Genomic DNA, 56,369 nt, shown 5'->3' on the forward strand with positions numbered 1-56,369 from the left:
TCGCGGACATCGACGTGTTCGACGTCGAAATCGAACCCGAGGACGTCGACGAGTTCGTGAACATCGTCAGCGCGATGGAACCCACCTTCGGCGGCATCAATCTGGAGGACATCAAGGCGCCGGAGTGCTTCGAGATAGAGTCGCGCCTGCGCGACGAGATGGACATCCCGGTCTTCCACGACGACCAGCACGGCACCGCCATCATCTCCGGCGCCGCCCTCCTGAACGCCCTCGACGTGGTCGGCAAGGAGATGGACGAGGTTCGGGTGACGTTCGCCGGCGCGGGCGCGGCGGCGACGGCGACGGCGCGCTTCTACGTCTCTCTCGGCGTCCGGCCCGACAACATCGTCATGTGCGACATCGACGGCGTCCTCACTGAGGAACGTCGCGAGGCGGGCGAGTTGAACGCGCAGAACAGCGAGTTCGCGCGCGACGTCGAGGCCGACACGCTCGAAGAGGCGATGGCCGGTGCGGACGTGTTCGTCGGCCTCTCGGCGGGCGGAATCGTCTCACAGGAGATGGTGGCGTCGATGGCCGACGACCCCATTCTCTTCGCGATGGCCAACCCGGACCCCGAAATCGGCTACGAAGAAGCGAAGGAGGCCCGCGACGACACCGTCGTCATGGCGACGGGTCGCTCCGATTACCCGAATCAGGTGAACAACGTGCTCGGCTTCCCGTTCATCTTCCGCGGCGCCCTCGACGCCCGCGCCACCGAGATAAACGAGGAGATGAAGGTGGCCGCCGCGGAGGCCCTCGCCGAACTCGCCCGCAAGGACGTCCCCGACGCCGTCGTGAAGGCCTACGGCGACCAACCCCTGCAGTTCGGCCCCGACTACGTCATCCCGAAACCCCTCGACACGCGGGTGCTGTTCGAGGTCTCCGCGGCCGTCGCGCGGGCGGCGATGGAAAGCGGCGTCGCCAGACAGGAGATAGACTTGGACACCTACCGCGAGCGTCTGGAGGCGCGCGTCGGGAAGTCCTTGGAGATGCTTCGGGTCGTCCTCAACAAGGCGCAGAGCGACCCCAAGCGGGTCGTCCTCGCCGAGGGAGACCACGAGAAGATGATCCGCGCGGCCGCCCGGATGCGGACGGAGGGCATCGCCGAACCCCTCCTCGTGGGCGACAGGGAGCGCATCGAGTCCGTTGTCGCCGAACGCGGCCTCGACTTCTCTCCGAGCGTCGTCGACCCGAGCGCCGACGCGATGGACGAGTACGCCGAGCGCCTCTACAAGAAACGCCGCCGGAAGGGGCTGACACGCCGCGAGGCGGCCGAGCTCGTGAGCACCGACCCCGACTACCTCGCCAGCGTGATGGTCGACGCCGGCGACGCCGACGCGATGCTAACGGGCCTAACGCACCACTACCCGCCGGCGCTCCGGCCGCCGCTACAGGTCATCGGGACCAAACCGGACGCGAACTACGCCGCCGGCGTCTACATGCTCGCGTTCCCCGACCGCGTGGTGTTCTGCGCCGATGCGACGGTGAACCGGGACCCGAGCGCCGACGTCCTCGCGGAGGTGGCACAACACACCGCCGACCTCGCCCGGCGGTTCAACGTCGACCCCCGGGTGGCGTTTCTCTCGTACTCCGACTTCGGCAGCGTCGACAACGAGGGGACACGCAAACCGCGGACGGCGGCGCAGTCGCTCCGCTCGGACCCGGACGTGGACTTCCCCGTCGACGGGGAGATGCAGGCCGACACCGCCGTCGTCGAGGACATCCTCACCGGGACGTACGAGTTCTCCGAACTCGACCGCCCCGCCAACGTCCTCGTGTTCCCCAACCTCGAAGCCGGCAACGTCGCCTACAAACTGCTCCAGCGACTGGGCGACGCCGAGGCCGTCGGCCCGATGCTCGTCGGCATGGACGAACCGGTGCACGTCATCCAACGGGGCGACGAGGTGAACGACATCGTCAACCTCGCGGCCGTCGCGGTGGTGGATGCACAAGAAGAGTGAGAACCGTCGGGCGCGCGGCCCCTTACGCCGGTAGCCTTGTAACGGACATCGAAAACGAGCCGGTTTTTTCGGAGAACCCACAGTTCGAAACGATCGGTCGAGCGACCCGGTCGGCGGACGGAGCGGAGGCGCACCCGGTCGGTAGGGTCACATGAACATCCGGTCTTCGGGGTAGTCCCGACCCGACGCGGAGAGGTCGCCGTCTTCGAGCGTCTGCATCCGGTCTGCGAGCTCCTGATACTGGCGCCGGAGCTCCTCCGCGCGCTGTCTGAGTTCGGCCTCGTCGATGGCGACGCCGTACAGTTCCTCGACGGCTTCGAGGACGCGAATCGCGGCGTCCAAGTCGGGACCCGGCGGGTGCGCCGGCGTCACTAGCGCGCCGACGGGCGGCGACTCCGCGCCGAGGCCGCGGAGCATGAGTTCGCCGAGGAAGCCGTCGAAGAACCCGCCGCCCAGCGGCGGGATGTCCGTCTCGGCGAGGTGTCCGGCGCGGTACTCCTCCGTGGCGACGTAGAACACCGCGTGCTCCTCGGGGCCGTGCGGGAACGGGACGCCGTAGACGACGGTTATCTCCTCGATTCCCCGCTCGTTCGCGAACGCGACGAGGGCGTCGCTGAACGGTTCGCCGACGCCGACGGGGAGGAACAGTTCGCTCGTGAGCACGGTCATATCGAACTCGGGTACGTCGTACAGTCGCATCGGGTACCGCGGAACGCCGTCGGTGAACGGCGTGACGTCGGTGAGGCCGCGCGCGGTGACCTGTCCGACTTGCGCCGACTCGGAGTGCGCGACGAGGTAATCGACGGCGCTCAGGCCCACCATGCCCGGAAACGCCGTTCCGACGACCAATCGGGAACCCATCTCTGTCTTGTCGGTCACGTCGAACTCGAACGACACGGTCGTGGACATACGTCTCCTCGTACCACCCCGGAGGACTAACCCATTTCCCCCTCTCACCAACGCTCTATCCGTCGGTATCCCGTCACTCCCCGGAGATTGCCATAGCGAGTTCGGAATCAGTAATACACACTCACCTCTTCCTCGAATTGGCAGAAATGCAGAGCCGTACGCGCAAGTAAGTCCAATTACCACCCATATCGGCATATATGCTCCCTATCTAATTCTTTATTCGGAGCATATAGAAACATAACTCGCATTCTGGGCAGATATTTGGAGAACAGAACGAGTGCGAGAGACGCGTCGGCCGGGGGTCGTGATTTCCACGGTCGAGCCGTTCCGATGGTATTAGCAATAGTTATTTATGAGAGATTGGCTATCCGTCTAGTCAGGATGGACGAAGAACTCAGAGACAAGATACGGCAGTTCGGTCTGACGGAGAAGGAGACGGACACCTATCTCACCATCCTGCAGAACGGTCCGGCGACGGTTACGGAAATTGCCAAAGCGGCGGAGATATCCAAGCGACACGTCTACACCGTCGCGAGGAAGCTCGAAGAACGTCACCTCGTCATCGTCAACGACTACTTCACACCGACGACTATCGAGGCAGCGCCACCGGAGGAGGTGTACGAGCAACTCAAAGAGCAGGCGAGCGATATGTACCGCATTCTCGAGACGAAGTACCACGGCAGTAACCAGCTGGACGATATCAAGGTGCTGAAGTCCCGTTCGACGGTCATCAACAGGCTCGAAGAGATGATACACGCCTCCGAGGATCAGTTGGCGCTCTCGCTGCCCGCCGTGGTCATTCCGACGCTTCAGGACGCCCTCCGCGACGCCGTCGCGCGCGACGTGCTCGTTTTGCTGTTGGTCTTCGAGGACCGAACGGAAGTCGGGACGGACCCACTCGCCGGCGTTTCGCTGGACGGACTGGCCACGCTGGTCAGGTACCGCGACTCGAATCAGCCCGTAATGTTGGCGGCGGACTCGAAATCGGCGTTCGTCTCCTCCCGCGGCGTCATCACTCGACCGAACAGTCCGGTGAAAGCGATTTCGATAGAGCAACCGTACATGGAGACGGTCGTGTTCACGTCGCTCATGAACTCGCTGTGGGTGAACTCCGACGAGGTGAGCGTCACTCCGCCCAACGAACTCCCGCACACGTATCGGAACTTACGGAGGGCGGCTATCGACGCGACCATCTACGGAGAGCGGGGCGCTGTGATAACCGCCGAAATCGAGGCGAGAGCCTGCGACCACCCCGACTCAGTCGTCAATCTCGTCGGCGAGGTCGAAGGGGTAAAACAGCGACTCATCAGTCCGACCACCGACCCCCGTCCCAGACAGTGCTGCATCTGCCTCCGAACCGAAGAGGGGACGGTTACCGTCGGCAATCACGACGCGTTCTTCGAGGACTACCGCGCCTACAAGACGACGCTCAGGTTTCCCGAGTGAGGCGCTCCGCACCTCCGTCGCCACTGTCCGCCTGCGGGCGATAATTCGGCCCCCGACCGGAGACCGGTTCTCTCACGCGTTCGAGACGGCAGGCGGCGTCGTATCGTCCGGTTCCTCTCTGTTGACGATGGCGTCGCCGGTCTGCCCGTCGAACAGATGAATGCGATTCTCGGGGAGTTCCAGACGGATCGTACTCCCCTCGTCAACGTGGACGTCGCCCTCCGTCTCGACGTCCGTCTCGACGCCGCCGAGGTCGACGACGATGTGGTTCACGTCTCCCTGCGGTTGGACCACCTGGACCGTCCCGGTGACAGAGTGGGATGTTTCGGTCTCCGCGAAGGAGATGTCCTCCGGTCGGATTCCGAGGACGACGTCGTCGCATTCGGAGACGAGGCGCGCGTGCTCTGTAGAGAGCGGGTAGTCGAATGCGCGGGACGCGAGCACGCTCTCGTCGCGGGTGGTCTCGAAGAAGTTCATCGAGGGTTCGCCGATGAACCCCGCGACGAACTGATTGTTGGGCTTGTGGTAGCACTCCAGTGGCGTCCCGAGTTGCTGGAGTTCCCCGCCGTTGAGGATGGCGATGCGGTCGCCCATCGTCATCGCCTCCGTCTGGTCGTGCGTCACGTAGACCGACGTGACGTTGAGGCGGCGTTGGATCTGGAGAATCTCCGTCCGCATCTTGGTCCGGAGCTTCGCGTCGAGGTTCGAGAGCGGTTCGTCGAGGAGGAACACCTCGGGTTCCCGAACGATCGCTCGACCGAGCGCCACGCGTTGCTGTTGGCCGCCGGAGAGTTCTTTCGGCTTGTCCTCCAGCAGGTCCGTGATTCCCATCGTCTCCGCGACGGACTCGACGCGGTCGCGTATCTCCTCTTTCGAGAGGTGCGTCGACATCCGAAGGCCGAACGACATGTTCTCCCGGGCGGTCATGTGGGGGTAGAGCGCGTAGCTCTGAAACACCATGGCGATGTCGCGTTCCTCGGGTGACTGGTCGTTGACGACCTCGCCGTCGATACGAATCTCCCCGTCCGTGACCGTCTCCAACCCGGCGATACACTGGAGCGTCGTCGACTTCCCGCACCCCGACGGACCGACGAGAACGAGAAACTCCCCCTCGGCGAGTTCGAGAGATAGGTCGTCGACCGCCACGATTTGATTCTCGCCCACGGCGCCGTATACCTTGGTCAGGTGGTCCAACACTAAGTGTGACATCGGATTGCCGATAGACGACCTACTACATTAAATGTGAGGGTAACACATACCACGCGGCGTCCGGCGGAGCGGGTCTTCTCCGGGCAAGAAGAGAGAACGCGGGGTGTCGCTACCCCTTGACTGCCCCGTCCGTGAGACCGCTGACGAAGTAGCGCTGTAACGCGAGGAACATCACGAGCAGCGGAATCATCGCGATGACGCTCGCCGCGGCTATCGCGCGGTAGTCGGTCGAGTACTGTCCCTGGAACGAGTAGACGCCCATCGCGATGGTGAACAGCTTCGAATCGTTGAGGACGGTGAACGCCATCACGAACTCCGCCCACGAGAAGACGAAGTTGAAGATGCTTACGACCGCTATCCCGGGCATCACCGACGGGAGGAGCACGTGCCAGAGCGTCTGGAGACGATTGCAGCCGTCGATTCGCGCGGCTTTGTCGAGGTCCTCCGGTATCGTATCGAAGTAGCTCTTCAGAAGCCAGACGGAGAACGGCACCTGCAGCCCGATGTATAGCGCGATGAGGCCGATGTGGGTGTTCAGGAGACCGAACTGCGCCATCATGTTGTACAGCGGGATGACGATGACGACCGGAGAGATCATCTGGAACAGCAGTATCGCCAGCAGGACGGCCCGCTTCCCTTTGAACCGGAACCGCGAGAAGGCGTACGCGGCCGGCGTGACGAGAAAGAGGATGCCCGCGACTTCGAGCAGCGCTATCTTCAGCGAGTTCCACACCCACCGGAGGATGTCGCTGTTCTCCAGAACGTTTCGGTACACCTCGAAGGTGAACTCACTCGGGATGACTCTGAGCGGAACCGAGATGACTTCCTGTCGGGGCCGGACGCTCATCGAAATCGCCCAGAGGACGGGGAAGATGAAGAACGCCAGTCCCAGCAGGTAGACGGCGTACGTCGCGGCCGTGTAGCGGTCGAAGTCTTCGAACCGGGAGCGGCCGGACCGCGATTGGGTCGCCATCTCAGATCCCCTCCTCTTCGATGAGGAACCGCATGTAGACGAACGTCATCACGACGTTGACCAGCAGCATCAACACCGCGATGGCCGCCGCCTCTCCGAGGTTGAACGACTGGAAACCTTTGAAGTACATGAACAGCGCGAGCACCTGCGTCGCCCTCCCGGGGCCGCCCCCGGTGAGGCTGATGATCATATCGAAGGTGTTGAGCGTGTAGATGGTTATCAGGACGAGATTGATGAACACCACCGGCTTTATCTGCGGAATCGTCACGTGGCGGAACCGCTGTATCGCCGAGGCGCCGTCTATCTTCGCGGCGGCGTACAGTTGCTGCGGGACCTGCTGTAACCCTGCGTACAGCATGATCATCGAGAACGCCGTCCCCCGCCACGTGTTGGCGGTAATGACCGAGAGGAGCGCCATCTGCGGGTCGGACAGCCACGCGACCACGTCGAACCCGAGTTGCGTCAGGAAGAAGTTCAACACGCCGTACGGCGCCTCGATCATCATCAGTTGCCAGATGATTCCGATGACGATGCCCGGGATGACCCAAGCCGAGAGAACGGCGATGCGCGTCGACACGCTCCCGCGGATGTGCTTTTTGACGCCGTAGTCGATGGCCATCGCCAGTATCAATCCGAGCACTATCTGTCCGATGACGCTGATGGCGACGAATATCAGCGTCACGCGGGCCATCGTCCAGAATCCCGGAGCGGACAGCACGTCGAGATACTGCTCGATACCCACGTACGAGTAGCTGTCCGAGAGGAGACTCATATCGGTGAAACTCATCCGAACGACTTCGACCAGCGGGTAGAGGCGGAACGCGAGGAGTACCGCTATTGCCGGGAACACCCACGGTATCGGGTTCTCCTGGAGCCACACGAACCGTCCGAGCGCTGATCTGAGGCGCTCCGTTCCGGTGACAGAGGGGTCTTTCGTTCCGGTGTCTGTTTCCGTACTCATGCGGTGTTACCCGTCGTACTCGCTGTTGACGTTGTTGATCATGTTGCGGACGGCGGTCTCGGGATCGGACTGTCCAGTGATGACCTCCCCGGCGGCTATCTGCCACTCGCTGGAGACGGTCGTGTATATCGGATAGCCCGGACGCGCTCGACCGTTCTCGAGGAGCTTCGAGTACACCTGGAAGTACTCGTCCTCCGAGAAGAACTCGTTCTCCTCGAAGACGGACTGTCGCGTCGGGAGGAACCCGCCCTCGCGGCACCGCTGAGCCATGTTCCCCGAATCGGTGAACAGGCTGTAGAGGTCGACGGCGACCTTTCGCTGCTCTTCGTCGTCCGTGAAGACGCCCTTCGTCCAACCGCCGACGCCCGTCGCGGCGATGTCCGCGTTCTTCTGCGGAATCGGCGCGACCTTCCAGTTCGACCAGACGTCCTCGTCGACCATCGACTTCATGGTGCTTATCTGCCAGTTCCCGCCGAGGAACATCGCCGTCTGGTCGTTGAGCGCGGCCTCGCGGAGTTGAGCGTAGTCGTTGATGTTCGCCACGCGCTGCGGCGTGATGCCGGAGTCGATAGTCCGTTTGAACCACTTCATCACCTCGACGAGCGCACTCCTGTTTTCGCTCTCGTCCAACACGGGCGCTCCCTGGTCGTCGATGAGCGTGCCGCCGAGCGCCCAGAAGTGGGCGAGGTTGTCGAACGTCGTCGCCTCCCACCGGCCGCCGTTGTACATGTAACCGTTCATGTTCTCGCCGTCGGCGATGGCGCTCCCCACGTCGACGAGTTCGTCCCACGTCTCGGGCGGGTTCCCCTCGTTGTACTCGTCGAGGAGGTCCTTTCGGTAGTAGAGCGCCCGACAGTCGGTGTTCTGCCATACCGCGCGCCAACTACCCTCGTTCTTCGCGACGTTCTCGACGAACGGGTACCAGTCGTCATACTCCTGCATAGCCTCGTCCACCGAGGCCAGGTCGCCGTAGAACTGCGGCACCCAGAACGAGTCGACTTCCGACATCGGCGGCGCGTTGTTGCTCGCGTTCGCCTGCAGCAACTTCGTTTTGAACTGCTCTAAGTTCGTCTGAATCTGGACGTTTATCTTCCAGTCCGGGTGTTCTTCGGCCCACGTCGTGAGCATACCCTCGTGCACCGACCCGAGGTTCGTGTTCTCTGCCGTGTGGATGAAGTCCTCCTGTGTCCAGTAGTTGACCGTGTTGCTCGCCGAGGAGTAGCCGATGCGCTCCGACCCGAGCGGTTCGCCAGAAGGACTCCCGCCGCCCCCGCTTTCGGAGCCGTCGCCGGTGCTGCCGCCACCGCCGTTCCCGCTCCCGTCGTTCCCGCCGCTACAACCGGCGAGTGCGACCGCTCCTCCCAGCCCCATGAGTCCCAGGAGTCGCCGTCTGTTGATACTCTCGGCTGGGTCGCTCTCTTCGTGGTTGCTTGCCATATCAGAAAAAGTGTGTCATCTATGTATATGTACTTTTCTAATTATTACTTACAGATTCTTCGAACCGGCTCGACTCCTACGAGTCCGGGCCTCGAACAGCTAACTCGGCCGCCACGACGTGCTCAGCGTCCCGCCCACAGCGTCGCGTTTTCGAGGACGCGGCGAATCGAGGGGTGGTGGTAGATTCGGAACGTTTCGTGGCCGGGACGGAGGTAGACGCCGCGTCCATCGCCGAACGTGAACGTCACGCACGACCGGAACTCCCCGCCCTTCGGGAAGGTGCTACGGAGGACCACGTCGTCCGGTTCCGGAACGTCGAACGGTTCGCCGAACATCTCCGTGTTGGGGAGCGCGAACGATTCGACCCCTCGGGCGATGGGATGGTCCGGCGCCTCGACGGTCAGAACCTCGGCCTCGCCGGGGTCCTCCCAGCGCACGTCGCCGAGGTCGCCGGACCCGCCGATGAGTCGTTTGAACGGCCGGGCGTAGTGAGCCGAATGGAGCGATATGAACCCGACGCCGTCGGTTCGCACCGCCGAGACGACCCGATCGACCGTCTCGTCCGTCACGTCGTCGTGGCGCCTGTGTCCCCACCAGAGCAACACGTCCGCCCATTCCAGTGCGTCGTCGTCGAGGCCCTGTTGATCCGCCTCGATGGACGTCGCCCGGGCGGCGACGCGACTGGACTCGTTGAGGTGTTCTGCGACCGTCGCCGCGATGCCGTTGGGGTACACGTCCTCGGGTTCCGTCGCCTCCGTCCAGACGAGCGCGTGGATAGGTTCTCGAACCATCACCTTCGAGAATTCGCCCGGTTGTAATAAACTCACGCCCCGATCGGAACCGCTATCTGGAGAATTATACTATATCGCTACATTCATCAATAGCCAATACACCGAAATTTTATGATATATGAGCGGGAGAAGCAGTCGATGTCAGAACCGACGAAGATAGGCCTAACAGGAGCGGGTGGTCTCGGGATGCACCTGTCGCGGGGTTTCGAAGATACCGAAGACGCGGTCGTCCACGCGGTCGCCGACGTCAGCGACGAGAGCCGGAACCGAGCGGGAGAGAGGCTCGATATCCCCGAAGACCGGCGGTACAGCGACCACATCGAGATGCTCGACGATGCCGAACTCGACGGTGTCGTCGTTGCGACACCCCACACGTTCCACTACGAACAAACGCTCGCCGCCTTGGAGCGAGAGATCGATACGCTCTGTGAGAAACCGATGACGACCGACTTGGCCGACGCCGAAGACCTGGTCCGCCGGGCCGAAGACAGTAGCGCCACGCTGATGATCGGATACCAGCGCCACCTCGACTCGGCGTTCCTAACGGCGAAGGAAGCGCTCGCCGAGGAAGTGGGCGAACCGACGTTCATCACCGCCGAGGTCACGCAGAACTGGATCGCCACCCAACGTGGGACGTGGCGGACGAACCCGGACCTCTCGGGCGGCGGCCAACTCTACGACACCGGCAGCCACCTACTCGACGTCGTCCTCTGGACGACGGGACTCACGCCCGTCGCCGTGGACGCGCAGATGCTGTTCGACGACGACGAGGACCGCGTCGACGTGCAGGCCGCTCTCACCGTGACGTTCGAGAACGGCGCCGTCGCCTCCGTCGCCGTCTCCGGAGACACACCCACGGTGCGCGAACATCTCCACGTGTGGGGGGACAACGGCGGCTTCTTCGTCGAGGGCGAGGACTGGGACCCCCGGAAGATACGCTTCATCGCCCCCGACGGGGGCGAGCGACAACCGAGACTCGACCGCTGGGGGTCGAAGAACAAGGCGCAGGCGTTCGTCGACGTGATTCGGGACGGCGCCGAACCGCCGGCGACGCCGCGCGATGCGCTGAAGGTTACCGCAGTCACCGAAGCCGCGTACGAGTCCGCTCGGACGGGAAAGAGAGTCGATATCGACCTCTGAGAGAACGCACAGCGCGTTCCCGATGCCGGCCGGCGACCGAGAGATGAAGTCCGACAGGGTGAACGTCGGCGAGCAGTCGCGCTCGGTTTCGGGGTCGAGGCGATGGTGTGAAACCGCAGTTCGAACTCTCGACGACGCGGTGTCTGCCGTACGTCGAGCTGGCGTTGTTTGAGCGGATTGACCGCGTGTGGTCGTTCCTTATCCAGCGATATGGCCGCGGAGAACGCACTCTCGCGGCGTCTTGGACGTTCAACCGTCGGCGCGACGACGAGTGAAGTTAGAGTTCATTATAATAATTGTTCACGGCGTATGCTCGGAGCGGCTGTCGGGGCTGACACGGCGATTGCCGGCTTCTCCCGCCAGTTGAGGCAATATTTGCGGACATTCGAGAGAACAGACGCCGCACCGAGATATTGAGTGTCGGGAGCCGAAAATTGCCTTTTGTGCAGTACCTCGGTGTCTGTCGGAGGAAAATCCGGTACAGTATCCTCTACAGAGACGTTCGTACAGAAATGTACGAAGCCACACTTCAGAGCGACTCTGCAACCGTGCTCGCCGTCGAACGTGTTTGGCACCGAATGACTATCCGACGACGATAAGCGATTCACCTCGTAGACGCGCCCCCCATTACACTATTAGTATCGTAATCTATGAGACTCTCGGCCGGAACTGGAGGACACGGACGTGCGATTAGATACAGGCTCTTTTGGGGAATATAGTTCCACAAATACGCTTTCATACCTACACGAACTGCATCTACGGCGATATTTGGGTAGATGGAGCTGTATTGCAGGGTCCGAAAGCACGGCGGAGACGGACGAATCGGATGTTCGAGGAATCGATACGACGCGATTCGGGGCATCTGAGGTTGCGGTCCGCTCCCGAACGGTGTGAAATACGTGTTCACCGAAAAGACGGCGACTGCGGGCCGATCAGATCTGTGGTCCGAGATACCCCCACGCGAGGAGGCGGTCACCGTCGCCGTCTATCCACCGTTCGCCGATGTCGTCGCGGTAGTAGACGTTCGGGATGACGATGTCGTCGATGCGATCGTACGCCTGCTCGCGCGCCTTCTGCATCGTTTCGCCCTTCCCGGTCACGACGAGGGGCATGCCGCTCTCGCCGGCGACGCGCCACTGCCCGTCGACCTGCTTCGCGTCCTCGAGGTGGATACCCGCTCGGCTCTCCGTCTCGAACACGACGGCGGCGTTCCGGGAGTTCTCGTCGTACGTCTTCTCGTCGGTGAAGGGGAACGGCGGGAGGACGATTCGGACGCCGATTTGGTAGCCCCGGTGGACCTCCAACTCGGGGCTGTTTCCGTGCGCGAGGTCGTAGAAGAACTGGCCGGTCGACGACTCGAAGGACTCCTCTTGGAGCGCGATGGTCGGGTAGCCGAACCGGGGGGTGAACTCCAGCGGGTAGATGCCTCGGTCGTTGACGATGCAGTTGATGTCGATGCTGCCGACGTAGCCCTCGTCGGCGAGCCATCCTTCGAGTTTACCGAGCGTTTCCTCGAACAGGCGGTTCCGCCCGGCCCAGAACATCGAGGTGCCCATCTCGCCCGTCGACGGGCCGATGTTCCCGGGGAACAGCCGCTTGTGCTCGAAGTTGAAGTTCACGCGGTCGACGAACCGCTCCCCGTCGAAGAACCCGCAGACGGCGACTTCCACTCCCTCGACCTTCCGCTGGAGCTGAAACCCCGTCATGCGGTGTCCCCACGCCTTCTCGTAGGCTTCGAGCACGTCGACCACGTCGCTGCCGTCGTCCTCGCTGCCGACGTACAACAGTCGCTTCACGTTCTGGACTTCGCCCAAGGGTTTGATGACGTAGGGCGCGCGGTGGTCCCGGACGTACGCTATCGCCTCGTCGAAGTCGTGGAAGACGCGGTGTTCGACGGTGTCGACGCCGTGCGCTTCGAGCACGTCCATCGCGTACCCTCGGTCCCCCTCTAGTCGGTCCGTGTTCGGCGTGCCGCCGACGACGGCCTTCCCCTTCTCGCGGAGTTCGGCCGCGAGTTTTCCCGTCCCGACGTCCGACCCGACCCAGATGTCGTCGAAGACGACGACGTCGGCCCACTCGACCTCGGCGCGCCAGTCGTCCGTCTTGGGGACGAAGCCGTCGCCTATCTCCCGGTCGCGTTCGGCCTCGATGTAGTACTTCACGTCGTGGCCCTCGCGGTGAACCTGCCAGGCGAGGTCGGTTATCAGCGCGGCGTCCGCGGAGACGAAGAGGAATCGCTTGCCGTCCATACGACCCCCACGGCGGCTTGGTATATATGGTTGGACGTGGTCCGTTCGCCGCCCGCGCGTTCCGAGTCGTACGCTGCGGAAGGGCAATCTCGACCGGGTTCGAGCGAGCGGTTCGATTAAACTCCGACAAAGTTTCATGACGATCCGACGACCGGCACCCTCGACTCTCGGGGTCGGTCGTTCGACAGCACCTCGCCCGCCTCGGAAACGCTTTGAACCTTCCTTCCGAGGTGAAGGCATGGCCGACCGACACCGCGCCAACTACGCGCTGCTCCCGGTGCTCGAACAGTTGGGTCCGAACGAAGGTGCGCTCGACGTCCCGTGGGCGACGTTCGCGGGCGATTGTACCTCGGAGCACGAGTTCACCGTCCCGACCGACGGGACGGTGGACGCCTACGTCGAACTGCAGGCGTACGACGTGGGAACGTACGGCCACGAGATACTGCTCAACGGCGACTCGCTCACCGGGTTCGACGTGCCGCCGACGGAGGGCTGGCAGTACTGGATGGACACCGTCTCCGGGAGCGAACTCCGAGAGGGGACGAACGCGGTACAGATCCGACGGGACGCATCGGAGGACGACTCGTTCGCGGTGGGCAACGTCACCGTACACTGGAAGGAACCGATAGAGTGACCCGCGGCGCGAGTGCTTAAAACTGAACCCGAGTTTATTCTGGGTGGTTACCGGCACACGCCGACCGGCCGGACTCCGCGAGTCGACAGCGCCGCCGACGAGGCGTTCGTCGGGCGCGGCGCGGCGTCGGCGCTACTCGCGGATGTCCTTGGGGTCTCCCTCGGAACCGTCGTGCGCGACCGGTTCGCCGTCGCCGGTGTCCCCGGTCGCCACCGTGTTCTGGTCGTCGTCCGGCGGGCGCTCTCGCTTCGCGGCCTCGTCGGCGTCGGCGACGTTCTCGCGGTCGATGACCCGAAGGACCGGTTCGTCGTCGGGGCCGCTCCGGCGGTACTGGAGGAGTCGGTCCTCGGCGTCGAACCGCTCGAAGAAGCGCTCCCACTCGACCGGTTCGGCGTCCGAATCCGTCGAGAACACGAGTTCGTCGGACGGACCCGACGCCCGCGTCGGAACGGCGCCGACCTCGTCCGCCAGCGACCGAATCTCGTCGTGGTCCGTCGTCCGCTTCCATCCTGTGTCGTCGGTGTCGTTCGCCATGGGTTCCGACGTAGAGCCGTCGGGAGGATAAGCCAGTCGGCCGGTCGCCGCGTCGGTCGCCGGCGTTCGGACGACGGGCCCTCTCGTCACTCGACCTCGCGGTCGGAACGGCGGAGCGTCTCGTGGAGGCCGAGGACGAACGCGGGGACGACGACCATGAACAGGTGCTCTTCGAGGGGGATGCCGAACAGGTCGACGCCGGTCCTGAGGACGATCTCGAAGACGCCGACTTCGAGCGTGTACCAGTCCCAGAGGTAGGCGACGGGGTAGAGGACGGCTATCGTCCGAACCGCCGACCACAGGGCGCCCCGTCCCGCGCGGGCGAGGAGCGCGAAGGCGACGGTGCCGAAGACCAGTTCGGTCGCGAGGTAGGTGTACGGCCCGAGCGCGCCAATATCCGGGAGCGGAGCGTTCGTCAGGGGGGCGAACCAGACGCCGACGACGAGGACGGCGAGGAAGACGTACGCGCCGCGCACGAGCAGCATCGTCGCGAGTCCGGGGTCGGCGTCGAGGCTCACCGCGGCGACGACGCCGAACAGGGCGGCGGCGACGACGGCCGACGGCGGAAACAGGCCGTCGACGGCGAACCACAGCGTCGCCACGAGGGCGACGCCGACGAGGGCGTGTGCGAACCGGCGCGCCCGGCGGCGTCCGAGGGCGACGGCGACGGTTCGCTTGCCGATGGAGCGGTCGTACTCGTAGTCCGTCGAGTCGTCGATGACCTTCACGCCGCAGAGGAGGACGAAGAACACGCCGGCGAACGCGAGCGGTGCCGCCGCGACGGCGAGCGTCTGGACGTAGTAGCCGCCGAACAGTGCGACTGCGATGCCGAGCGGGTACCCCGCCGTCGTCGTCACGGGGTTCGTGTCCAACTGCGGCGCGTGGAGGACACCGATGACCCACGCGGGGAGCGTGACCAGAACGGCGAGCGGTCCGGCGAAGAACCACAGAACCGCGAGACACGCCGCGAACCCGGCGCCGGCGGCGACGAGGGCCAGTCGGCAACCGCCCGCGGTCAGCGGATGGTCGTCGTCCTCGCCGCGGACGTGGAAGTCGACGTACCCGTCCTTCACGTGCGCCGTGTAAACGCTGAAGAAAATGGCGAGGAGATGGGCGAGGAGGACCACGGGGTGCGCCTCCGCGGCGAGTATCGCGCCGAACGCGGCGGCGGCGACCGGCGGGAGCATGAACACCGGATGAACCTGCGACCCGAGGGCTCGACCGGCGGCGAGCGCTCCGTGACCGTGTCGAGAGATACCCATATGCGTGGTATCGGTGCCGAGCACAAGAACCTACGGGCCAGCGGTCGATGCGATAGCGGAGGAGTCGGGCGTATTTGGTCGCTCGGCGGCCGGACGGTCGGCCGGTCGAAACTCCTCCGTCGGAGATAGTCCTTACGCGAATACACTTGTAACGGCGGTACTGTCGTTAGAGAACGACACAGACCGAGTTCGGTCGGGCCCGTCGATGTACGGGGCCACATCTTTGAGGAGCCTCCCGTTCGAAAGCGTATCCATGACGGACGAACCGAACGTCGAGACGGTCGAAGCGGGAGACGACTACTACCACGTCCGGTTCCGCGACCCGGACGACTTCGACGACGTCCGAACCCCCGACTGGGCGGAGAACGCCGCGGAGTCCGTCTCCGAGGGAGCGGAGGTTCGGATGGGTCAGAAAGAGGGAAGCAACGACTGGGTGGTGCAGAGCGTCCTCGTCAAAAAGAGCGTCGGCAAGGAGAAAGCCGTCGAACAGGCCGAAGAGATACGGGCCGAGATAGCATCCTGACGGCTACGCCGACTCCGCGCTCCCATCGTCCTCATCGCCCTGCCCGCCGCGGTCCGAGTACTTCTTTCGACCGATGGCCTCGTCGCTCACCATGCCCACGACGCTCTGTCTCACGTCGTCGGCGGAGTCGAACGTCGTCTCTCCCAGGGGTTCGAGCACCTCTCGCAGCGTCTGCGTGCCGTCTTCGAGTTCGAGTTCCCGGTCGCCGTAGCGTTCCAGCACGTCCGCCTTGCTCATCGGATACTCCTCGTCGGCTAGGTCGTCGTCGAGCGAACCGAACTCCACGCCCTGTTCGCGGCTCTCGTCGGGGGCCATACGACGGAATCGGCCGACTGAACCTTATAGCCGTTGCTGGCGCGTGCCGGCGGTGCGGTCGCCCGCCGGTCGCGAGGCGGGCCGCGGCGGCCGACGCAGTCATGCGACCGTGCGTCGTAGCCGCGTTCGAAGGTGTCCACAGATGCGAGTCCTCATCGTTCCGGAACTGTACCGACCGCGCGACGCCAGCGCGAACGCGACGCTGAACGACGCCGTGACGTGGGTCCGCGAGTGGTTGCGGCAGGACCCGACCGTCCACGTCTACTGGCTGCTCCCGCACCGGGGAACCGCGAACTACGAACGCGAGGACGTCCTCGCCGACCGCGACCGGGTCACGCTCCTCGAAGCCGACTCGTTCATGCAGGGGACCGATAGCGAGTACGTCTTCACCGAGAGCGGGTACACCGAGGAGCAACTGCGCGTGATACGCGAGCGAATCTACGAGGAGCTGGGGTACGTGGACGTCGTAGTCGACCAACTGCGTCAGGGACGCGAGGACCTCCTGAAGTGGCTGCTCCTGCTGTCGGGTCACCGGGCGGACGAACCGAAACCGTTCGACGTCGTCGTCAACGTCCACGACCTGATGCTCCCGTTCAAGTACGCCACCGACGGTTATCGCGACGACTACCACCGCAAACTCGAAGTCGCTCACGCCGTCCTCGCCGACGGCTGCTGGTTCAAAGCCGGGCTCGACGCGAGCGAACTGCCCGTGTTCGGTCGGGAGTTCCTCTCGGAGACGGTCATCGAGGACGCCCTCGACGACGCGGTGATGACCGAGAGCCCTATCGACTTCAGCCGGTTCGAAGAGCGGTACGCGAAGGAACCGCGATGGCTCCACATCGCCGGGTCGGGGTGGAAGAAGAAGCACCCCGAACTCCTCTTCGAGATAGCGGAGGACCTCTACCGGGAGTACGGCATCGAGACCATCTTCACCAGCATGGACGACATCCCCGAATCGTACACCCGGTATCCGTGGGTCGAGGCGTACCCGAGAGCCTCGTGGGAGGAGTACGCGCGGATGCTCCGGAAGGGGGACATCGCCATCTGCGCGACGGAGTACGACACCCTCGCGCGGACGTGGTTCGAGCAGGCGGCGAGCGGACAGGTGCTCGTCGTCCGCGACGAACCCTGGGTCGAGGACTGCGTCCCCGACGACTCGCCGCTCGTCGTCCCGGTCGAGGAACTCGGGAGCCGCGCGCGCTGGGTCGTCGAGAACTGGGACGACGCCGTCGCCGCGAACCAGCGGCTGATAGACCACGTCCGGGAGGTCAGGAGCCCGGAGCGCGCCGGTCGGAAGACGCTCGATGACATGACGCGGCGCGTCGAGGAGAAGGTGGACGAGTACACCGAGGTCCACCGAAAAGGAGACTCGCGGCGGTCGGCCGTCGGTCGGGCCATCGACCGGACCGACCCGGACAGCATCGCCCTCGACGAGTTGAACGAGGCGGGCGCGACAGTTGTGAGAGACGGGGAACCGCTGTTGGACCACGAGTGGTGCTCGATCACCGACCTCGTGTTCGCACTCCGCGTGCGCGGCTACTACGACACCGGCAGCGCCGGAACGCCGGTGTTCCGCCGGGTCCCCGACCCCGACTCGCCCGGACGGATGTCGGTTCGGTCACCGTGAGGCGCGGCGCCGACTCGAGTATTGGCACCTTATGAACTTATTTTAGGTTATTTTAAGCACATATAGCACAGTACGGAGTCAACTACCGAAGCCGAATTTCAAAGTATCGAGAGAAGTGGCCACATCGAGTTGAAGCAAATCATCTCTCGCGAATACGGTTTCGAATCGGGTATGAGACAAACAAGCGGTCGTTCGATAAACGTATTCTCGTCGCCGTCCGCTTCAGCGTTACAGGCCTACCGCTGTAATTCGACCGAGTAGACAGTCCTCGGACGGTCCGATCGAGGGACCCGGTGGCTTTTTCCGCCGCGCGGGAGAGAGGCGAGCATGACACGTTCGATTCCGGCCCGGTCGCCCGAGTGGCTTCGGCGCGACGCCGTCGGCGCGCTCCGATTCCATCGAGAGCGGTCGATGGACTCGCACTTCGGCGGCTACGTCGCGCAGGTGAGCGACCGCGACGGCGCCATCTACGACTCGCGCACGAAGCATCTCGTCCCGACCGCCAGATTCGTCTTCGCGTTCAGCGTCGGGAAACTGCTCGACGGGCCGGTGTGGTGCGAACCGGCGGCCGAGCACGGTCTCTCGTACCTCCGAAACGTCGCCTACGACGAGGAGCGCGGCGGCTACGGGTGGCTGTTCGCGGGCCGCGAGACGACGGACGACACGCGGGCGACGTACGGGCACGCCTTCGTCCTCCTCGCGTACGCCGCCGCGACGCGCGCCGGCATCGGCGACGTCGAGGGCCGTATCGGCGAGACGTACGACATCCTCGACGAGCAGTTCTGGGAGGACGACCCCGGCGCTTTCGCCAGCAACCGGGACGGAGACTGGGACCCCGCCGAACCGGGGTACCGGGGGCAGAACGCCAACATGCACGCGACGGAGGCGCTGCTCGCCGCCTACGAGGCGACCGGCGAGGAGCGCTACCTGTCGCGGGCGGCCGACGTGGCGGCGACGATAGCGCGCGACAAACCCGACGAGGCCGACGGACTCCTCTGCGAGCACTTCACCGCCGACTGGGAGATAGACTGGGAGTACAACCGCGAGAAGAAGGCGGACCTGTTCCGCCCGTGGGGCTACCAACCGGGCCACATGCTGGAGTGGGCGAAACTGCTCGTCCGCCTCGACGCCCACCGCGACGAGGAGTGGTACCTCGACCGCGCGGAGCGGTTCTTCGACGCCTCCGTGACCGACGGCTGGGACGACGAGCGCGGGGGGTTCTACTACACCGTCGACCGCGACGGGTCGCCCATCGTCGAGGCGAAGTACACGTGGGCGCTCGAAGAGGGCCTCGGCGCCGCGGCCCGCCTCGCCGACGCGACGGGCGAGGAACGCTACTGGGACTGGTACGACCGAATCGCGACGTACCTCCACGAGTACGCGACGAACCGCTCGCTCGGCATCCGCTACGAACGGCTCACGCCGGACGGCGACGTCCACCCGAGCATCGACGAGACGCCGAAGGTCAAGAGCGGCTACCACCACGTCAACGCCTGCTACGAGGTGCTGGAGTCGATGGGTGCAGTGGAAGAGTCGTAGTCCCCATCGTGCTCCGGCGGTCCGTCACCATCGTTCGACGGAGAAGGGGCAACCCTTGGTCGTTCACGGGCACTTATGCGGGAGAGGGGAGAACCCCGCGCTATGACATCCATCGGATTTCAACTGTACAGCCTCCACGCGGTCGAAGACGACCTGCCGGCTGTCATCGAACGCGTCGGCGAGACCGAGTTCGAGGGCGTCGAACTCGCCGGTCTGGGCGACGCCGACCCCGACGCGGTGGGCGAGGCGTTGGCGTCGGCCGACCTCGAACTCGCCGCGGCGCACGTCGGCCTCGAGACGTTGGAGGAGAGCCTCGAGGAGACGGCGGAGACCTACCGCGAACTCGGCTGCGAGGACGTCGTCGTCCCGTGGTTAGAGCCCGATGAGTTCGAGTCCGTCGAGTCGGTGGAGGCGGCGGCCGAGCGTCTGAACGCCGTCGCCGCCGACCTCGCGGCGCACGACCTCTCCCTGCACTACCACAACCACGACCAGGAGTTCGTCGAACTCGACGGCGAACCCGCGCTGTCGTACCTCCTCGAAGCGACGGACGACGACGTGGGACTCGAACTGGACCTCGGGTGGGCCGGCGCCGCCGGCTACGACCCCCTCGCGTACCTCGACGACCACGCCGAGCGAGTGCGTCTCGTCCACCTGAAGGACTACGACGGCGACGCGGGCGAGGCGGCCGTCGTCGGCGAGGGCGATTTAGACATCGAGGCCGCCGTCGACAGCGTCCGGGACCACGGGTTCGACTGGCTCGTCTACGAGGCCGAAGAGGGTCCGGACACCTACGACACCCTGACGCACGCCGACGACGTCGTCCGGACGTACTGGTAACTGTATCGGACGCACTGCGCGCGTCCGAGACACGGGCTCGTCGGGCCCGGTCGAAGGCGAAACCCCTATGTCGGTCGTTCACCCACAGCGTAGTAGATAGATGAGCAGTTACACTGTCGCGGTCATCGGCACCGGTCCGGATCCGAGCAACCCAACGGTACAGGGGTTCGCCATGGGCTATCGACACACGGAGGCGTACGCCACCGACGACCGGTTCGAGTTGGTCGGCGCAGCCGACATCGTCGAGGAGAACGGGCAGGCGTTCGGAAACCACTTCGACCTCGACGAGGAGAGCGTCTACGTCGACTACGAGGAGATGCTCGCGGACCTCGAACCCGACGTAGTGAGCGTCTGCGTCCCGCCCGCTATTCACCGGCCCGTGGTCGTCACGTGCGCCCAGAGCGGCGTCGTGGAAGCGATTCACTGCGAGAAGCCGATGGCCGACACGTGGGAGGAGGCCCGGACGATGGTGCAGGAGTGCTGGCGACGCGACGTGCAGTTGACGTTCAACCGCCAGCGTCGCTTCGGCAGACCGTTCACCGAGGCCAAGCGGCTCATCGAGGAGGGGGAAATCGGGTCGCTCGAACGGATAGAGATCGGATGGGGGGACTTCTACGACACCGGCGCGCACTCCGTCGACCTCGCCTGCATGTTCAACGACGAGCACACGGCCGACTGGGTCCTCGCGGGCCTCGACTACCGCGAGGAGGACGTTCGGTTCGGCTCCCACCAGGAGAACCAGATGTGGGCGCAGTGGCGCTACGAGAACGGCGTCTACGGCGTCGCCTCGACGGGGCCGGGGACGGACTTCGTCGGGGCGGCGTTCCTCCTCCGAGGGAGCGAGGGGACGGTCCGCATCGACGTCGAGGACGGACCGATGCTCGAACTGGAACGCGACGGCGAGCGGACGGCGATAGACGTCGGCTCCGAGACGCTCCACCACAGCGGGCACGAGGAGGGTCGGTTCGGCTCGCAGTTCCACGACCGCGCGGTCGCGGAAGTCGCCGACGCCCTCGACGAGGGGCGTGAGCCGACCCTGAGCGGCAGACGCGGACTCAACACGACCGAGATTCTGTTCGCCGGCTACGAGTCCGTCCGCACCCGCGGCCGCGTCGACCTCCCCCTCGACCTGGACGACAATCCGCTGGAAGCGCTCGTCGAGTCGGGCGAACTGACCCCCCGAACCCCCGACGAGTAGACGCGCGAGACCCTCTCGTTTCGCTTTCGCGCGGATACGCGGGTGCGACCGGCAACAGCAGCTTGTTCGACATCATCGAACCAAACTCGTGGCTCCGCTCGCAGTTTTCCTCGCCTGCGTCGGTACGACCCCCGACGGAGAGTCGAGTACGCGAGTTCGTCTCCAGTCGCTGCCGCAGAATGACGCAACTACGAGCGTAATGCCTTTTCCACATCGCATACCCTTGTTCGATAGGAGAGAACAGAGTTGAGTCAGCGGAGGGCGACTCGCTTGCTCTCGGCGTCGATAGCGGTTCCGTCGTACTCCCGACGGTCGCCGGTCGTTCGGTGGTGTCGGACCGCCAGTGGGGAATTGGTGAGCCGGCCCGTTGAGCCGCAACCCGGCGCAAACGTTAGTATCCTCCCGAACGCTGTGGAGAATATGGCGTCGGAAACCCCCGAAGGCGGCGGGATCAAGTCGGACGAGACGCTGTTCGACCTCGTAGAACACATCCGAGCGGCGGACGGCGCGGGCGTGACGGAGTTGGCGTCGGCGACGGGTCGCGCGAAGAGCACCGTTCACGGGCACCTCTCGACGATGCGCGACCGAGGATTCGTGGTGAAGCGCGACGGGGAGTACCACCTCGGATTGGAGTTCTTCAACTACGGTCACCACGTCCGCGCCCGGCGCGCGGTGTACGACGCCGCGCTGCCGGTTCTCCGGGACGTCGCGGACGACACCGGCGAGACGGCGTGGCTGATGGCCCACGAGAACGGGCGCGTCATCTACCTCGACGGGCGCTCGGAGGGGTTGGACATCAACGTTAACTCGCTCATCGGGTCGTGGAAGTACATGCACTCGAACTCCGGCGGGAAGGCGATTCTCTCGCACCTCCCGGAGGAGGAGGTGGACGAGATTCTGGCGCGGCACGGCCTGCCGGCGCAGACGGAGGCGACGGTCACCGACCGGGAGCGCCTGAACGAGGAGTTGGCGGAGGCCCGCGAGCGAGGCTACGCGCTCAACTTCGGCGAGGACCTGAGCGGCATCCACGCCGTCGCCGTCCCCCTCGTCTTCGAGGGGTCGGTCGTGGGGTCGCTCGCCGTCGCCGGTCCGGCCCACCGACTCCCGCGCGAGCGCTGCGAGGGGGAACTGGCGGACCGCCTCTCCGCGGCCGCCAACGACGTGCAACTCAGTCTCACCTACCGCTGAGCCCTCAGACAACCCCTCACGGGGCGACACCCGCCGCGCGCGCGAGAACGCAGGAGACGCCGAGGCACGTCGCGGCGTAGAGCGTCGCCGCGAACGGGTAGGCCGCGGCCATCTGAACGCGAATCGCTCGCTCCGGCGGCGACGCGGGCGGCGCGGGCGTCCCCGAGAACGACGGGCACCGTCCGCTTGTCGACGCGGCGGTCGAAGGCGCGGTCCAGTCGGTCCAAGGAGACGTTCGCCCCGGTCAGGAGGGCGACGAACGCGAGGGAGGGCCACGCCAGCCACGGGGGGATTCGACCGGTCTGAGCGACGTGGCCGCCCGCGAGGACGAGTCCGATAGCGACCGGGTAGTCGAGGCTGCCCGCGACCGTGCGTTCGTCAAGGTGGGAGGCGTGGACGTATCCGAGGAGCAACGGGGGGAGGGCGAAGGCGGCCGCGAGGGGGCCGGCGACGACGGCGAGGGCGGCGCACGCCGCGAGAGAGAGGAGGACGGTCACCGCGATGGCCGGGCGGAGGAGCGACGCCGCGACGCGCGGGTCCTCCTCGCCGCGGACGTGGGCGTCGACGAACTCGTCGCGGAGGTGGGCGACGTAAAGCGCCGAGGCGACGGAGACGACGTGGAGACAGAGGGCGGCCGGCGAGACGGCGGATGCGAGGAGCGCGCCGAACAGCGACGTTCCGACGGCGGGCGCCATGAACGGCGGCTTCACCTGCGTCGCCAGCGCGCGCGGTCCGGTCGTCGATACCGTGTCCATACCCGGTCGCCGCCGCCGAGCGGTAAAGTTCCACTCGTTCGCGCGCCGGGAACTCGACCCCCGTTCCGCCGGTGCTTCGCCTACCATAAGGATTAATAACTATCGAAGAGGGGTTCGTACTGACTGACAGCATGAGATTCTTCGACGCTTTCCGGCGAACCGTCCGGTGTCACGGGGGCGAGACGGCGCTCGTCGCCGAGGACGGACGGACGTTCACGTACGCGGAACTGGACGACCGGAGCACCCGCCTCGCGAACGCGCTCACGGCGCGACTGGGAGACGGGCGCTGCGCGGTGCTCGGCGGCAACTCCCCGGCCGTCATCGAGACGATGGTGACGGGTCACAAACGCGGCGCCGCGACGGCGCAACTCCCGTTCCGCGGCGAGGCCGAGGAGTTCGTCCGGATGTGCGAGTCGGCGGACGCGACGGGCCTTATCTTCGACGACGACAATCGGGAGACCGCAGAGGAGGTGCTGGCGCGCCGCGACTTCGAGGCGGCCATCCACGTCGGCGACGCCGATGTCGACGCGGCGGGCGTCGAGTCCTACGAGGACGTGCTGGCGGACGCGGACCCGACGCTCGACGAGGCGCTGCCGGCCGACGGCGAGTGCTCCATCTTCTTCACCAGCGGGACGACCAGTCGGCCCAAGGCGGTGCCGTTCGACGGCGAACAGCTCTGGTACGGCGCGATTCAGGGCGTGATGGAGCACGGCATCGACCGGACGGACGCGGGCATCGTCGCGACGCCGTGGTACCACATGGTCTCCTCGGACGCCTGGATCTACCCGCACTTCGTCGCCGGCGCCACCGTCGTCCTCCACTCCGATTTCGACCCGGCGGGCCTGCTCGAACAGGTCGAGGAACTGGAGGCGACGGGTCTCCTGGCCGTGCCGACGCAGTTGGACGCCGTCGTCGACGCCCAGCAGTCGCTCGAACGCGACACGAGTTCCCTGGAGTACGTCCGAACCGGCGGCTCCGTCGTCAGCGAACGCCTCGTCGAGCGGATGAGCGAGCACGTCACCGACCGGGTGTACAACACCTACGGGATGACCGAGGCGGGACCGAACCTCACGTTCTCGCTCCCCGAGGACCAGCAGGAGCGGCCGGGGACCGTCGGCAAGGAGGCCCACACCTACGAGATTCGCGTCGTCGAGCCGGTGCCGGTAACGGAGCACCCCGACCCCGAGGCGACGGTCGACGCCGGCGAACAAGGAGAGATAATCGCCCGCAGTCCGGGCTGTTCGACCGGCTACATCGACAACCCCGAGGCGGAGGCGAAGTCGTACTTCGAGGATTCGGAGAGCGGGGAGAACGGGAAGTGGCTCCGGACGCGCGACGTGGCGCGCATCGACGAGGAGGGCTACCTCTACATCGTCGACCGCGTGGACAACATGTTCGTCAGCGGCGGCGAGAACGTCTACCCCGTCGAGGTCGAACAGGCGCTCGAAACCCACCCCGCCGTTTCGGAGGCGTACGTCTTCGGCGTCGACGACGAGCGCTGGGGCCGCGTCGTCAGCGCCGTCGTCGTCACGAGCGAGGGCGAGAGCGTCACCGAGGCGGAACTCGACGAGTTCTGCCGCGAGGAGAGCGACCTCGCGAACTACAAGCGTCCGCGGGAGTACACGATTCGGGCGGAAGAGCTCCCGCGGACGAGCACCGGGAAGATAAAGCGCGGCGCGATAACCGACCAGGCGAGCGAGTAGGGGGGCCGAGGCGGGGACGTCGCCTTCCGTCCCCAATCAGAAGAAGAGCGCGAAGACGAGTATCTGCACCGGGAGCAGAACGAGCAGCGTGACGAGCGAGCAGATAGTGGCCATCCGCACGAGTTCGCGGGTGTTCGTCGCTCCGAGTCCGAGGATGGCGACGAGGACGGCCGACTGATAGGGGAAGAAGTACGACAGGAGGACGACGCTCTCGGTCATGGCGACCGGGAGAATCGGGATTCCCGCCCCCTGCGCGAACGAGATGAACACCGGCGTGAGCACGCTCGCAACCGCCATCCCCTCCATCACGAACATGAGCGCCAGCGTGGCGGCGGCGACGGCCGCGAGGACGACGGGAAGCGACGCGCCGCCGGGCACGGTCGAGAGGATTCGGTCGGCGGCGACGGCGGTGAAGTCGGTCCGCTGAAGCCCCTCCGCGATGGCGAAGACGGCCCCGAGGAAGAACACGACGGAGAAGTCGGCGTCCGCGACGGCGTCGACGTCGACGACGCCGACGCGGGGGAGGAAGACGAGGACGACGACCGCGAGGGCGCCGTAGACGGGGTGGAGTCCGTGTATCGCGTCGGTCGCCCAGACGGCGACGCCGACGGAGAGGAAGGCGACCATCCGCCGCGCGTCGCCCGCGTCGACGGGTTCCTCGCCGCCGTCGGTCGCGTCCGCGCCCGCATCTGCGTCCGACCCGAGGGACACCGTCTCGGAGTCGCGGGGGCGGTAGAGGACGTACGCGACGGCGACGACGACGGCCGACCGGGCCAGCGACATCACGGGCGCGAGCCACGTCAGCCACTCGACCCACCCGAGGGAGACGCCGGTCGTCGACTCGACGATGCCCGCGACGATGATGTTTCCGAGCGACCCCGTGAGGACGCCGGCGGCGCCGTAGAACGTGACGAACAGGGGTCCCAAGAACAGGCCGATTCGCGGCCGGCGCTCGGAGAAACACTCGCCGGCGGACACCAGAATCGGGCCGAGGATGAGGACCCGAACGAGCGCCGAGGGGACCAGCACGACGAACGTCAGAGCGACGGCCGAGAACGCCCCGAGGAGGTAGCGGTACGCGGTCGTCGGGTCCGAGCGGGCGTGTCCGGGCATCCGGTCGAACACGCGCCGCTCCACGAGCGTCGAGAGTCCGCTGTGACGGGTCGCCTCGCCGATGAGGATGCCGAGGACGACGAGCCACGTCGCCGCCGACCCGAACCCGACGAGGGCGAGTTCCGTCGAGAACCGCACGCCGACGAGTCCGATGCCGACCAGTCCGGTGAGCCACGGCGGGACGGGCGTTCCGACCCAGAGGGCGACGCAGAACGCGGTGATGGCGAGCATCGCGGCCGCGTCCGAGGAGAGCGGCGCGTACGCGGCAACGAGACCCGCGAGAGCGACGCCCACGGGAACGGAGAGCCACGAGGCGTCGACGCCGCGGACGCGGGCGGCGAGGGCGGAGATGTCTGCCATTCGCCCGTCGGTTTTCGAGCGAGCGATATAACGGTTGGTCATCGGGCACAACCCCTTTCCGGCTCGCGCGACGCCCGTTTGACATGATCACGGAAGTCGCGGACGACGTGTACGACCTGACCGTCGCCGAGCGGAACGGCGGCCGCTACCGCGTGTTCTTTTTTGACTGGGAGACGCCGACGCTCGTGGACGCAGGGTTCGAGGATACCACCGACGTCGTCGCTGACCGAATCGAGGAGGTGGGAACGGAACCGGAACGGCTCGTTCTCACGCACGGCGACCCCGACCACGCGGGCGGGTTCGCGTCGCTCGCCGAGCGATACGACGCGGAGACGTGGGTCCCACAGCAGACGCGCTGTGAGACGTTCCGGCCGGACGAGCGGTACGGCGAGGGCGCCGAAATCGGACCGTTCACGGCGGTCCACGTCCCCGGCCACACCTCCGACCACCACGCCTTGGTCGACGAGTCGCGGTCGCTGGCCGTCCTCGGCGACGCGGTGTTCGGTTCGGACGTCCGCGGCATCCCCGCGGGACACTTCGTGCTGCCGCCGGCGGTGTTCACCGAGGACCTCGCGTCGGCCGAGGAGAACCTCGAACGCCTCGCGGAGTACGAGTTCGACGTCGGACTGCTGTTCCACGGGTCGAGCGTCACCGAGGACGCGAGCGGGAAGCTCACCTCCTTCGTCGACTTCGCGGGAAAACCGTAGGAGCCCACTCGCGCGGCGGACAACACGCTTTTGAGGGTGCCGCCGAATCTACGGACATGGCCGAGTTCGAGAACCCGTACGCCGAGGAGAGTCCGTTCGCGCGGGCGCACTTCGACTGCCCGAACTGCGACGGGAAACTGTGGGAGTACGCCATCCAGCGGCAGATGGTCTGCGAGGACTGCCGGTCGGTCTTCCCCGCAGAGGAGATATTCGACGCGCAGGCCCGGACGTCGGCCGAGGCGTGAACGGCGCGGGCGACCGATGGACGTGCACATCCATCACACTTATGCCCGACCTGACGTAACGATAGACCATGGCACAGAAGGAGCCGGAGGAACTCCTCGAACTGAGTTCCGACACCCGAAGCATCCTCGAACAGCACGGCCTCCGACCGCTCTGGGAGGTCGAAGACGACTTCGGGAACGTCATCGACGACCCCGAACCCGGCATCTGGCGCTGGGAGGAGATTCAGGAGGCCATCGACGGCATCGAGGCGGACGTTCCCATCTCCGAGTTGCCGCCGGGGTTCCAGCGGCGCGTCGCCGTCCCCATCAACCGGAGTCTCGGTAACGCCATCTCCAACACCATCTACGTCGGCGTCCAGACGGTGTCGCCCGGCGAGACGGCGCCCGCCCACCGCCACTCGGCGAACGCGCTCCGCTTCACCATCGACGGCACCGAGGACATGAAGACGGTCGTCTCCGGCGAGGAGTTCCCGATGGAGAACAACGACCTCATCACGACGCCGCAGTGGGAGTGGCACGACCACGTCAACGACTCCGACGAGACGGCGGCGTGGTTGGACGTGCTCGACCTTCCGCTGTTCCTCGACTCGATGAACAAGAAACAGGTGTTCGAGAACCACGAACTCGAACGCCAACCGGTGACGAAGACGCAGGGCTACTGGGACTCCCAGTACGGCCGCGGCCGCCCCGCAAACGAGAAGTCCGACGGGGAGATTCCGGGGCCGTTCGAGGGCATCCGAGAGGCGACGCCGCCGTACCGCTTCGGGTGGGAGGAGATGGAGGAGACGCTCCGCCAACGGGCGGACAACGACGACCCGGACCCGAACGACGGCTACAGCCTCGCGTACGTCAACCCCGCGACGGGGAAGGAGCCGCTGTTCCCGACGATGTCGTTCCGGGCGCAACTGCTGCAGGAGGAGACGGACCCCCACTTCCACAACGCGACGGAGGTGTACTTCGTCATCGAGGGCGAGGGAGCGACGCACGTCGACGGCGAGGCCCTGGAGTGGGGTCAGTGGGACATCTTCGTCGTGCCGCCGGACGCGACGCACCACCACGACCCCGACGACGAGGCCGTCCTCCTCGGCATGACCGACCGCCCGGTGCTAGAGGCGTTCAACTTCTACGCCGAGGCGGAGCCGTCGTCCTGAACGCGAACCGAACCGCGGTCGCCGGTCACAGGTCGAACTGACGCGCGAACCAGCGCTCGCGGGCCGCCGCGACCATCGCCGCTGCATTCTCGAACGCCGTCGTCTCCGCGACGAACGCGTCCCACTCCTCGCGGGGGATGACGCCGAGTTCCGCCGGCGACGACGCCGACGACGGACTCGCGCGAACCATCTCGCCGAACGTTCGAAACGAGGTGTGTTCGCGCAGAAACGCCCGCTCGAACAGCTCTGTCGGCGGAATCGACTCCCATTCTGCGAGCACCGCGGCCGCGCTCGGCGGCCCCTCGGCCGAGTCGTCCGACACGTCGACCGTCAGATCGAATCCCATACCTCCCCGTCCGTCTCGCCGGCACGTAAACCGTTCGCGTCGATAGTCCCGAACGCGGACGGAGGGACGACTGCGTCCGTCAGCCGTGGCGCGTCGCGCGGACCCGTGTCGAAGCGTGCGGTCGCGTCGTGTTACCGGGGGTCGCCGGCGTCCGGAAAGCCATACCCGTTCGCAGTCCGAATCGGGCAGTATGAAGACGATACCGACGCGAACGCGCGACCGACCGCGGAGCCGAGTCGAGTTCCGGGCGACCGCCGGACCCCGCGCGAATCGAGCCGAGACGGGAGGATGGAAGCGATGAGCGACGGCTACCGGTTCGAGTTCGACGCGCCCGTGATTCGCTCCCGTCGCGGCGCGGCCGCCGACCTCGGAGACGAGTTGGAAGCGCACGGCCTGGAACGCGCGCTCGTCGTCTGCGGGTCGACGGTGGGGGAGACGCCAGCCGTGATGGACCCCGTGAGAGACGGACTGGGCGACCGGTTAGCGGGCGTGTTCGCGGAAACCACGCCGGAGAAACGACTCGGCACGGCCTACGACGGACTGAACGCCGCGCGGGAGTGCGACGCCGACGTCGTCGTCGGCCTCGGCGGCGGCAGCAGTCTCGACGTGGCGAAGGTGGTCAGCCTCCTCGCGGCGGACGAACGACCGCCCGAAGAGGTGGGCACCGAACTCGTCGAGTCGGGAACCGTCTCCGTTCCGTCGGGCGACCTCCTGCCCGTCGTCGCGGTGCCGACGACGCTGGCCGGCGCGGAGATGTCGAACGTCGCCGGCGTGACGGCCTCCCCCGAATCGGGTCCGGTCGACGAATCCGCTGGCGGCGGCATCGCGGACCCGAAACTGACCCCTCGGGCCGTCGTCTACGACCCCGAACTGTTCGCGACGACGCCGAAGGGCGTCCTCGCGGCGTCGGCGATGAACGGCTTCGACAAGGGTATCGAGACGCTGTACGCCTCGAACGCGACACCGGTGACCGACGCGACGGCGTCGCGCGGACTCGGACTGCTCGAACCCGGTCTGCGCCGACTGGGCGAGGGCGCCTCGGACCCGGACCCGGAGACGCTGGACCCGGTCGTCGAGGGGACGATGCTCGTCCAGTACGGCGTCTCCCGCCCCGGCGGCGTGACGCTCTCTCTCATCCACGCGTTCGGACACGGCCTCACGCGCACGTACGACGTGCAGCAGGGCGCCGCGCACGCCGTCGTCGCCCCGCACGTCCTGCGCTACCTGTTCGAGGAGGTCGACGGCCGGCGCGAACTGCTCGCGGAGTCGCTCGGCGTCGGGCGGGCGGCGGACCCCGCCGCCGCGGTGGTCGACGCCGTCGAACGGGTTCGGGACGCGCTGTCGCTCCCGTCGCGCCTGCGCGACGTGGACGGCCCGGAACCCGCCGAGTTCGAGGCGGTGGCCGAGGACATCGTGAACGACTCCTTCCTCGCGAACGCCCCCGAAGACCTCGAACCGACGGCCGAAGCGGTCGAGGGAGTGCTCCGGGACGCCTACTGAGTGGCGGGGCGGCGGGCGCCGGCCCTCTCTCCCAGACCGTTCCACCCTCCGGTTCGACCCGTTCGGTTTTTCTAATTCGTCTATCAAAGCTAGTTTTGCTATTTTTCTATCTTTGATATACAATATAGTTTTTACATCTTGGAACTATCACGTTCGATTGCCACTATCGGCGGCGAGAGCGGTCGAGACGCCGGTCGAGGCGGTCGCCGCGGTTGCCGCAGGCGTAAGACCGAATGGGGCGCTGACCGACGGGAGCGCATGGATGTCGTCTCGAACCTGCTCTATCTCCTCGTCCTCCTGTTGGCGGGCATCGGCGGGCGGCGCCTCGGCCTCCTGACCGAGTCGCGGGCGGACCTGCTCACGGGGTTCGCGTTCTACCTCGCGCTCCCGGCGCTCGTCTTCACCTCCACGTCCACCCAGTCGCTCGGGGACGTACTCGAACCGCGTCTGATCGCCGGGTTCTGGCTCGTGCTCCTCGTCGTCGGCGCGGCGGGGTGGGTCGTCCACCGACGGACCTCCTCCCCGGCGGCTCGGAGCGTCGCCGTCGTCCAGTCGTATCACTGCAATTTCGGCTTCCTCGGTCTGCCGATAACCGCGGCGGCGTTCGGCGACGTCGCCACCGCGAAGGCGAGCGTCATCCTCGGCGTCGGCGGTCTGACGCAGATACCGGCGACCGTCGCGATCCTCGCCCTCGTCAACGAGGCGGAGGCCGACCTCAGTAAGGAACTCCGAGGGTTCCTCGCCAACCCCGTTATCGGCGCGTTGGCGCTCGGCTTCCTCTGCTCCGCGCTCGGTGTCTCCGTTCCGGGGGTCGTCTCGGACGGCCTCGGCGCTATCTCGCAACTCGCGCTTCCGGCCGCACTGCTGGCCGTAGGGGCATCGCTGTCGCTCGACGCGGGCGCCGTCGACCTCCCGACGGTCGGGTCGGTCGTCGCCCTGAAGATGCTGTTCATGCCCGCGACGGCGCTCGCCGCGTTCTCGCTGCTCTCGGCGAACCTCTCGACCACCCGCGCCGGCGTGCTCATGCTCGCCATGCCGACGGCCATCTCCACGTTCATCTACGCGACGGAACTCGGCGGCGATGCGGACCTCGCCTCCGCCAACGTCTTCGCGACCACCGTCGCGTCGGTTGGAACCATCTTCGTCGTCCTCCAGTTCGTCGGATGAGGTTGTGCCCCAATCCCGACGACGCCGCGCGGAAGCCGGATTTCCATGACTGGTAACGATAGCAAACCCGGAAGAGGTGGCAAAGACGAAAAAGACAGCAAAGATAGAGTAGATCAGTAACGGACAGTAGATATCAAAACTGGCAAAACGAGAGTGTATAGAACATATTCGTTGGACACTAACTCCGCGAAACGGAGCGCCGAACCGCGAGGAAGAGAGACTCGACTGATACTCCTCTGAGACCGACCTCGATTTGCTTTTCAGGCACTCAGGCCCAGTATCTCGCGCGCTTGGTCGGTCGTCGCCACCGGTCGGCCGAGACGCTCCGAAATCTCCGCGACGCGCTCCACCAACTGGGCGTTCGACTCGGCCAACTCGCCGCGCCGGAGGTAGATGTTGTCCTCCAGTCCGACTCGGACGTGACCGCCGAACAACACCCCCATCGTCGCGAAGGGGAGTTGGTGGCGGCCGAAGCCCAGCGTGTTGAACGTCGCTCCGGGCGGTAAGTTTGCGACGGAGTTCAAGAAGTTCTGTGGGGTCGGCCGAGTGAGCGTGCCCGGACCGAAGATGAGCGTAGCGTAGACGGGCGCCGAGAGGTCGCGGCGTTCGAGGAGGCCGTGCACCTCGTTGAGGTGGCCGTCGTTGAACACCTCCAGTTCGGGCTTGATTCCGCGCGTCCGCATCTCGTCGTACAGGTCGTCCACCAGTCCTCGGGTGTTCTCGCTCGTCAGGCGGTCGTAGCGGTTCAGCGGACCCATGTCGAGCGAGGCCATCTCGGGCGCGGGGTCGGTGCGTAGCGGTCGCGCCCGGTGGTCGTCGGGCGCGGCCGTTCCACCCGTGGAGTGCTGGATGATAACGTCGTCGGCGTAGCGTCGGACCGCGTCGTCTATCTCCTGAAAGCGCTCGGTCGAGAAGGAGCGCTCGCCGTTCGGCCGGCGGGCGTGGAGGTGAACGACGGACGCTCCGGCCGCCTCGGCCTCGGCCGCCGCCCGTCCTATCTCCTCGGGCGTCTCGGGCAGGTTCGGGTTCGCCTCCTTACCGTGGACGCCTCCGGTCAGCGCCGCGGTGAGTATCACGGGGTCCCCGGCGAGGTAGTCCTCGTACGTCACGGAGCGTCCCCGCTCTCGTTCCCGTTTCCGACCTCCCCGTCGGCGTTCGCGCGGTAGATTTCGCAGTCGGTCGCGTGGTCGAGTCCGTAGCGGTCGTTGCAGATGTCGGCGCGCATCGCCTGCACGAACTCCTCGGCGGCGGCGCAGTAGGCGCGGGGCGTTCCGTCGCCGTCGGGGAGCGGTCGGTACTCCGAGAACGGGCAGGTCATAGCAGTCGTTAGTACACGGCGGACTTAACCGCTGGCACGCCGGAAGCGCCGCGTTCGGTGCGTCGACGGACGAACGAGGCTTAGAAATCGCCCGTAACGATGTCGTTCACGCGCCGACGGTCGAACAGCGGTTCGTCGCCGAACGCCTCGGGGTAGAGCCCCTGCGCGGCCATCTCGAGTTGGAACAGGTAGATGATGGGTCCCTGGTACGTCAGGCCGCCGTAGACGACGCGGTCGTTCTGCACCGCCGTGAGTTGACTGGCGACGTCGTGCTGCTGGAGGGGTCGGACGACGTTCTCCCGGAAGTACTCCTCCGTGATGTTCCCCTGAATCCGGACCGCGATGGCGTCGGGGTCGATATCGAGGAGCGTCTCGAAGTCGATAGTGCCGCCGCCCGCCTGCGCGTCGGCGATGCCGTTCTTCGCCAGGGCGTCGCCGACGTTCAGAGTGCGCCACTGCTTCGACGCCGTCCCCTCGCCGATGAGGTAGGGGTAGAACGATTCGGGCGGGATGCTCGCGGGATACAGGAGCGCGACGTCGAGCGACTCGTCGGGCAGGTTCTCCCGAATCGAGGCCGTGACCTCCTCATTGAGGTTCGCGAACGCGTCGTAGCGCTCCTGCTGTCGGAACAACTGCGCGACTTTCTCGAAGGCCTCGTACAGCGAGTAGTGCTGGTAGTCGTGCCAGTCGTACACCCGCGTGAAGATGGTGTTTCCGAAGAACGGGGCCACGTTCCGACGTACCTCCTCTACGTCACTTCGACTCCACTGGAGTCGGTTGGACATGAAGTTGGGGTCGACGACGTGGACGTCGGCGCCTATCTCGTAGAATATCTCCTTGCCCGTCCCCTCCTGGTACAGCGTCGTCAGGCTCTCTTTATCGACGGAGACGTCCGGCAGTTCCTCGTAGTAGTGGGTTCCGAAGCGCTCGGGGACGCCGATGGCCTCCAGTCCGTCCGCCTGGCCGAGGGCGACGCCCATGTCCGCGTAGTCGCCCGTGAACGGGACCCACGACTCGGGGACGCCGTCGAGCTCGACGGTGCCGACGGGTTCCATCGACACCGCGTACGACTCGCCGGACGCCGACTCCGTCGCGGCGTCCGTCCCCTCCCCGGTCGTCGACTCGTCCCTCGCGGACGACGTCGGGTCGCCACCGTCGCCGGTCGCGGTCGAACCCGCGCCGTCCTGTCCACACCCCGCCAGCGCGCCGCTGACGGCGAGGCCGGTGCCCGCCTTCAGGAATCGCCGCCGCGTCGAACCGTCCTGCGTATCTCGCGTCATGTTTTCGGCTTGCCTAAAGAACCTAAATCGGTTTCGATTTTTAGGCGAGCCTAAGGAGTATGGTCGAATCTTCGTATCGGGGCCGACGCCAGTTAGGCCGGTGCAGTCGTCGCCGAAAAGGTACGAAAACGGAGCGGTTCGTACATACCGAATACGTACAAGCCCGGAGAGGCGATTATGAGGGTTGTACAGATTTCTCAGGTCGTAAAGCCGCCAGAGCTAAATATAGACCAGCGCTGAAATAAAGTATGAACTACCCAGCAGAACTGCTGACAGACGAGATGAGCGATGTTTTCGAGCGGGCGTTCGAGACGACTGAGCGTTCGCTGTATCTCGTCAACCCCACCGTCGACACCCTCGAACGGGCGGTGGAGTCGCTCAGCACGTTCGCGGGGCCGACGCCGACGGTCCGTGTACTGGGCGAGAAGACCGTGCTGCGCGAGGTCATGGACGACTTCCTCGTCGCCAGTCGGACGGCCGACCTCGTGGAGTCGGAGTCGCTGGAACTCCGCGTCCTCGACGACGCGGACGGCCACAAGCCGAACCTGATGGCGTCGGAGTCCGTCGTGACGACGGTCGTGAGCGCGGATTCGCTGTTGGCGGGGCTTCAGACCGACGACGAGGAGTTCGTCGGCGCGGTGCGCGAGGAGTACGAGACGCTGTTCGAGGCGAGCGACGAGTACAAGCTTCACACGCCGGGACTCAGCCGAGTCGAGACGACCATCGCGGAGCGTCTCGGTCCGGAGTGCAGGACCGACTTCACCGACCTGCTCTCGAACCTCCAGACGGCCCGCGGGGGCGGCGACGGTCCGGACGAAGTCGCTATCAGCCTCCTCGTCGCCGCGCGGAACGAGGAACTGTTCTACGACGTCTCGCGGTGGGCCGAAGATATCGGCCTCGCCTCGAAGGCGACGTTCTCGCGGAAGAAGAGCGAACTCGAAGAGCGGGGCCTCATCGCCACGGAGAAGGTTCCCATCGACGTCGGCCGCCCGCGACTTCGCCTCAAACTCGGCGACGAGCGCCTGAGAGACGCCAGCGGGGCGCAGTTGGCGAGCGTCGCGCAGAGCATGGGCAGCTAAGGCGAAGCGACTCCGTTTCCCGCCCCGCGTATCGCCGGACGGGATTCTGTGGCGTTTATCACCGTGGACGACCAGTGCGGCGTATGGTCGACCGACTGGACGACGTCGACAAGCGGATTCTCTATCACCTCGTGCGGGACGCCCGGAACACCTCCGCGCCGATGGTGGCCGAGGAGGCGCACGTCTCCGCCGGGACGATTCGGAACCGGATCAACCAACTGGAGGCCGACGGCGTCATCCGCGGTTACCACGCGCACGTCGACTACGAACGCGCGGAGGGTCGCCTGACGAACCTCGTCGTGGGGACGGCGGAGATAGCCGAGCGGGAGCGGTTGGCCAAGCAGATAGCCGACGTGCCCGGCGTCGTCAACGTCCGACAACTCATGTGCGGAACCGCGAACATCCACGTCACGACGGTGGGGGAGGACGCCCAGGAACTCTCGCGGGTCACCCGGAGCGTAGCGGAGATGGGGTTGGAGATAGAGGACGAACACCTGTTACAGCACGAGGAGCACAGTCCCTACCGCGCGTTCGGACCCGAGGGGCGGCGGGGACGACAGTCCATCGCCGACTTCATGTCGCTGTCCGGCGGCGCCGAGGTGGTGGAGGTGAGCGTCGCGCCGGGGGCGAGGATAGACGGGACGACGCTCAGCGAGGCGAACGAACGCGGCTACGTCGACCCGGAGGTGCTCGTCGTCTCCGTCGAACGCGACGAGCAGATACTCACCCCGCGCGGCGACACCGAGATACGCGCCGACGACCTGGTGACGCTGTTCGCCCGCGGCGACCTGCCCGAGGACACCATCGCGGCGTTCGGCGGCGATTGAGCGGACGGGAGAAACGACGGGCGCGGCCCGCGTCCGACGGCCCGCCTCACCCGATGTTGACCGCGGACGGTGCCGAAACGGATGCTAGATGCGTCGAGGGGGCTGAATCGGGAACGTGTGTCACTCGAAACTGTATTGATTCTGTGACAGTAGCAAAAACATACATTTATCAGCTGGTCCGCGAAAGTGGAGGTGCGGGAGCGCTTCTCCCCCATCCCACCACGTTCCCGCACCGGGGCCGGAGACGGCGTCGGTTCGAGTCCCCCCGGACTCACTTTTGATTCGACGACTTGAGGGCGACGGCCGCGACTCGAAAAACCGGACAGAGTGTCGACAGCTCGGAACGACAGACAGACGCTTGTATCCCGGCCGCCTACGTCCGAGGGATGACGAAAGCGCGAGAACTCTTCGAGTTGCTCGCCGGCGCCGAGCAACTCACCGTCGTCTGCCACAACAACCCGGACCCGGACTGTCTGGCGAGTACCCTCGCACTGGGGCGCATCGCGGCGGAGGCCGGGATAGACGAACACCAGATACTCTACGGCGGGAGTATCTCACACCAGCAGAACCGCGCGTTTATCAACCTCCTCGACATGGACCTCGAACTGTTCACGCCCGAGTCGTTAGGCGAGCGTGACGACGGGTCGCTGCTCGCGTTCGTCGACCACTCGCTCCCCGGAGTGAACAACGAACTCCCGGAGGAGACGTCCGTGGATATCGTCATCGACCACCACAGCGTCGAGGACGTCGAGGCTCGGTTCGTCGACCACCGCGAGGACATCGGCGCGACGGCGACGATACTGGCCGAGTACGTCCGCGAGTTGGACGTGGCCGTCGAGGAGACGCTGGCGACGGGGCTGCTGTTCGCCATCCGCCGCGAGACGCTCGGCTTCCTGCGCGGGGCGACGACCGCCGAGTACGACGCCGCGGGGGCGCTGCACGACCACGCCGACCGGGACCTGCTCCGGAGGCTGTCGACGCCGTCGGTGAGCGGGGCGACGATAGACGCCATCTCCGACTCCATCGACAACCGCGTCGTCCGCGGGTCCGTCCTCCTCTCTCACGTCGGTCGGACCGACGAACGCGACGCCCTGCCGCAGGCGGCGGACTACCTCGCCACCTTGGAGGGCGTCGAGACGGCCGTCGTTTTCGGCATCGTCGAGGACGCTATCGAGTTGAGCGCGCGGACGACCGACTCGCGCGTCCACGTCGGCAACGCCCTCGAGGAGGCGTTCGACGACGTGGGGAGCGCCGGCGGTCACCGCGAGATGGGTGGCGGCGAGATTCCGCTCGGCATCTTCGCCGACTACCGGAACCACGACGAGTGCTTCGTCGACATCGTCGAGAACGTCGTCACCGACCGACTGAGCGAGAGTCTCAAACTCTCGGGCGGTACCTGACCGCGACCCGAGGAGGCGGCGGTGCGCGAAAGCGTACCGCCGCCGGACGTACTCCGCGTCAGTGCGGACGCGGACGCCGACTCCGGGGCGATGACGGGTCCCGTCGTGCGACGAGCGACGAGATGACCTCGCCGCCCCCGGCACGCTTCCCGAATGTCGAACACGAAGAACGGTCGCAAAACGCTCTTCTCCCGCCGCGTCCACCCCCTCGGTATGCCCTCCCGGACCGAGACGGACGCGTCGGACGACGAACGACCCCGTGATCCCGCCGAATCGAAGTCGCTGCTGGAGAGGCTTCCGGACCCGACGAACCTCGCGCTGCTAGGTCTACTCGGTCTCCCGGCCGTCTTCTCGTCCCGGTTCGCGGTGCTCTCCCCCTTTCTCTACTGCTTCCTGTTCGGTCTGTGGCCCTTCGTCTCGCTGTTCCTTCCGACGCGCGGCGAGTCTCCGACCGAGTGGATTCGGACGGGCGACCGGTGGAGCACCGCGCGGTTTCTGTTGTCGATGGTCCCCCTGCAACTCAACCCGTACGTCCAAGCGCAGAGCGTCGGTCAACTGCTCGGCCACCTCGACGTCTACCGGCGCTACCGGTTCGACCTACCGGGCCCCGAATCGTTCGAGCAACGGGCGACCTACCGCCTCCCCGTGGAGGGCGAGTGGACCGTCGTCGGCGGCGGACACGAGAGAGACGATTCGCACTCGTGGAGCATCCTCGCACAGCGGTACGCCTACGACCACGTGGTGACGGACGACGAGGGCCGGACGCACGCGGGCGAGGGGTCCGACCCGTCGGACTACCACTGTTGGGAGCGACCCGTCGTCGCGCCGGCCGCGGGCGTCGTCGTCGCCGCCAGCGACGGACACCGCGACGCGCCGCGGACGCGAGGATGGTTAGACCTCCGTCAGCGGGACATCCGCGGCAACTACGTCGTCGTCGAACACGCTTCGGAGGAGTACAGCGTGCTCGCGCACCTCCGAGAAGGAAGCGTCGCCGTGCGCGAGGGCGACCGCGTCGACTCCGGGCAGCGAATCGGGCTGTGCGGTCACTCGGGCAACTCCACGGAACCGCACCTCCACTTCCACGTGCAGGATTCGCCGTCGTTCTACCGCGGGATGGGACTGCCCGTCGGATTCGACGGCGTCGCCGTCGCGGACGGACCCAACGGCGAACCGGTTCCCGTCGAACGGGCGGCGTTACGGGCGGGACAGCGCGTAGTGCAGCAGAAATCGGAGCAATCGGAGCGGCCAGCGGAGACGGAATGAACGCTACAGCGGACCGTCGTGAGTCGCCTCGCCGGAACCGTCCGCCGCGTCGTCGCCCGCGGAAATCGGCTCGACGGTGCCGCCGTCGCTCCACGGTTCGGCGTCGGGGAACGCGGCGTCGACGTCGGTGGTCGACAGCGGTTCGACGGAGCCCTCCGCGTCGAGGACCGAGTCGTCGGACGCCGGGTCGACCGGCGTCGACTCGACGAACGCGCCGTCGAATCGGTCGTCGGCGCGGTCGGCGCCGTTGATCGTGTGATCGATCTCGTCGCGTATCTCGTCGGCGAACTCGGCGGAGTCGTAGACGGAGCGGACCGTCACGCTCAGGTTTCCGCTCGCGCCCGCCCGGACGTGGACGTTACCGAGGCCGAACAGCGTGTCGACGACCGACTGCCGCTCCTCGACGGCGCGGACTTTCTCCAAGGGAACCTCGGTCCGCGAGAGCGAGATAAACCGGTACTCCTGCAGTATCCGGCGGTTCGTGACCACGTAGGTCGTGAGCGTGTTCCGCCAGTAGCGGTGGATGCCCGTCGAGAACAGGTACAGCCCCACCGCGAGGGCGAGCGTCGGGTACACGAGCGGGTAGTCGGTGAAGTACAGCAGGTCCAGTCCGGCCGCGAGGAACGGCACGGAGAGGAACGTCTGCAACAGCGCGCTCCGCTGTGCGGGGTCGCGGTCGTCCACGACGAACTCGTTGTCCCGCATCGTCGGCTCGTCGGGCGTGCTGGCGAACTGCACGTAGACGCCGAGCGCGACGACGAACAGGCCGAAGAGCGCCAGCGGAACGCCGGCCAACGGCGGCGCGGTCGGCTGGTTCGCCACCAGCGGGTACTGCGACTGGAACGCGAAGACGTACGCGCCGAGGGCGAGGAACGGCGCGCCGAACAGCGCGCTCCACGCCGCGGGGAGCCCTCGGGTCATCGTCGCCCCTGCGAGAGTTGGAAGACGATTCCCAGTCCGGAGAGGAAGATACCGACCAGCGTGAGCGACGTCTCGCCCAGCGCCGTGCCGCCGCAGGCCGTGAAGAAGCCGCGCTGGCACTCGATGTCGGCGTCGGCGTCGTCACCCCCGTCGGACGCGTCCGCGGCGGGCGTCGCCGTCGGCGCTCCGACCGACCCGTCGGCGGTGAACGTCGGAGGCTCCGGCGTCGCCGTCTCGGGTTCGGGCGGAACGTGGACCGTCACCGGACGGGTCTCGACGGCGTCGCTTCCGACGTACACCCCCTGTTCGGTGTCCGGGGCGGAGAGCGGAACCGCCGCGTCGGCCACGTCGTCGTGCGTCATGCGAAAGCTGACGGTCCGGCGCTCGCCGATGGGGACGCGCGTCCAGTCGGTAGCGACGACGGCGCCGTTGACGCGGTAGCCGAGTTGCCCCTCGAAGTCGGCGGTGTCGACGTTCCGAACCGTGAGGTTGACGCGGTAGGAGTCGCCGGGGCGCACGTCGTCGGGCGCCTCGAAGGACTCGACGGCGAGGGCCGAGGCGTCGGCGCTCGGCCCGCGGACGACGCGGACGGCGCCGCCGGCGCGCGAGTCGCCGGTTCGGACGCCGTGGTCGTACGTCGTCTCGTTCTCGACGGGTCCGACGACGGACGCCGCGTCGGCGAGCGTCATCTCGAAGGCGACCTGTCGGTCGTCGCCGGCGGCGACGGTGACGGCCCGTTCGACGACGGGTTCGCCGGCGAACGCGTAGTCGACGTTCCGAGTGATGGTGACGTCGCCGGGGTTTCGAACCGTCGCGAGGACGATGTAGGACTCGTTGTGAGAGATTTCGGTCGGCGCGTCGAAGCGTTCGACGGAGAGGTCCACGTCGGGCGTGACGCGGAGGCGCGCGGCCGCGCCGGCCCCCGATTCGTTCCGAACGCCGTGGACGTACGTGCCCGGCGCCGGGTCGCCGAGCGCCGACTCGACGTCGGCGTACGGGACGGCGAACTCGACGGTCTTCGACTCGCCCGCGGCGAGCGTCACCGTCCGCGAGGCGACGGTGGCGCCGCCGAGGGAGTACCGGAGCGTCTCGGTGCCGTTCGCCGACGCGCGGTTCGTCACCGTCGCGTTCACGTGGACGCCGTCGCCCGCGCGGAGGGTCTCGGGCGCGTCGAGATCGGAGACGACGAACACCGCGTCGGCGGCGGGCGGGGACTCGGTCGGCGGCGACGAATCCGGCGTCGTGGTGGCCGTCACCCCGTCCGGTGATGGGGTTGCCGTCGGCGTCGCGTCCGTTTCGGTCGTTCGGTTCGCCTGCGGCGTCTCGGTCGCGGCGGCCGTCGCGGTGGAGGCCGACGCGCCGTCGCCGGCCGCGCCGCCCGCCGCCGTTCCGACCGAGACGGAACAGAGGGCGAGGACGAACGCGAGCGTGAGCGCGATGGAGGACCAATTAGGGTTCGTATTCACGACCGAATTATCAATGACATCCTATATAAATGTTATGTGATAACGACATTTTCACGATTTGAACGTTTTGGGTCGAGTACCGTATACGACGCGTATTCGGCCTTTAGTGCCATTATTGTCGCGTTAAGCCGAATCTGAGGGTGGGATAAACGGGTGTATCAGATTAGTTAGATATGCTGAAATTTTTGTATTCCTATTTGTATCGCGAGAGGATAGTCTGAGGGCGGGTGTGAGGGTGAAACATGCCTGGAAAGAGGACCAAAGAGCGATTCGGATACTAGGGCGCGGGAGAGAAGTTCCCTCGCCCGCACCCCCGAAGGTTCGGTTCAGCAGAGCCACCGCTACCATGAAGGTGCGCCGGACGGACGGTGCGTACGACACATGGCGTCCGGAATCCGAGCGACCGTAAAATTCGCCGACCCGAACGGGTGCCCCATCGCCCGGCGCTCCGAGTCCGCGGCGGGAGCCATCGATCAGACGGCCACGAGCGTCTCGTTGCCGGGGGAGGCGGGGAGCGTCACCGAGTTCCTGGTTCCGGGAGACGACGACGCCGAGGACGCCGTCTTCTCCTACGGGACGGCGACGGTGTTCCGGACCGCCCACGAGGGCGACGCGACCTGTCCCTGCGAGTGTCTCGGGCGGTTCGGCTGTCCGGTCCACCGGTACGTCGCCGACGACGGCGACCTGACGCTCGTCTTCCACGCGGCGGATTTCGGCCAGTTGCAGGCGGTGATGGGCGAACTCGGCGACCGATTCGAGAACGTGGACGTTCAGCGTCTCCTCCAACCGCCGCTGGAGGGACCGCCCGAAGAGCGGGTGTTCGTTAACCGAGGGAAACTCACCGACAGGCAGCGCGAAGTGCTGGAGACGGCGTATCGGATGGGCTACTTCGAGCGGCCGAAGCGGGCCAACGCCACCGAGATAGCCGCGGAACTCGACATCTCCCAGTCGACGTTCACCGAACACCTCGTCACCGCCCAGCGGAAGATTCTGGAGGACGTGCTCGAAGGGAGCGCGTAAGGGTGCAGTCGCCCCGCCGTCCGGCGAACGCGCGGACCGTCTCGCCCGCACGTGGATAATTTAAGTCGAGCGGTCTCCTCGCACCAGTACACAATGCCACTCGCACAGGAAACCGAGATGTCGGACTCGGAGGTCGACGAGTTCCTCGGTCGCCACGAGACGGGCGTCCTCTCGCTTGCCCAGTCGGACGAGCCCTACTCGATTCCCATCTCCTACGGGTACGACGCCGGCGCCCGGGCGTTCTTCGTGCGACTCGTCTCGACGCCCGAGAGCGAGAAGCGGCGGTTCCTCTCGTCGTCGCCCCGCGCGCGTATCGTCGTCTACGAGGAGAGCGAGTCGAACCCGACGTCGACGTACCGGAGCGTCGTCGGCACCGGCACCCTCGAGGAGATATCGCCCGCGGAACTGACCGTCGAGCACGTCGAGCAGTACGGGAACGCGAAGCGACCGCTGTTCGAGATATGGGGACAGTCGAAGAAGGACCTCAACATCCAACTGTACACGCTCGACCCGGACGAACTGAACGGGCGACGGACGGAGATAGACCGAGACGCGGCCGAGTGACGGGAGCGCTCGGAACGGAATCCGTCAATAAATTCATTTCGGAGGAGGCCGCGCCGCCTACTATGATTCGCCTGATACGATTTGTCGGACTGTTGCTCCCGTACGTCGCTTTCGCCGGGCCTGTACGGTCATCGGCGCGGCGACGTGACGACTTCGACCGTCGGACGACCCGGTAACGGGGCTCGATTTCGCGAGCGTCGCCGAAGGACAGTTCGAGCGCTCTCCCGCGTCATCCGAAGATAGGTCCCGCGCGGCGAACCGAGAGACGAACCGTCAACAGGACGCGAAGTGCTGCGAGTCGACTGACGCCCCGCAGACGGGGCAGCCGTGCGTCAGCGTCGCTTCGCGCATCGGGCCGTTGACCTCGATTCGCTGACCGCACTCCGGGCAGGTGAAGACGAACTCGCTCATGGCCGCTGTTTCACACTCTCGCATATAGGCGGTTTGGCTCCGGGAGTCGACCGCAGTTCCGCCCGGATATCGGGGTGTATTTGACTCGGATGTGCGGACGCGGACGTTCCGAAGGGGTCACCGCCCGCCCGCCACCGACGAACGGGCCGACCGCTCGGCGCGTTCGCGACGGGTGATCGACAGCGAGAACTCGCCCGCGGCGTCCATCGACACCACGATGTCGTCGACGCGGCGGCGGTACTCGCTGGTATGCTTGCCCGAGCGACAGAGGCGGAGGCTCTCTTCGAGGAGTCCGGCCTCGGTGAGCGATTCCACTTTCCGGTACGTCGTCGACAGGGGGATGTCGCACTGCTCGGAGAGTTCCCCCGCGGACAGGGCCTCCTCGCTGGTCGCCCGGAGGATGGCGCGGCAGTCGGCGTCGTCGAGGACGTCGAAGAGGCTCTCGACCTCGGCGACGTCGGAGACCGTGCGGCTCTCGTCGCTGTATTCGCGGTGACGGACTGCCATCGGGGCCATCGTCGACTGACTCATATTTTATCCAAGGCGGGGAACGACAACCAGTCTGCACCGCAGATATCCGGGGTGGTTTATATACCGCCAAGTGGAGACGGTCGATGGAGCGGTTCGGACGCGAAGAAAAACCGGGACGAAGCGTCGATTGCGAGAGCGGTTCGCCGGCGCTCTATGCCATGCTCCGGCACGTCTCGACGCAGTCGCGGAGGACTTCCGCGCACTGCTGGCAGTGGTCGGCGTCGTGGCTCTCACACTCGTCGGCGCACGCCTCGCAGACGTCCGCGCACGTCTCCGCGAGGTCGTTGGCGTAGTCGGAATCGCGGGCCATCAGTCGCGCGTGGAGCGACGCGATGTCGGCCACGTCGCGGCAGAGGCGGGCGCACTCCTCCATGTCCTCGCTGCCGAGGCACTCGTCGGCGCACCACTCGCAGACCTCGGTGGCCCGGGTGCAGTTCTCGATACATTCGCGCTGTTCCTCGCTCAGATGGTCGATCTCGGAGACGGACTCTGACAGGGACATCGCATCTGTACCAACGGGCGGCTACTTTTCCTCGCTTGTGGCTTCGATCGTTAACCTTCGCTCGCTGCGGCGAATCCGGCGTCGATGGTCGTTACGAGCGTGATTCCGTCGAAATGCGGACGACGGCGGCGTCGAGAATTCCGTTTCGGTCGAAGGAACCGCGGTCGTCGGGGTAATTCGTTTTCGAACGAAAAACGGGCCGGAACGAGCGGGCGAGGACGGAAGAGACGGCGCATCGAGACGGGCGGTTCGTTAACCGGGGGAGAGCGCGGGAAGAAGATTCATTCGCCGGTCGACTCGGCGAGCGACTCGTACTGGGCGCTTATCTTCTCCGCGCACGACGCACAGCAGACGTGGTAGAGGTCGCCCGACTCGACTTCCACCGTCTCGCCCTCGCCGGAGACGGCGTTCCCGCAGACGGAGCACTGTACGTCGAAGTCGCCCGCTTCGAGTTGGGGCTGCCACGAGGAGTCGAGCACGGACTCGACCCTGTAGTTTCTGAGTTCCAGTCCCTCCAGGACCGACCGGAGCAGGGCGTGTATCTCCGAGGGCGAACGCATCGTCTTGGCGACGACGCGCGACTCGACGGTTCGGAACACGTGTTCGACGCCCTCCTCGGACTCCAGTCGGGACAGCACCTCCTCCGCGTCGGCCGGGTGCGACTCGACGACGACCAGCGTCTCGTCGGCGTCCGAGAGCAGCGTGCGGTCCAGTTCGAGGGTGAAGCGGCGGATGATGCCGAGTTCCCGGAGCCGTTCGACGCGGTTGGAGACGGTCGGCGGCGAGCGGTCGACCTCCTCCGCGATACCCCGGAACGACCGGCGGGAATCCTCCATGAGAAGCCGCAGGATATCGACGTCCGTCTCGTCCAACTCGGTCATAGACGACGGGTACCACTCGCAGCCTGTTTTGGCTTCTGGCAGGTCGGGCCGCCCGCGCTCGGCGGTGGGCGCTCGGAGTCGGTCCCGCGTTCGACCGGTCGTTGGCCCGTCGCACGTCCGAGGGCAGAGGAGAAGGAAGACGTGGTGCAACGGACGATGTCGGACCAGAGGACGACGAGCGACGCGAGGACGTAGCGCGGCGGTGTGACGAAAGCGGCGGGTCGAAGAGAGGAGAACGGACTACCGACGCAGGAACCCGAGCAGTTCGTAGTCGCGGTCGGGGGTATAGCGCCGGAACAGCAGGCTGTTCGTGAGCACCGACACCGAGGAGACGGCCATCGCGCCGGCCGCCAGCACGGGTTGAAGCAGGCCGAGCGAGGCCAGCGGAATCATCGCCGTGTTGTAGCCGAGCGCCCAGAAGAGGTTCTGCTTTATCTTCTGAAGCGTCCCCTCGGAGATGCGGATGGCCTTCACGACGTCGAGGGGGTCGTCACGCATCAGCGTCACGTCGGCCGCTTCGATGGCCACGTCGGTACCGCTGCCGATGGCCGTGCCGACGTACGCGACGGCGAGGGCCGGGGCGTCGTTGACGCCGTCGCCGACCATCATCGCCTGCCGACCCTCGTTCTGAATCGACTCCACGGCGTCGGATTTGTCCTCGGGGAGGACCTCCGCGCGGACGTTCGCCGGGTCGATACCGACCTGTTCGGCCACCGCCCGCGCCGTCCGTTCGTTGTCGCCGGTGAGCATCATCACGTCGGTGCCGCGTTCGCGGAGCGCCGCGACTGCCTCCTTCGCGCTCTCTTTGACCGTGTCCGCGTCGGCGACGACGCCGAGCAGTTCGCCCGCTCCGCCGTCCGCGGGGAGTCGCGCGACGAGCATCGCCGTCTTCCCCTCGTTCTCCAGTCGCTCCATCGTCTCCGCCGCCGGCGAGGGGTCGATGTCGTTGTCGCGGAGGAGCTTTCGGTTCCCGACCAGCACGTCGCTGCCGTCGACGGTCGCCCTGACGCCGTGGCCGGGAACGTTCTCGAAGTCTTCGGGGTCGGTCACGTCGATACCGCGTTCCTCCGCGCCGCTGACGATGGCGCGGGCGAGTGGGTGTTCGCTCCCGCTCTCGGCGATAGCCGCGAGGCGCAGCACGTCGTCCTCGTCGAGGCGGTCACGGGCGGTCAACTGACCCCCGTCGGGAGCCGCTTCGCCGCCGTCGGCCACGGGCGCTCCGTCGTCTCCGAACACCACCACGTCGGTCAGTTCCATCGCCCCTTCGGTCAGGGTGCCCGTCTTGTCGAAGACGACCGTGTCCACGTCCTTCGCGCGTTCGAGCACGTCGCCGCCCTTGAACAGGACGCCGTTCTGCGCGCCGATGGTCGTGCCGACCATCGTCGCCGCGGGCGTCGCCAGACCGAGCGCGCACGGGCAGGCGATGAGGACGGACGAGGCGAACACGACGACGGCGAACTCGAACGCCGACAGCGCCGCGGGGCCACCGCCGACCAGTCCCCACAGCGGGAGCGACCCGACGAACCCGGCGAGCGCTTCGGGGAACAGATACCAGACGGCGCCCCAGACCAGGGCGTTCAGGATGACCGCGGGGACGAAGTACGCCGAGATGCGGTCCGCGAGGTTCTGAATCTCGGGCTGGCGCGACTGCGCCTCCTTCACCGTCTGCACGATTTGCTGGAGCGCCGTGTCCTCACCGACCTTCGTCGCCTCCACGACGAGCACGCCGTTCTCGTTTATCGTGGAGCCGACGACCTCGTCGCCCTCGCCCTTCTCGACGGGGACGGACTCGCCGGTGACCATCGACTCGTCGACCGCCGACTGCCCGTCGACGACGACGCCGTCGGTCGGAATCTGCTCGCCGGGGCGGACCTTCATCCGGTCGCCGACCTCGACCTCCTCGACGGGGACCTCGCGTTCGGTTCCGTCGTCGTCGACGACGGTGGCCTCGTCGGCCTCCATCTCCAGAAGCGTCCGAAGGGCCTCGCCAGCCTGTCCCTTCGAGCGGGCTTCGAGGTAGTTGCCGAGCGTGATGAACACGAGGATGAGCGCGGCCGTATCGAAGTACAGCCCCTCGCTGGCCAGCAGTCCGAGGAGGACCGCGACGGAGTAGACGTACGCGGTGGACGACCCTAACGCGATGAGCACGTCCATGTTCGCCGTGCGGTTCTTCACGAGCGCCTTGTACGAGTTCCGATAGAACGGCCGCCCGAGGACCAACTGAACGGGCGTCGCCAGGGCGAACTCGACCCACCCGAAGTCGACGCCGAACACCTCGTCCGGGAGCACGCTCCCCCCGAGGAGCAGTTTCTCCACGAGGAAGAACAGCAACGGGGCCGAGAGCGCCGCGCCGAACAGCGTCAGTCGGAGCTGTTTCCGGATTTCGGCCTTCCGGGCGGCGTCGCGTTTGTCCTCCGAGGATTCCTCGTCGTCGCCGTCTTCCCGGACGGGCGAGTAGCCGGACTCCTCGATTGCGTCGTAGAGGTCCGACAGCGTCGCCTCGGCGGGGTTGTACGTCACCTGCGCCTCGTCGGTAGCGAAGTTCACGTCCGCGGAAACGACGCCGGGGGTCCCCTCTAACGCACCCTGCACGGTCTCCGAGCAGTTCGCACACGACATGTCCGTAACGGCGATAGTGGTCGTCTCCGCTACGGGGTCGTAGCCGGACTCTTCGATGGCCGCGTAGATGTCGCCCAGCGAGACGACGTCGGGGTCGTACTCGACGGACCCCTCGTCGGTGGCGAAGTTGACGTTCGCCTCCCGCACGCCGTCCAGCGACTCGACGGCGCCGGACACCGTCTGCGAACAGTTCGCACAACTCATCCCTTGTACGTCGATTCGGCTGGTGCGGTGACTCATTGTCCCTAGGTAGGGGCCCTACATTCAACCGGGTTTCCCTTTCGAAAGTACGGCTCCACCTGGAGAGCAACGTTCGAATCGAAAGCCGGTTCGGCCGACGGTCGGGGGTCCCTGCCGCTCCGCGGACGCGTCGAAACCAGCACACGTTTCACGCGGTTCGCCCTCCCGAGGAGTGGAGGGAGAGACGATTCTCACGATAGAGTTCGAGACGGAACCGACGGGGGTGGTGGCCGAACTGCTGCCGTTCGTCGGCGACGGGGGGAGCATCGAGGTTGACAACGCCTTCTACGTCGAGGACGGCGAGTGGTTGGAGTCGTTCACCGTCGCCTCGACGGAGGAAGTGGACCTCGCGGCGCGTTTCGAGGAGGTGTCGGGCGTCTCCGTCTTCTACACGCAGTCCATCCCCTCCGGGTCGGCGGGCACGCACCTCGCCCGCGCCGTCGTCTTCGCCAACGAACCTTACCCCTACGTCCTCGAAACCGTGCTGCGGCGGCACGCGATACCCAACCGTCTGGTCGTCGAGAGGGGGACGGTCAGCGTCATCGCGACGGTGGCCGAGTGGGACGACTTCAGAGACTTGGCCGACGACGTCGAGGAGAAGTACGGCCGGTTCGACCTGCTGAAGGTGAACGAGACGGACCGACCGGGCGAACCGCTGGACAGCGGCCGTCTCACGGACGTCCTCGTCTCGAAGTTCAGCGACCACCAGATAGACGTGCTGGAGACGGCGTACACGATGGGCTACTTCTCCGTCCCCCGCGAGGCGTCGGCGCAGGAGGTGGCCGACGCCCTCGGAATCCAGCAGTCCACGTTCAGCGAGCGCATCCGCACGGCGCAACACACGCTCTTCGAACTCATATTCTCGACTCGTTGAATTTACTATATCAATATATCACGGTCCCGTCGGCCCCGAGATCTCCCACCCCTATTTAATGTGTGATACTCATCACCGGGGTTCGGGGGAAGTCCTACCCGATTATCGGTGTTGGTTGGGACCATCATGGGCGATGATGACAGACGAAGCGACCCGGAAGGCGGACCGGGGACGACCCGGCGGCGGTGTCTGCGGGCCGTCGCGGGACTCGGTGCCGCCGGCGTGACCGGCCTGTCCGGATGCGTCGGCGGCGGGTCCGGTCCCGTCAGCCTCGAACCGGACGTCCCCGCGGGCACGCGGGAGACCGTCGAGACGAAGTACTGGCACGACTGGCCGACCGTCGACGCGGAGTCGCCGCCGATGGAGTACACGGCGCGGGCCGGCGCGGTTCTCGACCCGGTGACCATCGAGTTCTCCACGGAGGACGACCCCTGGATGCGCGAACACGCGTTCATGTTCCAGCGGTCGCTCCGCGACCTCGGCGTCAGGCCCGAACTCGACAACCGACCGCTCAACCAACTGTACGCGCAGAGCTGGGCGACGAACGGGTTGGAGAACATGATATCGATGAGCACCCACGGGCCGGACCCTCAGCGCGGACTCGACCCGAACCCGCTCTTGATGCGGCGGTACAAATCCAGCCCGTCGAACTACGACAACTACTGGCATCCGAAGCTCAACGAGATTCTCGACGAGCAGCGCCGCCTGACCGGGAACCGGGAGCGACGGAAAGAACTCGTCGACCGGGCGCAGGCCGTCTTCGCAGAGGACGTGGGGGCGCTCATCACGCTGTTCCCGGACGTCATCACGGCCGTCAACGAGCGCAAGTGGGACGGCTACGTGATGACGCCCGGTAACGGGCCGACGGGCGACGCGTTCCAGTGGTCGGAGGTGAACCTCCAGCCCCAGACGGGCGAGACGGCCTACGTGAAGGGCACGTCGACGTCGATGAACTCGCTGAACCTGCCGTGGGCGGCGGGCGGGGCGGAGGCCAAACGGCTCACCTACATCTACGACGGCCTGTTCGACGCCTCGCCGGACCTCGAAGTCGTCCCGGCCCTCGCCACGTCTGCAGAGTTCGTCGACGACACCACCGTCGAGATGACGCTCCGCGAGGGCGTGACGTGGCACGACGGCGAGGCGTTCACCGCCGAGGACGTGAAGTTCTCCGTGGACTTCTACAACGAGCACTCGGCGGTGAGTCAGGCGCCGTTCTACGGCCCCATCGACTCCGTCGAACGGTTGGGGAGCCACGAGGTGCGCTTCAACCTCTCTCGACCGGACGCGTCGTTCCTGACCCAGCGAGTCGTCCGCAGCGCCATCATCCCGAAGCACCGCTGGGAGGACGTCGAGAACCCCACGCAGTACAGCCCCACCGAACCCGTCGGCACCGGACCCTTCGAGTTCGGCAGGTGGTCGCAGAGCAGCAAGTTCGTCGTCGAGCGCAACGACGACCACTGGACGTGGGACGACGACTGGCGCGCCGAACACCTCGGCGACGCCGCCGCGCGCGGCCCCGGAATCGACCGGGTCATCTGGGTGAACGTCGGCAACGTCAACGCGCTCATCGGCGGCCTCCAGAACGAGAAGATAGACGCCGTCGCCGGCCGCCTGTCGAACACGCAGGCCGAACGCGCCGCCGATACGTCGGGCGTCGAGAAGCGCGTCGCGGACAACTTCGCTCCTTTGGACACGAAGCTCATGTTCTCGACGCCGCTGATCCGCGACAAGGAGTTCCGCATCGCGCTTGCGAAAGCCGTCGACAAGGAGGGCTTCGTGACGCAGGTGCTCCAGAACCGCGCGACGGTCCCGCCGGGGGAGAACTTCATCTCCGACCTGACGATTTGGACCAACGCCGAGACGAAGAACTACGAGTACGACCCGGAAGCGGCCCGCGGAATCCTCGCCAGCGCGGGGTACACGTGGGACGGGGAGGGCAACCTCCGCTTCCCGAACGGCGAGGCGTGGGCGGCGTTCGTCGAACGCGTCCAGAACGGCAACTGCCACCGCCGCAGGACCGAACTGAATCAACCCGACTTCGCGGACGCAGCGGAGGACTCAGACCAATGACGACGAGACACGAGCACGACGACCGAACCGACGCCCGCGACGCCCGCCGACCCCCGGCGTCCGGCGAACCGACGGTGAAGAACGACGCGAGGACCGAAGCGGAGGCGGGGCGATGAGTCAGTTCCAGCGGTTCCTCGCCAAGCGCATCGGCATCGCGGCGGCGCTCACCTTGGTCGCCGTCACTATCATCTTCTTCACCCTCCGACTGCTCCCCGGGAGCCCGTTCACGCAACTGGTGGCCTCGGGGAACCTCTCCGAACAGCAGGTCGCGGAGATTCTGTCCCTCTACGGGCTGAACCAACCCCTGCACGAGCAGTACCTCATCTACCTCCAGAACCTGCTCACCTTCCAGTTCGGCTACTCCATCCGGCAGACCCGACCCGTCTGGGAGATTCTCGGGCCGAAGCTGTTCAACACGCTGATACTGCTCGTGCCCGCCCTCGTGACGACGGCGGTGCTGAGCACCCTGCTCGGGATGTACGCCGGGTGGAACCGCGGGTCGTGGCTGGAGACGGGGAGCATCGTCACGACGACGTTCCTCCGCTCGACGCCCGTGTTCATCACGGCGCTGCTGTTCATCATCGTGTTCTCGTACACGCTCGACCTCGTCCCCGCGTTCGGGATGCGCGAGATAACCGCCAGTCCGGACGGCTTCGCGGCCACCTACCTCTCGGTGGACTTCCTGCACCACTACCTCCTCCCGTTCACGGTGGCGGTGCTGTACTACAGCGGCGACTTCCTCCTCTTGGCGCGTAACGGCGTCGTCGAGCAGAAGGGCTCGGAGTTCCTGAAACTTCACAAGGCGAAGGGACTCTCGGAGACGGAGCAACTGCTGCGGACGGGGCGGAACTCGCTTTTGCCCGTCCTCACCTACTTCGCGCTCCGGCTGGGGATGATATTCCAGGGGCTCATCCTCCTCGAAGTCGTGTTCGGGTGGCCCGGCATCGGCCGCCAACTCGTCACGTCCATCTCCCAGCAGGACTTCCCCGTCGTGCAGGCGGCGGTGTTCCTGATGGCGCTTGCGGTCATCGTCATGAACCTCGTCGCCGACGTGCTGTCGGCGTACTTCGACCCCGCCGTCACCGCGGGAGGTGGGAGCTAATGTCCGTCGACAGCGTCGAACCCGTGCGCTCGTGGGTCCGGTCCGGCGCGGACCGAATCGCGTCGAGCCTCCGGTTCGTGGTCGGCGACACGCCCGCGGCCGTCGGCCTCGTCGTCCTCGTGACGTTCGCGTTCCTCGGGGTGTTCGGTCCCGCCATCGCGCCGCACGACCCCATCCGCTACAGCGTCCAGACGGGACAGGGGGCCATCGCGCGCCTCCAGTCCCCGACGCTCGCCGCCCCCTTCGGCACGACGGCCTACGGGAAGGACGTGTTCAGCCAGTTCCTCGCCGGCGCCCGTCCGACGTTCGTCGTCGGCCTGTTCGGCGGGGTGGCGACGGGCGGCGTCGGGTTCCTCGTCGGCCTCGTCGCGGGCTACTTCGGCGGCACGGTCGACGAGGTGCTGATGCGCCTGACCGACCTGACGTTCTCGCTTCCGTTCATGCCGATGGCGCTGCTGCTGTTGACGTTCGTCCAGCCGAACATCTGGGTCATCACGGCCATCGTCGCGGCGTTCCTCTGGAAGATGCCCGCGCGGGTCATCCGCTCGGAGGTGCTTTCAGTCTCGGAACGGACGTTCGTGCGGTCGGCGAAGGCCAGCGGCGCGGGCCACCTGCGGACGATGTTCGTCCACGTCGCGCCGAACGTCCTCCCCATCGCGTTCCTGTACACGGCGTACGGCGTCGCGTGGTCCATCGCCGCGCAGGCCAGCCTCGCGTTCCTCGGCTTCGGCGACCCGACGACGACGAGTTGGGGCCGGATGCTCCGACAGGTGTTCGCCTCCGGCAGCATCCGCGTCGCGTGGTGGTGGGTGATTCCGCCCGCCGTCGGCATCGCCGCGGTCACGACGTCGGTGTTCCTCATCGGCCGCGCCTACGAGGAAGTCATCAACCCCGAAATCAGCGAGCAATCACAATGAGCCTACTCGAAGTCGAAGACCTGACGGTGACGTACGGTTCGGACGACGGCCGCGTGCACGCGGTCAACGGCGTGTCGTTCGAGATACGCGAGGGCGTCAACTACGGCCTCGCCGGCGAAAGCGGGTCCGGCAAGTCCACGGCCGCCGAGGCGCTCCTCGGTCTGCTGCCGAACAACGGCCGGGTCGACGCCGGGTCGGTCACGTTCAAGGGGCAGGACCTGCTCTCGATGTCCGACGAGGAGCGCCGGGACGTGCTCTGGGAGGAGATAGCGTACATCCCGCAGAGCGCGATGGACTCGCTCGACCCGGTGATGACCTGCGGCGCGCAGATTCGGCAGGCGATACAGAAACACCGGAACGTCTCCGACGCGAAGGCGCGCGACCGGGTGCGCGAACTGTTCGAGATGGTCGGCCTCGACCCCGACCGGACCGAGCAGTACCCCCACGAGTTCTCCGGCGGGATGCGCCAGCGGGTCACCATCGCCATGGCGCTGGCGCTGGAACCGGATCTCATCGTCGCCGACGAACCGACGACGGGCCTGGACGTGGTCGTGCAGGACAAAATCGTCGACACGATACTGGAGATACAGGAGCGCATCGACAGTTCGCTGCTGCTCATCACGCACGAAATCGGCGTCATCGCGGAGACGTGCGACGAACTCTCCATCCTCTACGGGGGGACGGTGATGGAGCAGGGCAGCGTCGACAACGTGCTCGTCAACCCGACGAACCCGTACACGATGGGGCTGAAGAACTCCTTCCCGGAGGTCGAACGCCTCTCGGAGGACCCGGTGGCGATTCCGGGGTCGCCCCCGAGCCTCGACGCGCCGCCGACGGAGTGCGTGTTCGCCGACCGCTGCCCGTTCGAGACCGAGGAGTGCACCGACTCGGAACCCCCGCTGGTCGACCTTCCGAACCGCAACCATCGCTCGGCCTGCCACCACGTCGACCGGGCCGCGCGGATGCGGCGGGAGGCGGCCGACCCGGAGACGTGGGGCGTCGACCCCGCCGAGGAGGCGGCCGCGGACGGGGAGGCCGAAGAAATCCTCCGCGTCGACGAGTTGGAGAAGTGGTACTCGACGAATCAGTCGCTGTTCGACCAACTCCGCGGCGAGGAACCGCCGCAGGTGAAGGCCGTCGACGGCGTGTCGTTCTCGCTGCACCGCTCGGAGATTCTCGGCGTCGCGGGCGAGAGCGGGTGCGGGAAGTCGACGCTCGGCGAGACGGTCGCCATGCTCGAAGAGCCGACGGGCGGCGACGTCGAGTTCGACGGCAAGAGCGTCGAGGAGTACCAGCGCGGCGGGATGAAGGAGTTCAGGCGAAAGGCGCAGATAATCTTTCAGGACCCCTTCGACTCGCTGAACCCGCGGCAGACGGTCCGGCAGCTCGTGACCGAGCCGCTGAAGATTCACGACCTCGCCGAGGGGCGACAGACGGAGAAGGCCACGGAGACGCTCGAACGCGTCGGGTTGACGCCCGCCGAGGGGTTCCTCGACGACTACCCGCACGAACTGTCCGGAGGGCAGCGACAGCGCGTCGCCATCGCCCGCGCCCTCGTGCTCGACCCGGACTTCCTCGTCTGCGACGAACCGGCGTCGATGCTGGACGTCTCCCTCAAGGTCAACCTCCTCAACCTGCTCCGCGACCTGGCCGACGAGGACGACATCGGCATCGTCTACATCTCCCACGACCTCGCCAGCCTCTCGCAGGTGTCGGACCGACTCGCCGTCATGTACCTCGGTCGGATCGTCGAGATGGGCGAGACCGAACGCGTCGTCTCGGAGCCGAAGCATCCGTACGCGTCCGCGCTCCTCTCGGCGGCGCCCGAGAAGGACCCCTCGAAGGACAGAGACCGCGTCCTCCTGGACGGCGAACCCCCGGACCCGGTCGACCTGCCCGAGGGCTGTACGTTCGCGCCTCGCTGCCCCAAGGCGACCGAGGAGTGCCGCGAGGCCGAACCCGGTCTCGGGGAGGCCGCCGACGCGGACGGCGACCACACCGCCGCGTGTTACTTCCCCGTCGACGAGGACGGACCGAGCGACGCCCCCGCGAACGCCTCGGCCTCGAACACCTCCGCGGACGACTGAACCGACCGAGATGAACCCCGCTCGAACCTCCTCTCGACCCACGCGCGCTTCATAGATGCCCGACGACGCTCGCGCCGACGACGAACCGACCCTCGCCCGAGCGGACGCGCTCGGAATCGCCGCCGCCGTCGCCGTCCTCGCGTGGGGCGCGCTGGCGGAACCGTCGGCGTTCGCGCCGAACGCGCAGGACGTGATGGCGGTGTTCGGCTTCGCGCTGGTGCTGTGGCTCACGGAGGCCGTCCCGTACGTCGTCTCCAGCACCCTCGCCGTCGTGCTGCTCGTCGTCTTCGGCGCCGCCCCGTCGTTCGCCGTCGCGGCGTCCGGGTTCGCCTCCTCGCTCGTGTTCTTCCTCCTCCTCGTGTTCCTCCTCGGGGCCGCCATCGACGAGGTGAACCTCGACCGCTGGTTCGCGTCCCGACTGCGCTCGACCGGGGGGAGCGCCGCGCGGCCGTTCCGGTCGCTCGCGTCGAACCTGTTCGCGCTCGCCTTCCTCATGCCGTCGGCGGTGGCCCGCGCCGTCACGTTCGTTCCCGTGGTCAGGCGGGTCCGCGACGCCTACGGCCTCGACCCCGGCGGCGGCTTCGAGCGCTCCTCCTTCCTCGTGCTCGGACACGTCAACCCCGTCGCCTCGCTGGCGCTCATGACCGGCGGGGGAATGGCGCTGGTGACGGCCGAAATCGTCCGCTCGGGCTCCCAAAGCGTCACGTGGCTGGAGTGGGCCGCGCTGATGATTCCCCCCGTCGCCGCGCTGTACGCGCTCTCTGCGGCGACGGCCGGCTACCTCTACGGCGCCGCCGCCGCGGACGCGTCGGTCGGTGAGGGCGTCGAATCGGACGGAGGCACGGCGGGCGGGACCGTCGGTGCGCTCACCCGCGACCAGCGAATCGTCGCGGCGACGATGGCCGGCGCGGTCTGTCTATGGCTCCTCGGCTCTCTCACCGGCCTCCCCGCCATCGTCCCCGCGGCGCTGGCCGTCGCGGTTCTCGCCCTCCCCGGTATCGAGATTCTGACGGCCGCGGACGCCGCCGACGTGAGTTGGGGCATCCTCTTCGTCGTCGGAGCGATGTTCTCCGTCCTCGACCGGATGGAGGCGACGGGCGCGCTTGGCACCATCGTGGAGGCGGCCACCGGCGCGGTTCCCTTCCACGCGATGCCTCACTGGCAGGGCGCGGCCGTGCTCCTCGGGGTGGCCGTCTGCGTCCGCGCGCTCTTCTCGA

The 56,369-nt window shown here is 66.4% G+C and carries 52 protein-coding genes (1 of these 52 running past the window's edge); 29 read left to right on the forward strand and 23 right to left on the reverse strand.

What is annotated here, in order from left to right; genetic code table 11:
• Window positions 1-1,961 (forward strand): NADP-dependent malic enzyme (locus tag NDI79_RS14735; RefSeq protein ID WP_310929312.1); only part of this gene is annotated, 1,961 nt, incomplete at its 5' end.
• Window positions 1,962-2,108: 147 nt separating this feature from the next.
• Here NDI79_RS14735 and NDI79_RS14740 read toward each other — a convergent pair.
• Window positions 2,109-2,870, reverse strand: coding sequence for a proteasome assembly chaperone family protein (locus tag NDI79_RS14740; RefSeq protein WP_310929313.1), 762 nt, complete (start codon window positions 2,868-2,870; stop codon window positions 2,109-2,111).
• Between the two features lie 381 nt (window positions 2,871-3,251).
• Here NDI79_RS14740 and NDI79_RS14745 point away from each other — a divergent pair, with 381 nt between their 5' ends.
• Window positions 3,252-4,316: a TrmB family transcriptional regulator sugar-binding domain-containing protein gene (locus NDI79_RS14745; RefSeq protein ID WP_310929314.1), complete on the forward strand. Its 1,065-nt coding sequence runs from the start codon at window positions 3,252-3,254 to the stop codon at window positions 4,314-4,316.
• A 72-nt stretch (window positions 4,317-4,388) separates the two neighbouring features.
• Here the strand turns inward: NDI79_RS14745 and NDI79_RS14750 are convergent, their stop codons facing one another.
• From NDI79_RS14750 to NDI79_RS14770, 5 genes are all read right to left on the reverse strand, one after another.
• A complete protein-coding gene (locus tag NDI79_RS14750; RefSeq protein WP_310929316.1) occupies window positions 4,389-5,525 on the reverse strand; it encodes an ABC transporter ATP-binding protein in 1,137 nt (378 codons plus the stop codon).
• A 109-nt stretch (window positions 5,526-5,634) separates the two neighbouring features.
• The gene (locus NDI79_RS14755; protein WP_310929317.1) at window positions 5,635-6,498 is read right to left on the reverse strand and encodes a carbohydrate ABC transporter permease; all 864 of its coding nucleotides are present in this window, start codon (window positions 6,496-6,498) and stop codon (window positions 5,635-5,637) included.
• Between the two features lies 1 nt (window position 6,499).
• On the reverse strand, window positions 6,500-7,459 hold the full coding sequence (locus tag NDI79_RS14760) for a carbohydrate ABC transporter permease (protein ID WP_310929318.1): 960 nt from the start codon (window positions 7,457-7,459) through the stop codon (window positions 6,500-6,502).
• A 6-nt stretch (window positions 7,460-7,465) separates the two neighbouring features.
• Window positions 7,466-8,896, reverse strand: coding sequence for an extracellular solute-binding protein (locus NDI79_RS14765; protein ID WP_310929319.1), 1,431 nt, complete (start codon window positions 8,894-8,896; stop codon window positions 7,466-7,468).
• 122 nt (window positions 8,897-9,018) lie between these two features.
• A complete protein-coding gene (locus tag NDI79_RS14770; RefSeq protein WP_310929320.1) occupies window positions 9,019-9,687 on the reverse strand; it encodes a ThuA domain-containing protein in 669 nt (222 codons plus the stop codon).
• Window positions 9,688-9,825: 138 nt separating this feature from the next.
• Here NDI79_RS14770 and NDI79_RS14775 point away from each other — a divergent pair, with 138 nt between their 5' ends.
• Window positions 9,826-10,827, forward strand: coding sequence for a Gfo/Idh/MocA family protein (locus tag NDI79_RS14775; protein WP_310929321.1), 1,002 nt, complete (start codon window positions 9,826-9,828; stop codon window positions 10,825-10,827).
• A 107-nt stretch (window positions 10,828-10,934) separates the two neighbouring features.
• A complete protein-coding gene (locus tag NDI79_RS14780; protein ID WP_310929322.1) occupies window positions 10,935-11,102 on the forward strand; it encodes a hypothetical protein in 168 nt (55 codons plus the stop codon).
• A gap of 657 nt (window positions 11,103-11,759) precedes the next feature.
• Here NDI79_RS14780 and NDI79_RS14785 read toward each other — a convergent pair.
• On the reverse strand, window positions 11,760-13,076 hold the full coding sequence (locus NDI79_RS14785) for a phosphoribosylamine--glycine ligase (protein ID WP_310929323.1): 1,317 nt from the start codon (window positions 13,074-13,076) through the stop codon (window positions 11,760-11,762).
• Window positions 13,077-13,314: 238 nt separating this feature from the next.
• Between NDI79_RS14785 and NDI79_RS14790 the strand changes: the two genes are divergently transcribed.
• Window positions 13,315-13,710: a DUF7383 domain-containing protein gene (locus tag NDI79_RS14790; protein WP_310929324.1), complete on the forward strand. Its 396-nt coding sequence runs from the start codon at window positions 13,315-13,317 to the stop codon at window positions 13,708-13,710.
• Between the two features lie 132 nt (window positions 13,711-13,842).
• On the opposite strand, the gene NDI79_RS14795 is transcribed toward NDI79_RS14790, so the two are convergent.
• Both NDI79_RS14795 and NDI79_RS14800 read right to left on the reverse strand, forming a co-directional pair.
• Window positions 13,843-14,244 (reverse strand): hypothetical protein, encoded by a 402-nt coding sequence (locus NDI79_RS14795; RefSeq protein ID WP_310929325.1) that lies wholly within the window; start codon window positions 14,242-14,244, stop codon window positions 13,843-13,845.
• A gap of 86 nt (window positions 14,245-14,330) precedes the next feature.
• Entirely contained in the window at window positions 14,331-15,506 is a 1,176-nt protein-coding gene (locus tag NDI79_RS14800; RefSeq protein WP_310929326.1) for a lycopene cyclase domain-containing protein, read from the reverse strand.
• Between the two features lie 253 nt (window positions 15,507-15,759).
• On the opposite strand from NDI79_RS14800, the gene NDI79_RS14805 reads away from it, so the two are divergent.
• Window positions 15,760-16,029, forward strand: coding sequence for a hypothetical protein (locus NDI79_RS14805; RefSeq protein ID WP_310929327.1), 270 nt, complete (start codon window positions 15,760-15,762; stop codon window positions 16,027-16,029).
• A gap of 3 nt (window positions 16,030-16,032) precedes the next feature.
• Here the strand turns inward: NDI79_RS14805 and NDI79_RS14810 are convergent, their stop codons facing one another.
• Complete coding sequence (locus tag NDI79_RS14810) at window positions 16,033-16,344, reverse strand: DUF5789 family protein (RefSeq protein WP_310929330.1); 312 nt, start codon at window positions 16,342-16,344, stop codon at window positions 16,033-16,035.
• A 142-nt stretch (window positions 16,345-16,486) separates the two neighbouring features.
• Between NDI79_RS14810 and NDI79_RS14815 the strand changes: the two genes are divergently transcribed.
• From NDI79_RS14815 to NDI79_RS14835, 5 genes are all read left to right on the forward strand, one after another.
• Entirely contained in the window at window positions 16,487-17,971 is a 1,485-nt protein-coding gene (locus tag NDI79_RS14815; protein ID WP_310929332.1) for a glycosyltransferase family 1 protein, read from the forward strand.
• Window positions 17,972-18,298: 327 nt separating this feature from the next.
• Window positions 18,299-19,510: an AGE family epimerase/isomerase gene (locus NDI79_RS14820; RefSeq protein WP_310929334.1), complete on the forward strand. Its 1,212-nt coding sequence runs from the start codon at window positions 18,299-18,301 to the stop codon at window positions 19,508-19,510.
• A 102-nt stretch (window positions 19,511-19,612) separates the two neighbouring features.
• Window positions 19,613-20,347, forward strand: a complete 735-nt coding sequence (locus tag NDI79_RS14825; RefSeq protein ID WP_310929336.1) for a sugar phosphate isomerase/epimerase family protein — start codon at window positions 19,613-19,615, stop codon at window positions 20,345-20,347.
• Window positions 20,348-20,447: 100 nt separating this feature from the next.
• Entirely contained in the window at window positions 20,448-21,545 is a 1,098-nt protein-coding gene (locus tag NDI79_RS14830; RefSeq protein WP_310929338.1) for a Gfo/Idh/MocA family protein, read from the forward strand.
• 420 nt (window positions 21,546-21,965) lie between these two features.
• Window positions 21,966-22,733, forward strand: a complete 768-nt coding sequence (locus NDI79_RS14835) for an IclR family transcriptional regulator (protein ID WP_310929339.1) — start codon at window positions 21,966-21,968, stop codon at window positions 22,731-22,733.
• Here the strand turns inward: NDI79_RS14835 and NDI79_RS14840 are convergent.
• Complete coding sequence (locus NDI79_RS14840) at window positions 22,724-23,488, reverse strand: UbiA family prenyltransferase (RefSeq protein WP_310929340.1); 765 nt, start codon at window positions 23,486-23,488, stop codon at window positions 22,724-22,726. The two genes, NDI79_RS14835 and NDI79_RS14840, sit on opposite strands and share 10 nt — an antisense overlap.
• A 131-nt stretch (window positions 23,489-23,619) precedes the next feature.
• Between NDI79_RS14840 and NDI79_RS14845 the strand changes: the two genes are divergently transcribed.
• The gene (locus NDI79_RS14845; RefSeq protein ID WP_310929341.1) at window positions 23,620-25,191 is read left to right on the forward strand and encodes a class I adenylate-forming enzyme family protein; all 1,572 of its coding nucleotides are present in this window, start codon (window positions 23,620-23,622) and stop codon (window positions 25,189-25,191) included.
• Between the two features lie 36 nt (window positions 25,192-25,227).
• On the opposite strand, the gene NDI79_RS14850 is transcribed toward NDI79_RS14845, so the two are convergent.
• Window positions 25,228-26,664: an SLC13 family permease gene (locus NDI79_RS14850; RefSeq protein ID WP_310929343.1), complete on the reverse strand. Its 1,437-nt coding sequence runs from the start codon at window positions 26,662-26,664 to the stop codon at window positions 25,228-25,230.
• An 83-nt stretch (window positions 26,665-26,747) separates the two neighbouring features.
• On the opposite strand from NDI79_RS14850, the gene NDI79_RS14855 reads away from it, so the two are divergent.
• The 3 genes from NDI79_RS14855 (at window position 26,748) to NDI79_RS14865 (ending at window position 28,767) form a co-directional block, all read left to right on the forward strand.
• Entirely contained in the window at window positions 26,748-27,371 is a 624-nt protein-coding gene (locus tag NDI79_RS14855) for an MBL fold metallo-hydrolase (protein WP_310929344.1), read from the forward strand.
• A 56-nt stretch (window positions 27,372-27,427) separates the two neighbouring features.
• A complete protein-coding gene (locus NDI79_RS14860) occupies window positions 27,428-27,616 on the forward strand; it encodes a hypothetical protein (RefSeq protein WP_310929346.1) in 189 nt (62 codons plus the stop codon).
• A gap of 68 nt (window positions 27,617-27,684) precedes the next feature.
• Window positions 27,685-28,767, forward strand: a complete 1,083-nt coding sequence (locus NDI79_RS14865; RefSeq protein ID WP_310929347.1) for a cupin domain-containing protein — start codon at window positions 27,685-27,687, stop codon at window positions 28,765-28,767.
• 25 nt (window positions 28,768-28,792) lie between these two features.
• On the opposite strand, the gene NDI79_RS14870 is transcribed toward NDI79_RS14865, so the two are convergent.
• The gene (locus tag NDI79_RS14870) at window positions 28,793-29,113 is read right to left on the reverse strand and encodes a hypothetical protein (RefSeq protein WP_310929348.1); all 321 of its coding nucleotides are present in this window, start codon (window positions 29,111-29,113) and stop codon (window positions 28,793-28,795) included.
• Between the two features lie 297 nt (window positions 29,114-29,410).
• On the opposite strand from NDI79_RS14870, the gene NDI79_RS14875 reads away from it, so the two are divergent.
• Together NDI79_RS14875 and NDI79_RS14880 are read left to right on the forward strand one after the other, a co-directional pair.
• Window positions 29,411-30,613, forward strand: a complete 1,203-nt coding sequence (locus tag NDI79_RS14875) for an iron-containing alcohol dehydrogenase family protein (RefSeq protein WP_310929349.1) — start codon at window positions 29,411-29,413, stop codon at window positions 30,611-30,613.
• Window positions 30,614-30,871: 258 nt separating this feature from the next.
• Window positions 30,872-31,780, forward strand: a complete 909-nt coding sequence (locus tag NDI79_RS14880) for an AEC family transporter (protein ID WP_310929351.1) — start codon at window positions 30,872-30,874, stop codon at window positions 31,778-31,780.
• 260 nt (window positions 31,781-32,040) lie between these two features.
• Here NDI79_RS14880 and NDI79_RS14885 read toward each other — a convergent pair whose 3' ends face one another.
• The 3 genes from NDI79_RS14885 to NDI79_RS14895 all read right to left on the reverse strand — a co-directional run bounded on the left by NDI79_RS14885 (window position 32,041) and on the right by NDI79_RS14895 (window position 34,378).
• Entirely contained in the window at window positions 32,041-32,889 is an 849-nt protein-coding gene (locus NDI79_RS14885; protein WP_310929353.1) for a beta-keto acid cleavage family enzyme, read from the reverse strand.
• Window positions 32,886-33,098 carry a hypothetical protein gene (locus NDI79_RS14890; RefSeq protein ID WP_310929354.1) on the reverse strand — a complete coding sequence of 71 codons (213 nt, stop codon included), beginning with the start codon at window positions 33,096-33,098 and terminating at the stop codon, window positions 32,886-32,888. Before NDI79_RS14890 ends, NDI79_RS14885 begins: the two co-directional genes overlap by 4 nt.
• Window positions 33,099-33,178: 80 nt before the next feature.
• Complete coding sequence (locus NDI79_RS14895) at window positions 33,179-34,378, reverse strand: ABC transporter substrate-binding protein (RefSeq protein ID WP_310929356.1); 1,200 nt, start codon at window positions 34,376-34,378, stop codon at window positions 33,179-33,181.
• A 248-nt stretch (window positions 34,379-34,626) separates the two neighbouring features.
• Here NDI79_RS14895 and tbsP point away from each other — a divergent pair, with 248 nt between their 5' ends.
• The 4 genes from tbsP (at window position 34,627) to NDI79_RS14915 (ending at window position 38,947) form a co-directional block, all read left to right on the forward strand.
• Complete coding sequence (gene tbsP, locus NDI79_RS14900) at window positions 34,627-35,457, forward strand: transcriptional regulator TbsP (RefSeq protein ID WP_310929357.1); 831 nt, start codon at window positions 34,627-34,629, stop codon at window positions 35,455-35,457.
• 83 nt (window positions 35,458-35,540) lie between these two features.
• Window positions 35,541-36,284, forward strand: coding sequence for a TrkA C-terminal domain-containing protein (locus NDI79_RS14905; protein WP_310929358.1), 744 nt, complete (start codon window positions 35,541-35,543; stop codon window positions 36,282-36,284).
• Between the two features lie 386 nt (window positions 36,285-36,670).
• Window positions 36,671-37,684: a DHH family phosphoesterase gene (locus NDI79_RS14910; RefSeq protein WP_310929359.1), complete on the forward strand. Its 1,014-nt coding sequence runs from the start codon at window positions 36,671-36,673 to the stop codon at window positions 37,682-37,684.
• 213 nt (window positions 37,685-37,897) lie between these two features.
• Window positions 37,898-38,947, forward strand: coding sequence for a M23 family metallopeptidase (locus NDI79_RS14915; protein WP_310929360.1), 1,050 nt, complete (start codon window positions 37,898-37,900; stop codon window positions 38,945-38,947).
• A gap of 3 nt (window positions 38,948-38,950) precedes the next feature.
• On the opposite strand, the gene NDI79_RS14920 is transcribed toward NDI79_RS14915, so the two are convergent.
• Together NDI79_RS14920 and NDI79_RS14925 are read right to left on the reverse strand one after the other, a co-directional pair.
• Window positions 38,951-39,868, reverse strand: a complete 918-nt coding sequence (locus NDI79_RS14920; protein ID WP_310929361.1) for a PH domain-containing protein — start codon at window positions 39,866-39,868, stop codon at window positions 38,951-38,953.
• Window positions 39,865-41,334, reverse strand: a complete 1,470-nt coding sequence (locus NDI79_RS14925; RefSeq protein ID WP_310929363.1) for a hypothetical protein — start codon at window positions 41,332-41,334, stop codon at window positions 39,865-39,867. Before NDI79_RS14925 ends, NDI79_RS14920 begins: the two co-directional genes overlap by 4 nt.
• 381 nt (window positions 41,335-41,715) lie before the next feature.
• On the opposite strand from NDI79_RS14925, the gene NDI79_RS14930 reads away from it, so the two are divergent.
• Together NDI79_RS14930 and NDI79_RS14935 are read left to right on the forward strand one after the other, a co-directional pair.
• A complete protein-coding gene (locus NDI79_RS14930) occupies window positions 41,716-42,354 on the forward strand; it encodes a helix-turn-helix domain-containing protein (protein WP_310929365.1) in 639 nt (212 codons plus the stop codon).
• Between the two features lie 93 nt (window positions 42,355-42,447).
• Window positions 42,448-42,918, forward strand: coding sequence for a pyridoxamine 5'-phosphate oxidase family protein (locus tag NDI79_RS14935; RefSeq protein ID WP_310929367.1), 471 nt, complete (start codon window positions 42,448-42,450; stop codon window positions 42,916-42,918).
• 273 nt (window positions 42,919-43,191) lie between these two features.
• Here NDI79_RS14935 and NDI79_RS14940 read toward each other — a convergent pair whose 3' ends face one another.
• The 5 genes from NDI79_RS14940 to NDI79_RS14960 all read right to left on the reverse strand — a co-directional run bounded on the left by NDI79_RS14940 (window position 43,192) and on the right by NDI79_RS14960 (window position 48,102).
• A complete protein-coding gene (locus NDI79_RS14940) occupies window positions 43,192-43,329 on the reverse strand; it encodes a DUF7560 family zinc ribbon protein (RefSeq protein ID WP_310929369.1) in 138 nt (45 codons plus the stop codon).
• A 117-nt stretch (window positions 43,330-43,446) separates the two neighbouring features.
• Entirely contained in the window at window positions 43,447-43,836 is a 390-nt protein-coding gene (locus tag NDI79_RS14945) for a helix-turn-helix domain-containing protein (RefSeq protein ID WP_310929370.1), read from the reverse strand.
• Between the two features lie 175 nt (window positions 43,837-44,011).
• Window positions 44,012-44,362, reverse strand: coding sequence for a four-helix bundle copper-binding protein (locus NDI79_RS14950; RefSeq protein ID WP_310929372.1), 351 nt, complete (start codon window positions 44,360-44,362; stop codon window positions 44,012-44,014).
• Window positions 44,363-44,643: 281 nt separating this feature from the next.
• Window positions 44,644-45,243, reverse strand: a complete 600-nt coding sequence (locus NDI79_RS14955) for an Lrp/AsnC family transcriptional regulator (protein WP_310929373.1) — start codon at window positions 45,241-45,243, stop codon at window positions 44,644-44,646.
• A 240-nt stretch (window positions 45,244-45,483) separates the two neighbouring features.
• Window positions 45,484-48,102 carry a heavy metal translocating P-type ATPase gene (locus NDI79_RS14960; RefSeq protein ID WP_310929374.1) on the reverse strand — a complete coding sequence of 873 codons (2,619 nt, stop codon included), beginning with the start codon at window positions 48,100-48,102 and terminating at the stop codon, window positions 45,484-45,486.
• 226 nt (window positions 48,103-48,328) lie between these two features.
• On the opposite strand from NDI79_RS14960, the gene NDI79_RS14965 reads away from it, so the two are divergent.
• The 6 genes from NDI79_RS14965 to NDI79_RS14990 all read left to right on the forward strand — a co-directional run.
• On the forward strand, window positions 48,329-48,976 hold the full coding sequence (locus NDI79_RS14965) for a helix-turn-helix domain-containing protein (protein ID WP_425499621.1): 648 nt from the start codon (window positions 48,329-48,331) through the stop codon (window positions 48,974-48,976).
• 126 nt (window positions 48,977-49,102) lie between these two features.
• Window positions 49,103-51,046, forward strand: a complete 1,944-nt coding sequence (locus tag NDI79_RS14970; protein ID WP_310929376.1) for an ABC transporter substrate-binding protein — start codon at window positions 49,103-49,105, stop codon at window positions 51,044-51,046.
• A 112-nt stretch (window positions 51,047-51,158) separates the two neighbouring features.
• On the forward strand, window positions 51,159-52,148 hold the full coding sequence (locus NDI79_RS14975) for an ABC transporter permease (RefSeq protein ID WP_310929377.1): 990 nt from the start codon (window positions 51,159-51,161) through the stop codon (window positions 52,146-52,148).
• Window positions 52,148-53,065, forward strand: a complete 918-nt coding sequence (locus NDI79_RS14980) for an ABC transporter permease (RefSeq protein ID WP_310929378.1) — start codon at window positions 52,148-52,150, stop codon at window positions 53,063-53,065. The genes NDI79_RS14975 and NDI79_RS14980 overlap by 1 nt, the downstream gene beginning before the upstream one ends.
• The gene (locus tag NDI79_RS14985) at window positions 53,062-55,152 is read left to right on the forward strand and encodes a dipeptide ABC transporter ATP-binding protein (protein ID WP_310929379.1); all 2,091 of its coding nucleotides are present in this window, start codon (window positions 53,062-53,064) and stop codon (window positions 55,150-55,152) included. Before NDI79_RS14980 ends, NDI79_RS14985 begins: the two co-directional genes overlap by 4 nt.
• 55 nt (window positions 55,153-55,207) lie before the next feature.
• Window positions 55,208-56,369: the 5' portion of an SLC13 family permease gene (locus NDI79_RS14990; RefSeq protein ID WP_310929380.1), read on the forward strand. It continues 281 nt past the right edge of the window; 1,162 of the gene's 1,443 nt are visible here — the first part of the coding sequence; it begins with the start codon at window positions 55,208-55,210; the stop codon falls past the right edge of the window.

It is taken from the genome of Halogeometricum sp. S3BR5-2 (assembly GCF_031624635.1).
In the GTDB taxonomy this organism is placed as follows: domain Archaea; phylum Halobacteriota; class Halobacteria; order Halobacteriales; family Haloferacaceae; genus Halogeometricum; species Halogeometricum luteum.

What these genes read in the sequence shown, in the direction of transcription:
- NDI79_RS14840 (WP_310929340.1), bottom strand. Translation starts at nt 23,488, where the DNA reads ATGGACACGGTATCGACGACCGGACCGCGCGCGCTGGCGACGCAGGTG.
- NDI79_RS14770 (WP_310929320.1), bottom strand. Translation starts at nt 9,687, where the DNA reads ATGGTTCGAGAACCTATCCACGCGCTCGTCTGGACGGAGGCGACGGAA.
- NDI79_RS14950 (WP_310929372.1), bottom strand. Translation starts at nt 44,362, where the DNA reads ATGTCCCTGTCAGAGTCCGTCTCCGAGATCGACCATCTGAGCGAGGAA.
- NDI79_RS14800 (WP_310929326.1), bottom strand. Translation starts at nt 15,506, where the DNA reads ATGGGTATCTCTCGACACGGTCACGGAGCGCTCGCCGCCGGTCGAGCC.
- NDI79_RS14815 (WP_310929332.1), top strand. Translation starts at nt 16,487, where the DNA reads ATGCGAGTCCTCATCGTTCCGGAACTGTACCGACCGCGCGACGCCAGC.
- NDI79_RS14920 (WP_310929361.1), bottom strand. Translation starts at nt 39,868, where the DNA reads ATGACCCGAGGGCTCCCCGCGGCGTGGAGCGCGCTGTTCGGCGCGCCG.
- tbsP (WP_310929357.1), top strand. Translation starts at nt 34,627, where the DNA reads ATGAACTACCCAGCAGAACTGCTGACAGACGAGATGAGCGATGTTTTC.
- NDI79_RS14945 (WP_310929370.1), bottom strand. Translation starts at nt 43,836, where the DNA reads ATGGCAGTCCGTCACCGCGAATACAGCGACGAGAGCCGCACGGTCTCC.
- NDI79_RS14830 (WP_310929338.1), top strand. Translation starts at nt 20,448, where the DNA reads ATGAGCAGTTACACTGTCGCGGTCATCGGCACCGGTCCGGATCCGAGC.
- NDI79_RS14905 (WP_310929358.1), top strand. Translation starts at nt 35,541, where the DNA reads ATGGTCGACCGACTGGACGACGTCGACAAGCGGATTCTCTATCACCTC.
- NDI79_RS14970 (WP_310929376.1), top strand. Translation starts at nt 49,103, where the DNA reads ATGGGCGATGATGACAGACGAAGCGACCCGGAAGGCGGACCGGGGACG.
- NDI79_RS14835 (WP_310929339.1), top strand. Translation starts at nt 21,966, where the DNA reads ATGGCGTCGGAAACCCCCGAAGGCGGCGGGATCAAGTCGGACGAGACG.
- NDI79_RS14775 (WP_310929321.1), top strand. Translation starts at nt 9,826, where the DNA reads ATGTCAGAACCGACGAAGATAGGCCTAACAGGAGCGGGTGGTCTCGGG.
- NDI79_RS14855 (WP_310929344.1), top strand. Translation starts at nt 26,748, where the DNA reads ATGATCACGGAAGTCGCGGACGACGTGTACGACCTGACCGTCGCCGAG.
- NDI79_RS14750 (WP_310929316.1), bottom strand. Translation starts at nt 5,525, where the DNA reads ATGTCACACTTAGTGTTGGACCACCTGACCAAGGTATACGGCGCCGTG.
- NDI79_RS14895 (WP_310929356.1), bottom strand. Translation starts at nt 34,378, where the DNA reads ATGACGCGAGATACGCAGGACGGTTCGACGCGGCGGCGATTCCTGAAG.
- NDI79_RS14870 (WP_310929348.1), bottom strand. Translation starts at nt 29,113, where the DNA reads ATGGGATTCGATCTGACGGTCGACGTGTCGGACGACTCGGCCGAGGGG.
- NDI79_RS14985 (WP_310929379.1), top strand. Translation starts at nt 53,062, where the DNA reads ATGAGCCTACTCGAAGTCGAAGACCTGACGGTGACGTACGGTTCGGAC.
- NDI79_RS14745 (WP_310929314.1), top strand. Translation starts at nt 3,252, where the DNA reads ATGGACGAAGAACTCAGAGACAAGATACGGCAGTTCGGTCTGACGGAG.
- NDI79_RS14760 (WP_310929318.1), bottom strand. Translation starts at nt 7,459, where the DNA reads ATGAGTACGGAAACAGACACCGGAACGAAAGACCCCTCTGTCACCGGA.
- NDI79_RS14980 (WP_310929378.1), top strand. Translation starts at nt 52,148, where the DNA reads ATGTCCGTCGACAGCGTCGAACCCGTGCGCTCGTGGGTCCGGTCCGGC.
- NDI79_RS14785 (WP_310929323.1), bottom strand. Translation starts at nt 13,076, where the DNA reads ATGGACGGCAAGCGATTCCTCTTCGTCTCCGCGGACGCCGCGCTGATA.
- NDI79_RS14790 (WP_310929324.1), top strand. Translation starts at nt 13,315, where the DNA reads ATGGCCGACCGACACCGCGCCAACTACGCGCTGCTCCCGGTGCTCGAA.
- NDI79_RS14975 (WP_310929377.1), top strand. Translation starts at nt 51,159, where the DNA reads ATGAGTCAGTTCCAGCGGTTCCTCGCCAAGCGCATCGGCATCGCGGCG.
- NDI79_RS14955 (WP_310929373.1), bottom strand. Translation starts at nt 45,243, where the DNA reads ATGACCGAGTTGGACGAGACGGACGTCGATATCCTGCGGCTTCTCATG.
- NDI79_RS14880 (WP_310929351.1), top strand. Translation starts at nt 30,872, where the DNA reads ATGGATGTCGTCTCGAACCTGCTCTATCTCCTCGTCCTCCTGTTGGCG.
- NDI79_RS14865 (WP_310929347.1), top strand. Translation starts at nt 27,685, where the DNA reads ATGGCACAGAAGGAGCCGGAGGAACTCCTCGAACTGAGTTCCGACACC.
- NDI79_RS14960 (WP_310929374.1), bottom strand. Translation starts at nt 48,102, where the DNA reads ATGAGTCACCGCACCAGCCGAATCGACGTACAAGGGATGAGTTGTGCG.
- NDI79_RS14845 (WP_310929341.1), top strand. Translation starts at nt 23,620, where the DNA reads ATGAGATTCTTCGACGCTTTCCGGCGAACCGTCCGGTGTCACGGGGGC.
- NDI79_RS14910 (WP_310929359.1), top strand. Translation starts at nt 36,671, where the DNA reads ATGACGAAAGCGCGAGAACTCTTCGAGTTGCTCGCCGGCGCCGAGCAA.
- NDI79_RS14915 (WP_310929360.1), top strand. Translation starts at nt 37,898, where the DNA reads ATGCCCTCCCGGACCGAGACGGACGCGTCGGACGACGAACGACCCCGT.
- NDI79_RS14740 (WP_310929313.1), bottom strand. Translation starts at nt 2,870, where the DNA reads ATGTCCACGACCGTGTCGTTCGAGTTCGACGTGACCGACAAGACAGAG.
- NDI79_RS14795 (WP_310929325.1), bottom strand. Translation starts at nt 14,244, where the DNA reads ATGGCGAACGACACCGACGACACAGGATGGAAGCGGACGACGGACCAC.
- NDI79_RS14810 (WP_310929330.1), bottom strand. Translation starts at nt 16,344, where the DNA reads ATGGCCCCCGACGAGAGCCGCGAACAGGGCGTGGAGTTCGGTTCGCTC.
- NDI79_RS14890 (WP_310929354.1), bottom strand. Translation starts at nt 33,098, where the DNA reads ATGACCTGCCCGTTCTCGGAGTACCGACCGCTCCCCGACGGCGACGGA.
- NDI79_RS14755 (WP_310929317.1), bottom strand. Translation starts at nt 6,498, where the DNA reads ATGGCGACCCAATCGCGGTCCGGCCGCTCCCGGTTCGAAGACTTCGAC.
- NDI79_RS14940 (WP_310929369.1), bottom strand. Translation starts at nt 43,329, where the DNA reads ATGAGCGAGTTCGTCTTCACCTGCCCGGAGTGCGGTCAGCGAATCGAG.
- NDI79_RS14875 (WP_310929349.1), top strand. Translation starts at nt 29,411, where the DNA reads ATGAGCGACGGCTACCGGTTCGAGTTCGACGCGCCCGTGATTCGCTCC.
- NDI79_RS14825 (WP_310929336.1), top strand. Translation starts at nt 19,613, where the DNA reads ATGACATCCATCGGATTTCAACTGTACAGCCTCCACGCGGTCGAAGAC.
- NDI79_RS14805 (WP_310929327.1), top strand. Translation starts at nt 15,760, where the DNA reads ATGACGGACGAACCGAACGTCGAGACGGTCGAAGCGGGAGACGACTAC.
- NDI79_RS14850 (WP_310929343.1), bottom strand. Translation starts at nt 26,664, where the DNA reads ATGGCAGACATCTCCGCCCTCGCCGCCCGCGTCCGCGGCGTCGACGCC.
- NDI79_RS14860 (WP_310929346.1), top strand. Translation starts at nt 27,428, where the DNA reads ATGGCCGAGTTCGAGAACCCGTACGCCGAGGAGAGTCCGTTCGCGCGG.
- NDI79_RS14930 (WP_310929365.1), top strand. Translation starts at nt 41,716, where the DNA reads ATGGCGTCCGGAATCCGAGCGACCGTAAAATTCGCCGACCCGAACGGG.
- NDI79_RS14765 (WP_310929319.1), bottom strand. Translation starts at nt 8,896, where the DNA reads ATGGCAAGCAACCACGAAGAGAGCGACCCAGCCGAGAGTATCAACAGA.
- NDI79_RS14935 (WP_310929367.1), top strand. Translation starts at nt 42,448, where the DNA reads ATGCCACTCGCACAGGAAACCGAGATGTCGGACTCGGAGGTCGACGAG.
- NDI79_RS14820 (WP_310929334.1), top strand. Translation starts at nt 18,299, where the DNA reads ATGACACGTTCGATTCCGGCCCGGTCGCCCGAGTGGCTTCGGCGCGAC.